A 56,495-nucleotide genomic window follows, 5' to 3' on the forward strand; every position below is an offset into this window, starting at 1 on the left:
ACGATCGGGACGGTGCCGTCCTGGACGCCGCAGCAGAACACCGCGTCCCACTCCAGGCCCTTGGCGGCGTGGAAGGTCGCCAGCGTGACGCCGTCGGCGGTCGGCGCGTGCTGCTCGGTGGCCCGGCGGTCGAGCTCGTCGACGAACGCCGCCACCGAGGCCTCGATGCCGCGCTCCTCGGCGAACGCCCCGGCCTGGTCGACCAGCGCCTGGAAGGACTCCCAGCGATCGCGCACCTGCCCCCGGTTGGTGGGCGGCTCGGCCGACCAGCCCATGCCGGCCAGGACTGCCTTGACCACCTCGAGCCAAGGCAGGTCGTCGGCCTCGCCGGAGCGCGCCGCGCCGCGCAGCCGGGTGACCGCCTCGCGCACCTCGCGCCGGTCGAAGAAGCGGGCCGCGCCGCGGACGACGTAGGGGATGCCGCGGTCGGTCAGGGCGTCCTCGAAGGTCTCGGACTGGGCGTTGATCCGGAAGAGCACCGCCATCTCGCCGTAGGCCGTGCCCGCGCGCTGGAGCTTGGCCACCCGGTCGGCCACCCCCCGCGCCTCGGCGACCTCGTCGGGCTCACCCTGGAAGCGCACCGCGGAGCCGGCCGGCTGCTGGGAGCGCAGCTCGACGCCGGCGCTCGGCGTGCCGGCCAGCAGCGTGTTGGCCGCGGCCACGACCTGGGGCGTGGAGCGGTAGTTGCGGACCAGCTCGATCGAGGTGGTGCCGGGATAGCGCTGCGGGAAGTCCTTGAGGTAGGTCGCGTCGGCGCCCGCGAACGAGTAGATCGTCTGGGCCGGGTCACCCACCACGCACAGCTCGTCGCGCCCGCCCAGCCACAGGTCGAGCAGCGCCGACTGGAGCGGGGAGACGTCTTGGAACTCGTCGACGACGAACCACTTGTACTGGCGCCGCACCTGGGCCGCGACCCGCTCGTCGCTCGCCAGGACGCCGGCCGTCAGGAGGAGGACGTCCTCCATGTCCATGCGCCCCTGGTCGCGCTTGACCTGCTCGTAGGCGGCCATCACCCGGCCCACCGCCTCGGGGGTCTGGTCGCCGACCGAGCGGCCCTTGGCGGGCGCGAGCCGCGGGTAGTCGTCGGCCCCGACGTTGCTCACCTTGGCCCACTCGACCTCGGAGGCGAGGTCGCGCAGCAGCGCCTGCTCGGCCCGGATGCCCAGCGTGCGGCAGGCCGCGGCCAGCATCGGGATCTTGGACTCGGTCAGCACCGGCAGCTCGGTGCCGTGCACGTGGGGCCAGAAGTAGCGCAGCTGGCGCAGCGCCGCGCTGTGGAACGTGCGCGCCTGCACCCCCGGTGCCCCGAGCGCCCGCAGCCGCTGGCGCAGCTCGCCCGCCGCGCGGGTCGTGAAGGTCACCGCGAGCACCTCGGTCGGCGCGTAGACCCCCGCCTGGACGCCGTGCGCGATGCGATGGGTGATCGCCCGGGTCTTGCCCGTGCCCGCGCCCGCCAGCACCCGCACCGGGCCGCGCAGGGTCTCGGCGACCTTGCGCTGCTCGGGGTCGAGCGCGGAGAGCAGGCGTTCGATGGACTCGGACATGGCACCGACCCTAGACGGCGGGCCCGACACAACCGGACCCGCCGTCGGGCTCTGTGGACAGCCCGTCAGCGGCGCACCACGACGGCCCGGGAGAGCGCCGTCCGGGTGGTGTAGCCGGGGCGCCGCACGGTCACCCGGACCTGGATCCGCTTGCCCCGGTCGGCCCGCGTCACGGCGTACGTCGCCGTGGTGCGCCCGGGCACCACCCTGCCGTTGCGCAGCCAGGCGTAGGTCACCCCGGACGGCGCCGGGGACCAGGTGCCCGCGCTCGCGCGCAGCCGCCTGCCCACCTTCGCCCGGCCGCTCACCGCCGGCGCCTTGGCGAGCGCGAAGGCGTGCTGCTCCCCCGGCGGTGCCGGAGGGGCCGACAACGGCGCCGGCGACCAGTCGGGCTCGGTCCCACCGGTCGCGATCCGGGTCAGCGTCGTCCCCTCGGCCGAGCACGCGCCCAGGCCGCGCACGACCCACAGGTCGCCGCCCTCGGTGTAGACCGCCGAGTCGCTGTCCGGACCGAACGTCGCGTCCGTCGCGACCGGCTGGCCCGGGTCCGGCGTCAGGTAGCACTCCGGGTTCGCCGTCGGCTTGGCCGGCATCGGACTCCCCGAGCGCGGGTCGCCGACCGTCGTCTTCATCCCGACGCCACCGCCGTTCATCCCGAACAGCACCCGCTTGCCGTCGCGCGAGATCTCCGGCGCGAGCAGCTCGACGTAGCTGCCGAAGAGGTCGCCCGACCGGAACCACGGCTGCGCGACCTGCCCCAGGTCGGCGAGGTGCACGTCGCCGTTCTTGTAGAGCGTCACCCGGCTGTTGGAGGCCCAGCCGGGCTGGTAGCCCAGCACGATCCCGTACTTGTCCGGCGCCGACCACTGCCCGGCGTCGGTGAAGCTGGTCTCCGTCTCGGTCTCCAGGTAGCCGCCCGGACCGCCGTACCGCTCGAGCCGGAGCTGGCTGTAGGCGATCTTGGTGCCGTCCGGCGAGATCTCGGCGCCCTGGATCGGGCTGATCGTGACCGTCCCGGAGTCGGGGATGAACAGGTCCTCCGGCGTGATCCGGTTGAGGACCACCCCGTCCTGGCGCATCCGGACGATCGTCTCGCCCCTCATCACCGCGATCACCCCGCTGTCCGACATGGTCGGGTGCGTGTACGGCGACGCCGCGGTGCCGTCACGCGTGACCTGCCGCCGGCCGCTGCCGTCGGGACGGGTCAGCCACACGTTCGCCTCGCGGACGTAGACGATCGAGCCGTCGGCGGCCGACGCCGCCTCGGCGGCCGGGGTCAGCCCGGGCAGCGGCGCGGCCACCGCCAGGGCCAGCGCCGCGGTCACCGCCAGAGTCGCGGAGAGCGTGGTGGTCGCGGCACGTGGCGCGACCTGGGGGGTACGGAACATCGGGAGGACTCCTCAGGGGAACGGTGACGACGCAGCGCGAGCAGCGGTCGCGCCGCGTCGCGTCCGTCGCGGACGGCACCGACCGTCGCGGGCCGCGTGTCCCGCCGGACAGGACCGGTGTCCCGGATCCGGTCCCCGCCTCGTCGCAGCGCCGCTTCGTCACAGCGTCGGGCGTCGCAGCGCGGGGGAACAACGCGACCGGCGCCGTGGTTGAGTTGGCCGCGACGCCCGCACCGGGCGCGCACCTCGAGATCGACCCCGACCCCGACCACAGAAGGCGATCAGCGATGACGTTCACGATGTACACCACCCCGTGGTGCGGCTACTGCGTGCGGCTCAAGGGCCAGCTCGACCGCGAGGGGATCGCGTACGACATCGTCGACATCGAGCAGCACCCCGAGGCAGCGGCCATCGTCGAGAAGGCCAACAACGGCAACCAGACGGTGCCGACGCTGGTGTACTCCGACGGCAGCGCGCAGACCAACCCGAGCGTCATCCAGGTGAAGGCCAAGCTGACCGAGCTCGCCGAGCTCAGCGCCTGACGCCGGTCACCAGCTGCCGGGCAGCGCGCCGCCGTACCAGTCCTCGACCAGCGACCGGCTGATCGAGACCCCGCCCGGCAGGACGAGCGAGCCGTCCTCGGCGCGCCGCCGCATGTCGTCGCGGGTGAACCACTGGGCGTCCTCGACGTCGGCGTCGTCGAGCCGGATCTCCTCGCTCGTGGCCCGGCCGTGGAAGCCGAGCATCAGGCTCGACGGCAGCGGCCAGGGCTGGTTGCCGAAGTAGGACACGTCGCCGACCGCGATGCCGGTCTCCTCGAGGACCTCGCGGCGGACCGCGTCCTCGAGGCTCTCCCCCGGCTCGCAGAAGCCCGCGAGGGTCGAGTAGCGGCCCGCCGGCCAGGCGGGGTGCCGCCCGAGCAGGCAGCGCTCGTCGGGGCTCCCGGCCTCACCAGCGGCGATCAGCATGATCACGGCCGGGTCGGAGCGGGGGAACTGCGGCTTGCCGCACTCCGCGCAGACCAGCTCGTGCCCGGCGGCACGGGCGGCGAGGGTCCCGCCGCAGCGCGGGCAGAACCGGTGCACCCAGTGCCACTCGGCCAGCCCCAGCGCGTGGAACACGAGGGGCGCCTCGCGCACCGCATCGCCGGAGAGGAAGGGCAGCAGGCCGCGCAGCGGCAGCCACCGCTCCGGCTCCGCCTTCGCGACCTCGCCCGGGACGATGACGCCCCACCAGGTCGTCCCGTCACGCTCGCCCAGCAGCAGCCGGATGCCCTCCGGCGCCTCGGCCGCCGGCACCCACTCCAGGCCGTCGGGGCCCGGCCGGACCCGCGTCCCGGCGATCACCAGCACCCGGCTGGCCGGGTCGGCCCACCGCTCGGCGAGCCAGGCGTCGTCGGTCCGGAGCAGTCCGAGACGGTCGTGCGGGTCCTGGACCAGGGTCACGTGCGGGAACGTCACACGTCCGAGCCTAGGGGCTACCGTGAGCCATGGACGCGACCACCCTCCGCGCCGCCCAGGCGCCGCTCAAGGAGCACTACCGCAGCGACCCGGACACCGCGCGGACGCCGACCACCGCCACCGGCGACTACCGCGCCCCGGACGTCACCGCCACCATCGACGGCTTCGCCGGACCGGTCCGCGCCGGCCTGCACCCGGCCACCGGCGGCGACGGCTCGGACGCCTGCTCGGCCGACCTGCTGCTCCAGGCCGTCCTCGCCTGCGCCGGCGTCACCCTGCGCGCGGTCGCGACCGCCATGGGCGTGGAGGTCCGCTCGGCCACCCTCCGCGCCGACGCCTGGTGGGATGCCCGCGGCACCCTCGGCATCGACCGCGACGCCCCCGTCGGCGTCCAGGACATCGTGCTCACCCTGAGCGTCGACACCGACGCCGACGACGCCACCCTCGCCCGCCTCGCCACCGCGACGGAGCGCTACTGCGTCGTGGGCCGGAGCCTCGCCCAGCCGCCGGAGATCAGGGTCGTGCGCGCCTGACCTGGCACCTCCTCACCCCAGGAGGGACAGCACCTCCTCTCGGCCGGCGAGCTCGTCGTGCACGACGAGCTCGCCGCGGCGCACGTAGTAGAAGCCGGCCCGCACCCGCTCCGGCGGAAGCCCCCGGAGCTCGGCCCAGGCCAGCCGGTAGACCGCGAGCTGGAGGGGGTCGGCCTCCTGGCGGGCGCTGGTCTTCCAGTCGACGACCAGGAACGAGCCGTCGGGCTCGGCGTAGACCGCGTCGATCCGGCCGCGGATCACCTGGCGCCGCCCGTCGGCCGCGTCGAGCACGAGCGCGAACGGCGCCTCGACCGCGTAGGGCACCCGGCTGCCGAAGGGGCCCTCCTCGAAGGCGGCGACGAGCTCCTTGAGGTCGGCCTCGTCGTCGATGCCGGCGTCGGCCCGGCCGGACAGCTCGTCGGGGTCGAACAGTCCCTGCTGGCCGAAGCGGGCCTCGACCCAGGCGTGGAAGCGGGTGCCGAACCGGGCGGCCGGCGCCGGGGGCCGCGGCATCGGGCGGACGAGCTCGCGGGCGAACGCCTGGGGGTCGTCCCGGAGCCGGCTGAGCGCGGTCGCGGACAACGACGCCGGCATCGGCACGACGACCTCGCCGCCCGCACCGGACGCGAGCCGTGCCTCGGCGAGGAGCTGCTCGATCTCGGCGTCCCACTCGGCGACCCGCGCCGCGGTGACGATGTCGAGCTCGGGGTCGGGGCCGTCGGGATCGGCGGCACCCACCAGCGCCGCAGCGGCCAGCCGCAGCCGCGCCTCGTCGCCGACACCGTCGGCCGGCCAGGGCCGGGCCGGGTCCTCGGCGTCGTAGGGGTTGGCGGCGCCCTTGTCGGGGCGGGTCAGCCACGGCTCCGGGGCGAGGTCCCAGGCGGTGAGCATCTCGCGCACCGCCTCTTGGTAGGCCGACGGTCCGTAGGGCGTCTTGCGCGGCCCCCACTGGAAGGAGCTGACCGCCAGCCGGTGGGCGGCGCGGGTGAAGGCGACGTAGCCGAGCCGGAGCTCCTCGTCGGCCTCATGGGCCTTGGACCGCCGCCGGTAGTCGTCGAGCGCCGCCTTGTCGTAGCCCTCGAGCTGGGGCAGGTCGGCCGCGTCGCCGCGCAGCGCCGCCGGGAGCACGGCGGGCGAGGACACCCACAGCGTGCGTCCCTGGGCTGACGGGAACCGCGACTCGCAGACGCCGACGCAGAACACGGTCGCCCACTCGAGGCCCTTGGAGCGGTGGACGGTGAGCAGCTTGACCGAGTCGGCCTCGGTGGGCGTGGCGATGTCGAGGCCGTTGCCCTGGTCGTCCTCGGCGGTGAGGTAGGCCAGCAGCGCCGGCAGCGAGACGTCGCCGTCGACGGCCTGGAAGTCGGCCACGGCCTTGACGAAGAGGTCGAGGTTGTCGCGCCGCGCCGCCGCGGCCGGGCTGACCGCCGAGGCGAGCTCGACGTCGACGCCGGTGACGTCGATGATCCGCCGGACCAGGTCGAGCAGCGGCTCGCCGACCGCCGCCCGCAGCAGCCGCAGCTCGTCGCGCAGCAGCCCGAACCGCTCGCGCGCCTCGGCGGAGAAGTCGCCCTCGCCGGGATCGGCCAGCGCGTCGTCGAGGCAGGGGACCTCGGCCGGGTCGATGCCGTCGGCGATCGCCACCAGCTGCTCGGAGACGGTGACGACGTCGGCGGAGCGTCCCCGCCGGCCGGCCAGCTCGCCGGCGCGCTGGCCGAGCAGCCGCAGGTCGCGCGGACCGATGGCCCAGCGCGGGCCGGCCAGCAGCGTCAGCAGCGCGGCGTTGTCGGTGACGTCGTGCAGCAGCCGCAGGACCGCCACGATCTCGGCGATCTCGGGCAGCCGGAGCAGCCCGGACAGACCCACGATCTCGACCGGGACGCCCGCCGTGGTCAGCGCGTCGAAGACCAGCTCGGCGTGGGCGTTGTCGCGGGTCAGCACGCCGATGTGGGCCCAGTCGCCCGGGTCGCCGCCGTGGGCCGCACGGACCTCGGCCGCCAGCCAGGCCAGCTCGTCGCGCTGGGTCTCGAAGGTGCGCGCCTCGACCGTGCCGTCGACCGCGCCCTCGGGCGCCCGCAGCCGCGCGACCCCCGCGCCCCGGGTCTCGAGCGCGTCGTAGAGCGGCTCGGCCAGGTGGCTCGCGACGTCGAGGATGCGCCGGTCGGAGCGGCGGTTGACGGTCAGCGCGTAGGTGGTCGGCGTGCCGTCGGCCGCCGGGAAGGTCTGGGCGAAGTTGAGGATGTTGGCCACCGAGGCACCGCGCCACCCGTAGATCGCCTGGTTGGGGTCGCCCACCGCGGTCACCGCGTGCCCCAGCCCCTGCCCGGGCTCGGGTGCGGAGAACAGCCGCGAGAGCATGATCGCCTGGGCCACCGAGGTGTCCTGGTACTCGTCGAGCAGCACCACCTTGAACCGGCCCCGCTCGATCTCGCCGACCTCGGGCCGCTCGGCCGCCAGCCGGGCGCCGAGCTCGATCTGGTCGGAGAAGTCCATCAGCCCCAGGTCGCGCTTCAGCCCCCGGTACGACGCCACGAGCTGCAGCAGCTCGCCCCGGCGGTCGATCGCGGAGATCGCCTTCTCGACCGCGTCGACGTAGGTCTTGCGGCCCTTGCCGGCCAGCTCCTCGTCGCGGGCGCGCTCGAAGCCGCGCCGGGCCGCCGCGTCGTGGGCCAGGACGTCGTCGGGGCCGACCAGGTGCTCGCTCATCGCGGAGTCGAGCGCGAGGAGGTTCTGGATGGCGGTCTCGGGATGGTCGGTGAGCAGCGCGATCTCGCCGGTGAACCGGTCGACCGCCCGCGCGCCGAGCTGGTAGCGCGCGGCGTCGGTGATCACCCGGGTGTCGGGCTCGTGACCGATCCGCAGGCCGTGGTCGGTGAGCAGCCCGGACGCGTAGGCGTTGTAGGTGGCGACCGTCGGCTCGAGCACCTCGTCGGCCTCGTCGGGACCGGACGCCGGCCCGCTGAGGTCGAGCGCCCCGGCGTCCCGCAGTGCGGTGCGGATGCGCTGGCGCAGCTCGGCCGCGGCCTTGGTGGTGAAGGTCAGGCCGAGCACCTCTTCGGGCCGGACCTGCCCGGTCAGCACCAGGTAGACCACGCGCGCCGCCATCAGCGTCGTCTTGCCGGACCCGGCGCCGGCGATGACCACGGCCGGGCGCAGCGGGGCGCTGATCGCGGCCCACTGCTCGTCGCTGGGCGGGAACGGCGCCTGCATCGCCCGCTGCAGGTCGGCGGGCGTCGCGATCGTCATCGGGATCGTCGTGCTCACTGGGCCACCACCGCTCCCGCGCTCTTGGCCGGGCAGAGGGACTGGAAGGAGCAGGTCCGGCACTGCTGACCCGCGACCGCGGGGAAGTGCTCATCGCGGATCAGGTGGGCCGCGTGCGCCAGGCGGGAGCGCAGCTCGTCGCGCTCGGGACCGTCCTCGGCGTGCACCGCCTGGGGCTGCACGGTGGCCCGCTCGCCGCCGTCGAGCAGCCCGAGCTGGACCAGCTCGGCTCCCCCGGCCTGGTACGGCGCCGCGCCCGGCTCGGTGTCGAGCGCGCCGTGGTCGACGGCGTACTGGTAGAGCGCGAGCTGGACGTGCGTGCGCACCGAGGTGTCGGACGGCTTGGCGCGCCCGGTCTTGAGGTCGACGACGACCACCCGGCCCTCGCTGTCGAGCTCGACCCGGTCGGCGTAGCCGGTGACCTGGACCTTCTCGCCGTCGACGTCGACCACCGTGGAGAACCGCTCCTCGCGCCCGACCAGCGTGCGCGGGTTGGACTCGTGCCAGTCGACGAACCGCTCGAGCGCGGCGCGGACCCGGTCGTGCTCGCGCTGCTTGGACCACGGGGTGCGGAAGTCGAGCCGGTCCCAGACCTCGTCGACGTAGGCCATCAGGGCGTCGGGGTCGGGCGGCGCGTCGCCGGACGCGACCCGCTCGGCGAGTGCGTGCACCAGCTCGCCGAGGTTGGCCGACTGGTGGGCACGGCCGATGCCGCCCGCCTCACGGGTGAGGAACCACTGGGTCGGGCACACCGCGAGCGCATCGAGCATGCTGGCCGAGACCGGGACCGGGCGCTCCTCGTCGCGGACGGGTGCGGGCGAGCGGCTCGCGGCGCGCGTGCCCCACCAGGTCGCCGGGTCGGCCGCGGGGACGGCGGCGCGGCGTCCCACCCGCTCGCGGGAGAGCCGGGCCAGGCGCCGGGCCGCGGCCTCGCGCAGGCCGGGATCGGACGCCGGGTCGGCGAGCGTGCGGCGCAGCTCGGCGACGAGCCCGTCGAGAGAGAGCGGACGCGGCGGCCGGCCCACGACGTGCTCGACGGTCGAGCCGAGCTCGTCGAGGAAGCGCGAGGGCTGCTCACCCTCGTCGTCGCTGGAGCGCACGGCGGTCACGACGAGCCGCTCGCGCGCGCGGGTGCACGCGACGTAGAACAGGCGGCGCTCCTCCATGAGCAGCTCGCGCGCGGTCAGTGGCGGCACCACCGAGCCGACCAGGCCGCCCGCCGAGGATGGTCCGATGCGGTCGGCCTGGAGCAGGGTCGAGCGGCGGCGCAGGTCGGGCCAGCCCTCGGCCTGCACGTGGGCCGCGACGACCAGCCGCCACTCGAGGCCCTTGCTGCGGTGGGCGGTGAGCAGCCGGACGGCGGCGCCCCGCGCGCTGCGGTCGGCCAGCGTGTCGGCGGGGATCTCCTGCTGGACCAGGCCCTCGAGGAAGGGCGCGACGGCGAGGTGCTCGCGACGCTCCCCCGCGCGGACGGCCACGTCGAACAGGGCGCAGATCGAGTCGAGGTCGCGGTGCGCCCGCCGCGCCGCGCCACCGCCGGCCTCGACCGAGCGGCGCAGCCGGTGCGGCCAGCTGGTGCCGGACCACAGCGTCCAGAGCAGGTCCTCGGCGCTCGCCCCGGCCTCGAGGTCGGCGCGCGCCTGCCCCAGCAGGGCGGACAGCGCCCGCGCCCGCTCGATCTCGGGGGCGTCGATGCCGGCGAGGTACGACGGGTCGACCACCGCGAGCCGGACCAGCTCGCGCGAGCTGCGCGGCGTACCGCCGCTCTGCTGGCACTGGTCCTTCTCGCGGTGGCGCAGCAGCCGGGCCAGCCGGCGCACGTCGCCGGCGTCGAGGCCGCCGAGCGGACCGGTGAGCAGCGCCTCGGCCCGGGCGGCGTCGACGTGCTCGACGTGCTCGGGGTCGTCGTTGTCGAGGTTGACCACGGCGCGCAGGGCGTCGAGCAGCGGCATCACCGCGGGGTCGCGGACCAGGGGCACCTCGTCGCGGGCGACCTCGACCGGGACGCCGGCCGCACCGAGCGCCCGGCGCAGCGGCGCGATGCTCGCCCGCCCCGACCGGACCAGCACGGCCATCTCGTCCCAGGGGACGCCGTCCTCGAGATGGGCGCGGCGCAGCAGGTCGGCGAGGTGCTCGGCCTCGGCCCGCTCGGTGTCGAAGGTGCGGACCTGGACCTGCCCGCGGACCGCGCTCTCGGCCTGCGGCGCGAGGAACTGTTCGCGCGCCTGGGCCGGCAGCGTGCCGCGCAGGCCGATGCGCCCCGCGACGCGCTGGGCCGGCGCGAGGATGCCCGGGCCGAAGCGCCGGACGGTGCGCAGCGCGACGACGTCGGCCGGCGAGCCGTCGGCACGCGGGAACTCGGTGGGGAACTCGAGGATGCCGCGGACCTCGGCCCCGCGGAAGCCGTAGATCGACTGGTGCGGGTCGCCGACCGCGACCAGGTCGAGGCCGTCGCCCGCGAGAGCCCGGAGCAGGGCGACCTGGCCGGGGTCGGTGTCCTGGTACTCGTCGACGAAGACGTGGCGGAACTCGTCGCGCAGCTCGTCGCGGTGGTCCTCGGCCTCGATGCACGCACGCCGGATGAGGTCGGCGTAGTCGGTGGCGCCGAGGGAGTCGAGGGAGTCGAGGTACTGCTCGAGGAAGAGCCCGGCGGCGACGTACTCGTCGATGCCCTCGGTCTCGCCGAGCTGGCGCAGGGCCTCGCCGTCGAGCCCCTTCTCACGGGCCCGGCCGAGCACCGCGTGGACCTCGCGGGCGAACCCGCGGGTCGCCATCGCCTGCCGGAAGCGCTCGGGCCAGCGCACCGACTCGGGGTGGTCGGCGAGCAGCTCGCGGAGGACGACGTCCTGCTCGGGCGCGGAGAGCAGCCGCAGCGGCGCCTCGTAGAGACCGGCCGGGGCGTAGCGCCGGACCAGCGCGTAGGCGAACGAGTGGAAGGTCGAGCTGAGCTGGGTGCCCGTCGTGCGGCCCAGGCGCGCGGTCACCCGGTCGCGGAGCTGGTCGGCCGCCTTGCGCGAGAAGGTCAGCGCCAGCACCTGGTCGGGCCGCGCGCCGCGCCCCTCGATGCGCTCGACGATGGCCTCGACCAGCGTGGTCGTCTTGCCCGTGCCCGGCCCCGCGAGGACGAGCAGCGGCCCGCCCGGGTGGTCGACGACCTGCCGCTGGTAGGCGTCGAGCACCGGCACCGCGGCCGCCGGCGGGGCGGGCGCGAAGCGGTAGGTCGGCTGGGCGGTCGAGTGGTCCACGGACGCCACTCAACCATCCGGGTCCGACGGAACCCGAACAGGTCGCCGCGGGCTGTGGACGATCGGGTCAGGCGAGCTCGAAGTCGGCGAAGTCGAAGCCCGGCGAGACCAGGCAGCTGACCAGGGCGTCGGCCTCGGCGACGAGGGTGCGCTGCCAGACGCCGGCGGGAACGAGGCCCTGGGCGGAGCCGCCGGTGGCGGTGATGGTCAGGCGCGTCGCCGGGCCGGCGTCCGGTGCCGGACCGTCGCCGCCGAGCTCGACGGTCACGGTCCCGGTGTGCGCGAGCCAGGTCTCGTCGGAGGACACCCGGTGCCAGGCCGAGCTCTCACCGGCGGGCAGCAGGAAGTAGATGAGCGTCGCCGTGGGCCGGACCCGGCCGTCGGGCAGGGTGAGGGTGACCGGCGAGACCCAGGTCTGGCGGTACCAGCCGCCCTCGGGGTGCGGGGCCAGGTCGAGCTGGACGGCGAGCGGCGGGCGGCGGTCGTCGGGCTGCTCCATGGCGCCAGTGTGCCCGGGCGAAAAAGGCGAAGGGCCCTCGTGAGTATGAGTCACAAGGGCCCTTCAAGGTGACCGGTACTGGTGACGCTCCCGGTCGATCACCCGGCTGCGCTGATCCCACGAGCCTCGTCACCCGGCTCGTGCGGCCGGCGTCCCCGTGAGGGGCCGCCTCGCTCCGACCCGGAGGTCTCGGCTTGGCCGGCTGGATCGTCGCCTTCCGGCTGATCCCGCTCTCCCGGAGGAGTGCGTGGGAGAAGTTCTACGCCCGTCCACGACCTCGTCGCAAGGGGTTTCCGCCAGGTTTTTCGGGGGTTTCTCGTCATCCACCGATCCTCGGCGTGTCGTCCACAGGCACGCAGGTGCTCGTCCACAGGCAGGGGCCCGTCGTCCCCACAATTGGGGACGGCCTGTGGAGAACGAGGTGGGTTGAGTGCGGGTACTCAGGGCGGCCTGAGTCCCGGCGCGATGCCGGCGGGACGACGCGCGTGAGGGGATGGGTCCATGCGCTACGCCGACCCGACGCTCTGCCCCGACTGCCGTGCCGACCTGCCGGTCGGCGTCCGCGTCTGCCCCACGTGCGACCTGCTGGTCCGCCACACCCTGGCGGTCGAGCTGTTCGGCACGCTGCGCCGGGCCGACACGCTGCTCGGCGAGCTGCGCCGGGCGAGCGACGTCCACCACGCGGCCACGGCCGGCGCCCGGCCGGTCGCCGCGGCGCCGCTCGGGGGTCCGCTGGTGGCACCGGGGCAGCCGGTCGAGCCCAAGCGGTCGACCTCGATCCCCGCACCCCCGGCCCCGCCGACGCCGCCCGCACCCCCGCTGCCGCCCTACCCCGGAACCCCGGCCCCGGAGCCGGCCCGCACGGGCGTGGCGTTCGCATCGGTGCCGAAGATCCTGCTCGGGCTCGGCGCCTTCTGCCTGCTGGTCGCGGCGATCATCTTCCTCGCGGTGTCGTGGTCGACGCTCGGCGTCGGCGGCCGGACGGCGGTCCTGGCCGGCCTCACCCTCGCCGCCGGCACGGCGGCCCTCCTGCTGCACCGGATCGGGCTGCGGATCGCCGGGGAGTCGCTCGTCGTCGTGGCGCTCGGGATGCTCGCCCTGGACGTCGTCGGCGCCGGCGCCGCCGGGTGGTTCGGCGACGCGGCGGACGGCACGGTCGTGTGCGCCGCCGGTCTCGTCACGCTCGTCGCAGGCGTCCTGCTCGGCCTGGTCCGGGTCGGGGGCCAGCCGCGGCTGGTCGCGCCGCAGGTCGTCGCGGGCATCGCCCTCGTCGTCGCTTACGTCGGCGCGATGCTCGCCACCGACCACCACCTGGTCACCGGCCACGTGCTCACCGCCGTCGGGATCGCGGCGGTCGTCGTCGGGCGGGTCCAGCGCCAGTCGGTGCTGCTGTGGTCGGCGGCCGCGGCCGCGGGCCTGATCTGGCTCGGGACCGCCAGTGGCGGCCTGCTGCTGGCGCTCGACGAGCCCACGCTGCGCGGCCTGTGGGTCGAGGGCACCGGGTGGTCGCTGCTCGTGACCGCCGCGGCGCTGCTCGTCCCCGGCCTGGTCGCCCGCCACCACGAGACCCTGCTGCTCGGCGCCAGCGGTGCCGCGATGGTCGTCACCGGCATCGTCACGCTCCCCTCGATCGACGACGACACGACGACCGTCGGCCTCGTCGCGCTCGGCGCGACGACGGTGTGGGTGGTCGCGCTCGCCCTGCTCCCCCGCGCCTTCCGGACCGTGGCGATCGCACCTGCCGCGGTCGGCAGCCTGATCCTCGCCGGCCTCGCGGCCGTCACCTCGGGCAACGTCCTCGAGCGCTGGGAGCGGGTCTCCGGCGGGTTCAGCCGGCCGTTCGGCGTCCGGCTCGACGGCCCGGGACCGATCACCGAGCCGCTCCTGCTCGTGCCCTCGCTGCTCGTCGTCCTCGCCTGCGTCGTGCTGCTCACCCCCGACCGCGGTCGCCGCGCACCGGCCGCGTGGGCCCAGGCCGCCGGTCTCGTCGCCGCCCTCGGTGCGGCCGCCACCCTCGCGTCGTACGACGTCCCGCTGGCCCTGCCCGTCGCCCTCGTCGCGCTGACCGCGATCGCGGCGGCCCTCCTCGCCCTGACCAGCACCGGCGTCCGGGCCGACGTGCTCGCCGCGGCCGCCGCGCTGGTGGCCGGCAGTGCCACGGTGACGGCCACCCCCAGCGCGGCGCTCACGCTGGCGGTCGCCGGGCCGCTGGCGGCAGCGATGCTCGCGCTGGCCGTCGTCGGGCGTGGGCCGGGCCGGCAGCTGGTCGGCGGCCTCGCCACGGTGCCGCTGCTCGCCGTCGCGACGACCGCCGGCGTGCACGTCGTCGGCGGCGACGCGGCCTGGGTGGCGATCCCGGTGCTGCTCGCGGTGGGCCTGCTCGCGCTGGTCCTCCCCCGCATCGAGGTCGAGGCGACCGCGGTCGTGGCGGCCGTCGTGGCCTTCCCGCTCTCGCTGGACGTCACCGCCGACCCGGGCGGCTACACCGCGCTCTGGCTGACGATCGCCGGCTTCCTGGCCTGCGCGACCGCCCTGCTGCACGAGTCGCGCCGGTTCTGCGCGATCGGCGGGATGGTCCTGCTGGTCCTCGCGTCGTGGGTGCGGCTCGCCGACCTCGACGTGCACGAGCCGGAGCCGTACACGCTGCCGCTCGCCGCCGGCCTGCTCGCGTTCGGCCTGTGGCGGATGCAGCGCTCCCCCAGCACCGGGACCACCGAGGCGCTGCTGCCCGGCCTGCTGCTGGGCACCGTCCCCTCACTGCTGTGGGTGCTCGGCGACCCCGTCTCGCTGCGGGCGCTCGTGCTCGGGGCGGCCTGCCTGGCGCTCACGATCGCGGGGGCGGTCCTGCGCTGGAGCGCCCCGCTGGTGGCCGGCGCGACCGTCGGCGCGGCCGTCGTCCTGCGGGAGATCGGGCCCTACGCGGGCGAGTTCCCCAAGTGGGTCTGGATCGGGCTCGCCGGCGCCCTGCTGACCGTCGTCGGCATCACCTGGGAGCGCCAGCTGCTCGAGGTCCGCAAGGCCGTCGGCTTCCTGGGGCGGCTCCGGTGACGGACGCCCTCGGACGACCTGCTAGACAAAGAGCCATGGCTACCACTGCACTCGGGGGGAACCCCGTCCAGACCGTCGGCGACCTCCCCGCCGTCGGCACGTCCGCCCCGTCCTTCGAGCTGGCCGGCGCCGACTTCAGCGCGATCGCCCTGCCCGAGGGCCAGCGCGCGGTCCTCAACATCTTCCCGAGCATCGACACCGGCGTCTGCGCCGCGAGCGTGCGGAAGTTCAACGAGCTCGCCGCCGGGCTCGACAACACGACCGTCATCAACGTCTCCCAGGACCTCCCGCCCGCGCTGGGCCGGTTCTGCGGTGCCGAGGGCATCGACAACGTCCAGACCGCGTCGGGCTTCCGCTCGTCCTTCGGCGACGACTACGGCGTGAAGATGGCCGACGGCAAGCTGGCCGGCCTGTTCGCCCGCTCGGTCGTCGTGGTCGACGCCGACGGCACCGTGCTGCACTCCGAGCTGGTCCCCGAGATCGCCACCGAGCCCGACTACGACGCCGCCATCGCGGCGCTCAGCTGATCGCTCGGGGCTAGTCCCCCGTCGCCGGGTCCCAGAAGGCCCGGCGCATGTCGAGGGCGCCGCTGCCGTTGCGCAGCGGCGTCCCCTCGGCGAGATACTCCGCACGAGCCTGGTCGTCGTGGCTCGGCGGGAGTGTCCCGTCGGCGCGCACGACGCGCCACCACGGCACCGGCGCCCCGTAGCGCGCCATCACCGAGCCGATCTGGCGCGGGCCGCCGCCGGCCACCTCGGCCAGCGCCCCGTAGGTCGTCACCCGCCCCGGCGGGATCCGCTCGACCAGGTCGAGCACGCGCTCGACGTACCCCTCGTCCATGACGCGATCGTGCCAGGCCCGGCCGACAAGACGCCGAGAGCCCCATCCGTGAGGACGGGGCTCTCAGGTGCTCCCTCGGTGCGGTGAACGCATGGTTCCGATCGGTGCGAGCGGCCGAGGCCGCGTTGCCAGGACCAACGACGACGCGGCGTCGCGGTTACGGCAAGGGGTTGCAGGCCGGCAGCGCGGCGGGAGGCGCCAGCTCGGCAGCTTGCTGCCTCACCGGCGCCGGAGACGCGCTCGGCCAGTACAACTCAGTACGACGGCTGGCTGGGGTCGATCTGGTTGACCCAGGCCACCACGCCGCCGCCCACGTGGACCGCGTCGTCGTAGCCGGCACCCTTGACGATCGCCAGGCACTCGGCCGAGCGGACGCCGCTCTTGCAGTGCAGGACGACCTGCTTGCCCGAGTCGACCGGCGGCAGCTGCGCGAGCGCGGTGCCGTTGAGGAAGTCGCCCTTGGGGATCAGGACGGCGCCCGGGATGTGGTTGATCTCGGCCTCGGCGGGCTCGCGGACGTCGATGAGCACGAAGTCGCGGCTGCCCTCGTCCTTCTCCTTGATCATGGAGGCGAGCTGGGTGACCGAGATGGTCGCGTCGACGGCGGCGTCGGCGGCCTCCTCGGAGATCGCTCCGCAGAAGGCGTCGTAGTCGATCAGGCCGGTGACGGTGGGGTTCTCACCGCACAGGGCGCAGTTGGGGTCCTTGCGGACCTTGAGCTTGCGCCACTCGAGCTCGAGGGCGTCGTAGATGACGAGCTTGCCGATGGCGGGCTCGCCGGCGCCGATGAGGAGCTTGATGGCCTCGTTGACCTGGATCGAGCCGATGGACGCGCACAGCACGCCCAGCACGCCGCCCTCGGCGCACGAGGGGACCATGCCCGGCGGCGGGGGCTCCGGGTAGAGGCAGCGGTAGCAGGGGGCGTCGTCGGCCATGGTGGGCGCGAAGACGGAGGCCTGGCCGTCGAAGCGGTAGATGGAGCCCCAGACGTAGGGGATCCCGAGGAAGTACGCCGCGTCGTTGACCATGTAGCGCGTGGCGAAGTTGTCGGTGCCGTCGACGATCAGGTCGTAGCCCTTGAAGACGTCGAGCACGTTGTCGTTGTCGAGGCGCGTCTCGTGGAGGACGACGTTGACCAGGGGGTTGATCTCGAGGATCGACTCCTTGGCCGAGAGGCCCTTCGACTTGCCGAGGTCGGACATGCCGTGGATGACCTGGCGCTGCAGGTTCGACTCGTCGACCTCGTCGAACTCGGCGATGCCCAGGGTGCCGACGCCGGCGGCGGCGAGGTACAGCAGCGCCGGGCTGCCGAGACCGCCGGCCCCGATGACGAGGACCTTGGCGTTCTTGAGGCGCTTCTGTCCGTCCATCGCGACGTCGGGGATGATCAGGTGCCGGCTGTAGCGGCGGACCTCGTCGATGGTCAGCTCGGCGGCCGGCTCGACGAGCGCGGGAAAGCTCACGGCGTACTCCTCGTACTGATGTTCGGGATGCGGGTCGGTCCAGGGCCAACGCTGCGGACGCGGCCGGATGTTCCCTGGTCCCTCCATGGTCCCTGGCGCGTCCAAGGGCCGGTCACCACGTCCCGCCCATTGGACCGCCGCCCGGTGCGTGGCGGGCGCCCTACCAGCGAGTAGGCTCACGGGCGTGGTGACCGAGCAGTTCGACCTGGACGAGACGCGACCGCGCGGCGTGCGCCTGCCCCGCCGTGAGCGACGTGCGCAGCTGCTGGCCGCAGCGCTCGAGGTCTTCGTCGCGCAGGGCTACCACGCGGCGGCGATGGACGACATCGCCGAGCGCGCGGGCGTCTCCAAGCCGGTGCTCTACCAGCACTTCCCCGGCAAGCTCGAGCTCTACCTCGCCATCCTCGACGCCGCGTGCGACTCGATCATCGCCAACTGCCGCGAGGCGCTGGAGTCCACGCAGGACAACAAGCAGCGCGTGGCCGCCGCGATCGACGCCTTCTACGCATACGTCGGCCACGACACCGGCGCCTTCCGCCTGGTCTTCGAGTCCGACCTCACCAACGAGCCCGCGGTCCGCGGTCACGTCGACCGGGTCACCACCGAGTGCGCCGCGATGATCGCCACGGTGATCAAGGAGGACACCGGCCTGCCGGCCTCGGCCTCCCAGCTCCTCGCCGTCTCCCTGGTGGGAATGGCGCAGGTGAGCGCGCGGTTCTGGCTCACCGAGGCCGAGAGCGGCCTGGCCGACCTGACGCGCGACCAGGCCACGGCGCTGGTGGCGGGCCTGGCGTGGCGCGGCATCCGCGGCTACCCGCTCAATGACTAGGCTTTGAGCCGTCCCCACGAACCAGGAGTGTGACCATGACCGTCGAGGTCAAGATCGGTGTCCAGCAGACCGCCCGCGAGCTCGTCATCGAGACCGACGAGTCCAACGAGTCCGTGGCCGCGCAGGTCAAGGAGGCACTCACCAGCGGTGACGGCGTCCTCACCCTGACCGACACCAAGGGCAAGGTCACCGTCGTCGCCGCCGCCAAGCTCGCCTACGTCGAGATCGGCCGCAGCACCGCGGGCCAGGTCGGCTTCCGCAGCTGAGGGAACTCCGGCGCCCCTCCCCGGCGTTGAAGAAGCAGGACCAGGGAGGTGAGCGTCGTGATCCAGTTCCGCTTCGACGCGCGCAGCGACACCGGCCGGGTGCGCACCAACAACGAGGACGCCGGCTTCGCCGGGCCCTACCTGCTCTGCGTGGCCGACGGCGTCGGCGGTGCGGCGGCCGGTGAGGTCGCCTCGGCGACCACGACGTACGTCGTCAGCGCCCGGGCGCTCGCCCATCCCGGCCACGAGCCCGGCCGGCTGCTCAGCGCGGCCGCCCGCGAGGCGCACGCGCAGCTCGCGGCCGGCGTCGCCGCCGACCCGCGCCGGGTCGGCATGGCCACCACGCTGACCGCCGTCCTCACCGACGGCGTGCACACCGCGCTGGCCCAGGTCGGCGACTCGCGGGCCTACCTGCTGCGCGCCGGCGAGCTGACCCAGCTCAGCCACGACCAGACGCTCGTGCAGGAGATGGTCGACGCCGGTCGGCTCACGCCCGCGGAGGCCGCCGCGTCGCCGTACCGCAACGTGGTGCTGCACGCGATCGACGGCGAGAACCTCCCCGAGCCCGAGCTGCTGATGCTCGCGCTCCAGCCCGGCGACCGGCTGCTGCTGTGCAGCGACGGCGTGAGCGACGTCCTCTCCCCCGCGGCGCTGCAGATGCTGCTCGGCCTCGACTCGCGCAGCCGGGCGGCCGACCGGATCGTGCGCGCGGCCCTCGACGGCGGCAGCCGCGACAACGTCACCGCTATCGTCGCCGACGTCGTCGACGCGCCCGCCATCGCCGCCAACGGCATGGTGCTGGGTGCCGCGTTCGACCTGCACAACGTGGTCGATCCCACGGCGGTCCGGCCGTTGCGCTCCGCCTGAGTCCGTGCGGAGTCCTACACTGGAGGGGTGAGCGCCGAGCGGAGCTACGAGTACGCGCGCCTGTGGGTGCCGCTGTACGACGCCGCCGCGCTCACGGTCACCCGGCCCGTCTACCTCGTCGAGTCCGGTGACGGCTTCGAGGGCTTCGCTGCCGAGAAGAACACCACGCTGATGGGTCTCTTCAACGAGCTGGGCCGGAACGGTTGGCGGATCGAGGGCACGGCGCAGCGGATCAGCCACCCGTCCCCCGAGTTCCAGCTGCTCATCGACGCCACGCTCGACGAGGCCGACCACGCCGTCGCGCCCGACGAGGTCGCCCACGCGGTCGGCACCGGCGGCGACCCGGCCGGTGCGGTCACCGAGTTCGATGTCTACCCGATGCGCCGGCGCACTAGCTGAACAGGTCGCCGTACTCCTCGACCCGGGCGAGCACCTGGGACGGCGAGAACTGCTCGAGCCCGAGCGGGTCGTCGGCGCCGGCGGCCACCTCGTCCCAGTCGATCGGGGTCGCCACCTGGGGCCGTGTCGTCCCCCGCAGGGAGTAGGGCGCCACGGTGGTCTTCGAGCCCGCGTTCTGCGACCAGTCGAGGAAGACCTTCCCGCGGCGCCGGGCCTTGGTCATCGTGGCGGTGACCTGCTGGGGGTGGGCGGCGGCGAGCTCCTCGGCGATCTCCTTGGCGATCTCGCTCGTCTCGGACGACGGCAGCGCCTCGGCGAGTGGCGCGTAGAGGTGCAGTCCCTTGCTGCCGCTGGTGACCGGCAGGGCGTCGTACCCGCGCTCGGCGAGGGCCTCGCGCACCAGGAGCGCGACCTGGCAGCACTCGTGGAGGCCGGCGGGCTCGCCGGGGTCGAGGTCGATCACGATCCGGTCGGCGCCGACCGGATCGCCGTCGTCGTCGACGGTCCACTGGTGCACGTGCAGCTCGAGCGCGGCCAGGTTGACCGCCCAGACCAGGGTCGGGAGCTGGTCGATGATCGGGAAGACGAGGGTGTCGCCGTGCCGGCTCGGCCCGCGGCTGCCGGTGGTCGGCACCTCGGCGGTGCGCACCCAGCTGGGGGTTCCGGCCGGCGCGTTCTTCTCGAAGAAGCTCATGTCGCCGACGCCGTGCGGCCAGCGGATCCGGGTGACCGGGCGTCCCACCAGGTGCGGGATCAGGACGGGCGCGACCCGCACGTAGTAGTCGAGCACCTCGCCCTTGGTGGTGCCGGTGCTCGGGTAGAGCACCTTCTGGAGGTTGGTCAGCCGCATCGTGCGGCCCTCGACGTCGACGTGGACCTCGGTCTGGGGGTGCTCGGGCTTCTTCGGCATCACAGGTCCTCGGGGGTCAGGTCCGTGCGCACGCCCTGGTACGACGGCTGGCGCAGCCGCTGGTAGCCCAGGCCGTGGGTGTCGACGTCGATCACGACGACCGGCTCGACCCAGGTGGTGCCGGTGGCGTCCTCGCGGGGGACGTCGTCGGCGAAGGGGGTCGCGCCCCGGGCGAGCGGGGCGAGCAGCTCGGTGAGCGCACGTGACTGCTTGGGCCCGATGCCGCTGCCGACCCGGCCCCGGTAGAGCAGCCCGTCGGGCCCCGGCTCGCCGACGAGCAGCGCCGCGAGCCGGTCGCTGGTGCCGACCTGCGGGCGCCAGCCGCCGATCACGTACGAGCCCCGGTGCCGGTGGGCGAGCTTGAGCCAGTGCTGGCTGCGCTCCCCCGGCCGGTAGACCGAGTCGCGACGCTTGCTGACGATGCCCTCGAGCCCCTGCGCCCGGGTGGCCTGGTGGAGCATGGCGCCGTCGTCGTACTCGGCGGGGACCTGCCAGCCCGCCGCAGCGAGGTCGAGCTCGCCGAGCCGGCGGCGGCGCTCGTGCAGCGGCAGCGGGCACAGGTCCTCGCCGTCGAGCCGGAGCAGGTCGAAGACCATGTAGGTGGCCGGGATCCGGGCGGCGAGGCGGGCGACGGTGGCGGCCTTGCGGACGTGCATCCGGTCGGCGAGGACCCGGAAGTCGGGCACCCCGCGCTCGTTGAGCGCGATGATCTCGCCGTCGACGACGAGGTCGCGCACGCCGGACGGCGGCGTCTGCAGCTCGGGCCAGGCCGGCGTGATCCGGTTGCCGTTGCGGCTGGTCAGCGTGACCGCGCCGGCGGCGACGGCGCCGAGCGCACGGACGCCGTCCCACTTGACCTCGTGGCACCACTCCTCGCCGGGCGGCACGTGGGTGCCCGGGGTCGCGAGCATCGGGAGCAGGTCGGGCACAGCGCCCATCATGCCCGCATCCGGTCGACCACGTGCTCGGCGATGGCGAGGCTCGAGGTGGCGGCCGGGGAGGGCGCGTTGCGGACGCTGGTGACGCCGTCGGAGTGGTCGATGCGGAAGTCGTCGACCAGTGTCCCGTCACGCTCGACCGCCTGGGCGCGGACGCCGAAGCCGCGGCGGGTGACGTCGGCGACGCCGATCTCGGGGACGTAGCGGCGGGCGTCGCGCAGGTAGGCGCGGACCGACAGCGAGCCGCGGACCTCGCGGACGCCGGTGCGCCAGTGCTGGGCCGCCATCCGCCAGAAGCCCGGCCAGGCGGCGGCGCTGGCGAGGTCGGCGAGGCTGACCGACGAGCGGCGGTAGGCGTCGCGGTGGGGCGCGAGGACGGCGTTGGGGCCGACCTCGAGCGAGCCGTCGACGCGGCGGGTGAAGTGGACGCCGAGGAAGGGGTAGCGCGGGTCGGGGACGGGGTAGACCATGCCGCGCACGAGGTCCTGCTTGGCCGGTGCGACGGCGAGGTACTCCCCGCGGAACGGCAGGATCCGCGGCTCGGCGCCGCCGCCGGCGAGCCGCCCGAGCCGGTCGGCCTGGAGGCCGCCGCAGAGCACCACGCGGTCGACGTCGTGGGAGGTGGCGCCGGCCCGGAGGCGGACTCCCCCGCTGATCCGGTCGATCCCGGTGACCGGCGTGGACAGCAGCACCCGGCCACCGGCGGCGGTGATCTCGCGGGCGAGCTGCTCGGCGACCGCGACGTAGTCGGTGATCGCCGTCCGGGGCGAGTGGAGGGCGGCGAGTCCGGCGGCGTGCGGCTCGACGTCGCGCAGGGCGGCCGGGTCGAGGCGGCGCAGGCCGGGCACGGCGTTCTCGCGGGCGGTGCGCTCGAGCGTGTCGAAGCGGCCGAGCTCGGCGGGGTCGACGGCGACGACGACCTTGCCGCACTCGTCGTACGGGAGGGCGTGCTCGGCGCAGTAGTCGCGCAGCAGGTCGCGGCCGCGGGTGCACAGCTCGGCCTTGAGGCTGCCGGGCCGGTAGTAGATGCCCGCGTGGACCACGCCGGAGTTGTGGCCGGTCTGGTGGGCGCCGACCCGGTCCTCCTTCTCGAGGACCGTCACCTCGGCCCCCGGGCGGCGCCGGAGCAGCTCCCGGGCCACCGCCAGTCCCACGATCCCGCCGCCGACGATGCCGATGCGCTGCTCCACGCCGCCATCGTCTCAGGCACCGGTGTCGGCCGTGCAGCGTAGGCTGACCGCATGCGTGCGATCTGGAAGGGTGCCGTCTCGTTCGGCCTCGTCAGCGTCCCGGTCAAGCTCTACAGCGCGACCGAGAGCCACGACGTCTCGTTCCGGCAGGTCCACGCCAAGGACGGCGGCCGGATCAAGTACCAGCGGGTGTGCTCGATCGACGGTGAGGAGGTGCCGTACTCCGACATCGCCAAGGGGTACGAGACCGAGGACGGCGAGATGGTCATCCTCACCGACGACGACCTGGCCAACCTGCCGATGACCTCCTCGCGCGAGATCGCGGTCGAGAAGTTCGTGCCGAGCGACCAGATCGACCCGCTGCTGTTCGAGAAGTCCTACTACCTCGAGCCCGAGAAGACCGGCGCCAAGCCCTACGCGCTGCTGCGCCAGGCGCTGCTCGAGGCCGACCGCATGGCGGTCGTGACGGTGGCGCTGCGCCAGCGGGTGACCACGGCCGTGCTGCGCGTGCGCGACGACGTGATCGTGCTCCAGACGATGATGTGGCCCGACGAGATCCGCACCCCCGACTTCAGCATCGAGACCGGCGAGATCAAGGACGCCGAGGTCAAGATGGCGCAGATGCTGGTCGAGACGCTCTCGGGCGACTTCGACCCCGACGAGTTCGAGGACGACTACGCCGACGCGGTGCAGTCGGTGGTCAAGGCCAAGATCGAGGGCGGCGAGGTGCAGCGCACCGAGACGTCCGCCAAGACCGGCGGCGAGGTCGTCGACCTGCTCGCGGCGCTGCAGCGCTCGGTCGAGGCGGCCAAGACCTCGCGCGGCGAGAGCGACGACAAGCCGGCCGCGAAGAAGACCGCAGCCAAGAAGACGGCCAAGAAGGCGCCTGCCAAGAAGGCTGCGGCCAAGAAGACCACCGCGAAGAAGACGGCGGCCAAGAAGACCGCCAAGAAGGCGAGCTAGTCCGCCTCGTTCTCGGCCTTCTCGATCAGGTCCTTGACGACGTCGATCGAGCGGATCCGGCCGCTGGTGACGGTCGAGCCCTGGTCGGCGAACAGCGAGGTCGGGATGCCAATCAGCTCGCCGTCGCTGTTGATCGCCATGCCGCCGGAGTTGCCGGGCGCGATCCGGGCATCGGTGTCGAGCTCGGAGCGGGGGCCCAGCTCGGGGTCGTTGAGCACGGTCGAGATGACGCCGGTGGTCACCGTGATGGACTCGCCCGAGCCGGCCACGGCCGGGAAGCCGAGCACGGTGACGCTGTCGCCGGCCCGCAGGTCGCCCGAGCTGCCGATCGGCACCGTGGGCAGGTCGAGCTTGCCGGTGAGGTCGTTGCCCTGCGCGTCGGCGTAGATCTGGACGACGGCGACGTCGAGGTTGCCGTCGGCCTCGACCACCCGGGCCCGGTAGGCCGCGGGGGCGTTGGTGTCGGTCATGCCGTCGGTCAGCGAGATGAGGAGGTAGTCGGGGTCGGCGATGCGCTCGGCCGAGCCGTACTTCTCGGTGAGGCCGGGTGCCTCGGGAGCGGCGACGTGGGCGTTGGTGAGGATCAGGCCGTCGGAGCGGATGATCGAGCCGGAGCCGTGGTAGGTGCCGATCCGGCTCGGGTCGTCGAGCAGGTGGCTGTCGGCGGTGATCTTGACCGTGGCGGCCTTCGCCGCGTCGAGCGCGTCGACCCGGTTGCCGGAGGTGGGGGCGGCGGGGTCGTCGCGGCCGAGCAGCCAGGCTGTCGTCCCGATGCCGGCGACGAGGACGACCGCGGCGACGATCGCGCCGATCACCAGGAGCCGCTTGCCGAGCCGGCGCCGCGCGATCCGGCGCTCCTCCTCGGCGGCGGAGAGGATCGGGACCAGGGTGAGCTCGGGGCCGGCGACCGGGTGGCCCAGGCGCAGCGAGAGCCGCTCGTCGAAGGTCCGGTTGGTGACCCGGCGGCCGTCGTCGAAGGTGCCCTCGTTGGAGAGGTTGGTGTAGGTCCAGCCGCCGGCGACGGGGTCGACCCGGCCGTGCACCCGCGAGCAGGCGGGGTCGCCGATGACGACCGTGCAGTCGCTGCGGCGTCCGATCGTGATCTGCATCGGGTGCCGGAAGCGGTGCTCGCGGCCCTCGGCGACGACGAGCAGGTCGGGGCCGCTGCGCGGCGGGACCGGTCCCGCCGGGCCGGGCGCGCCGGCGGGGCGCTGCGGCATCGCGAGCACCTGGGTGGCGTCGTTGCCCGCGATCGCCGGCGGGAGGCCGGGAGCGGCCGCCGGGCGGGCGCCGGGCGGCGGCGGGGGCGCGTTGGGGGGCGGCGGCGGAGGCGGGGCGAACGCCGGCGGCCGGGTCGGCTCGTCGACGAGGACGGCGGGCGGCTCGACCGGCACCTCGGCCGGCGTGCGCGGGGTGGCCGCGGCGATGTCGTACTCGGCGGCCGGGACGAGCACCAGGCTGGCGCCGGCCGCGGGCGGGCCGCAGCGGACCTCGATCCGGGTCTCGACGGGGTACTCGGTGATCCGCTCACCCTCGACGTAGGTGCCGAACTGGCTGCCCTGGTCGACGAGCACCCAGCCGTAGTCGGAGGCGTGCAGCTCGGCGTGCTGGCGCGAGACGGAGCCGGCGGTGAGCACGACGTCGGCCTCGATCGCCCGCCCGATGCGGTAGACCGGCTTCCCCTCGAGACGGAGGACCCGACCCTCGACCTCGACCACCAGACCTGCCATGCGGTTCACCCTAGGCCCGCGGCCGGCGCCGACGGACGGCGCACCTGCACCGTGGCGTCGCGGATCTGGATCCGGGCGCCCTCGACCAGCTCGATGGTGCGGTCGGGCTCGAGCAGGAAGTTCTGCCCGCCGGGGTAGGCCACCGGCCAGGAGAAGTCCGAGGCGTTGTGCAGTCCCCAGCGGTCGGGCGCCGACGGGTGACGTCGTACGTCGGCGAGGACCGTGGGGTGGTCGATGCCGGAGGTCAGGTGGTCGGAGCGGATCGTCGTCTGCGGGCCGACGGCGAGCGTGCGCCGCCCGATCGAGAGCAGGTACGGCGGCCGCACCTGCGTGCGGTCCTGCCAGCAGGTCACGGTGTCGTCGCCGGGGCTCCAGAAGTTGGTGGTGCCGCAGGTGGGGCAGGCGAGCATGCCGTCGCGCAGCCGGTCCATCGCCTTGATCCACTGCCCCTCGGTGACCCGCGCGCCGGGGTTGTCGAGCCCGTCGCCGAAGGCCTGCACGAAGAGGTCGCGCAGGAACTGGGGGTAGATGTTCCAGTACTGCTGGACGATCTGGGCCGGCCGGTTCTCGGGGTTCGCCGGGTGCATGCAGAACAGCGGGTCGGTGCCGAAGTGGGTCATCAGCCAGTGCGCGTCGCGCATGCCGGTGTCGGTGCGCGCGCCTTCGAGCGGGTGGCCGAGGAAGAGCGCGTAGAACAGCAGCACGGCGAGCGAGTGCCGGTCGGTGTCGGTGTTGGGCAGCGTGCGGTAGGTGGTGTCGCGGACCACCTCGGGCGCCATGAAGTACGGCGTGCCGAGCACCCGGCCGGTGCCGTTGTCGATGCCCACGTTGTCGTTGTCGCAGATCAGGACGTCGCCGTTGGCGGGGTCGAAGAAGACGTTGCCGAAGGAGATGTCGCGGTAGCACAGCCCGCGGGCGTGGAGCCGCAGGAAGCTGTAGCTCAGCTGGCGGCACAGCTCGATGATCGAGGCGAACGAGACGTCGAGCGGCCGGCCCTCGCGGTCGGCGTTGAGGAGCAGGAAGCTCAGCTCGAGGAAGCGCTGGTGGCGCAGGTGCATGACGTAGCCGAAGCTCGGCTCGGTGCCGACCCGGGCCATGCTGAGCGGCCAGAGGAAGCGCTCGTGCGGGGAGCCGATCTCGACGAGCTGCTGCATCTCGTCGTACTGCTGGGCGGTGGCGCTCTCGGGCTTGTACCACTTGAGCGCGAGCGGCTCGCCCGAGTCGCGGCGCACCTCGAAGACGTAGCCCTGCCCGCCCTGCCCGAGCAGCGACGTCACGCGGGCCCGCCCCAACGGGCCGAGGTCCACCTCGACACCCTCTGCCAGCACCATGGGGCTGCCCGACCTCCGTCTTCCCGACCGTTTTCTCGACTCCGAACCTGCGTGACAGGCTATAACCTCGTCAGAACGGGGATAGTTGAAACCTGACGACTCCCATTGCTGACGAAAGAGAGGGCCGTGATGAGCGATCGGCTCGGTGGCGCCCTGGCGCGCAAGCCGCTGCACTTCATCTTCGTGCTCGACGTCTCGGGCTCGATGCTGCGCGGCGGGCGCATCCAGGCGCTCAACAACGCCATCACCGAGGTCCTCCCCCACCTCAAGGACGAGGCGCGCGCCAACCCGCACGCCGAGCTCCTCATCCGGGTGCTGGCCTTCGCCAACGAGCCGCAGTGGATCATCGAGGAGCCGACGCCGGTCGACCAGATCCACTGGAAGCGCCTCGAGGCCGTCCCGCGGGGCTTCACCGAGCTGGGCAGCGCGCTCCAGACGCTCGCCGGCGCCCTCGACCACCTCGACGAGACCAAGAGCGCCTTCCCGCCCGCCATCATCCTCGTCTCCGACGGCCGGCCCACCCAGAGCAGCGGCGTCACCTTCGCCGAGGGCCTGCAGGCCCTGCTCAACAACAAGTGGGGCGCGACCGCCGTCCGGCTCGCGCTCGGCGTGGGCCGCGACGCCGACATGCACTCGATGCGCCGCTTCATCGGCGACGAGGACGTGCCGCTGCTGCGCGCGGACAACCCCGAGCAGCTGGTCGAGTACATCGTGTGGGCGTCCAAGGCGGCCAGCAAGGTCGCCTCGCGCCCGGTGGTCGGCCCCGCCACCGGCGTCCCCGCCGCACCCCCGAGCCCGATCGGTGACCCGATCTGGAGCACCCTCGGATGACCCAGCCCCCGTTCGACGGGCGGCGCCCCGAGATCGACCGGCCGGCCGACGTCGGGCCCACCTGGACGACGCTGGCCGACACCCGGATCGGGTCGGTCCACGTGCGCGACCAGCTGCCGATCCAGGACGCCGTGCTCACCTGGAACGACCACGCGCTGGGCCACGCGGTCGTCGCCGTCGCCGACGGGCACGGCCACCGGCTGCACTTCCGCAGCGACACCGGCGCCGCGCTCGCCGTCATCAGTGCGGTCGAGGAGCTGCGCCGGGTGCTGCCCGAGCTGCGTCCGGGCGACCCCGACGCCGCGCACGACGCCGTACGCCGGGCGGGGGCGGCGCTCGTCGCCACCTGGACCGCGAAGGTCGAGCACCACCTCGCCGCCAACCCGTACTCCCCCGCCGAGGAGGAGATCGGCGCCGCCGCCGACCCGCTGCGCGCCTACGGCTCCACGATCCTGGCCGCCGCGGCGACGCCGGACCTGCTCGTCTTCGTCCAGATCGGCGACGGCGACTCCGTTCTCGTCTCGGCCGACGGCGTCGCCTCGCGGCCGCTGCCCGAGGACCCGGACCTCGACGGGCTGCACACGACCTCGCTGTGCCAGCCGCGCCCCCTCGACGCGTTGCGGGTGTCCGTGGTCGGCGCCGGCGGCGACGAGGTCGCCCTCGTCTTCCTGTGCACCGACGGCTTCGGGCGCTCCCGGGTCGACGCCGACGGCTGGTGGCGCCAGACCGGCGAGCAGCTGGTCGAGTTCATCCGCGACCGCGGCCTGGGCTGGGTGCGCGAGCAGCTGCCCGAGTGGCTCGCCGAGCCCGCCGAGATCGGCGGCGACGACACGACGATGGCGCTGCTGGTGCGCTCCGACGTCGCCGGGATCAGCCGGCCCGACCTCGCCGACACCGTGCCGGTCCCCGACGCGCCCGACGACGCTGCCGGGGGCTGAGCCACCGGCTCAGTCGCTGGGCCACCACTTCTCGAGCTTGCTCAGGTTGCCCTGGAAGTTCCAGGCGACGCCGTAGCAGTTGCAGTCGTCCTTGTTCCAGTCCCAGTAGACCGTCGCCGTGCCGTCGTCGAGGTAGGCGTAGTAGGCACCCTCGGCCTCGCCCTCGTCGAAGCGCCAGGTACCGCCGTTGCCCTTCTTGGCGGCCTCGTCGTACTTGTTCTTGTAGTACTTGCGGTCGGCGCGCAGCTCCTTGCGGGTGCGGTAGCGGCCGACGTTGACGGCGACGCCGTCGACCCCGGACTCGCACTTGCTCTCCTCGGTCTCGCCCGTGAAGAAGGTCCGCTGCCGGGTGCAGGTGGCGACGTCCATGTTGATGTCGATGAACTCGCGCAGCGTCTCGTTGGCCGGCGTGGTCGGCTCGGAGACCCGCGGCGACGTTGCCTTGTAGTGCTTGACCAGGTCGTCGGCGCTCGCGCCGGACGCGCCGGTCAGGGTCGCCGACTGGAGGCTGCCCTTGCTGTCCCAGTAGACGACGGCGGGGTCGCTGGTGCCGGCGCGCTCGGGGTCGAGCTCGTAGAGCGCGGTGGCGCCGTTGTCGGCGGTCAGCGTGCCGGCGCTGTAGTCGAGCCGGCCGCTGCGGGCCGTGGTGAGGGACGCGTCGTCGTCGTAGGTGACCAGGCGCAGGGTGCCGGCGCTGACGGCGCACTGCACCACCTCGGCCTGGCCGGCGCCGGGCTCCTCGGCCTTGCAGCCGGAGGCACCCTCGGTCATCTTCGCCGACAGCGCGTTGTAGCGGTCGTCGATGGCAGCGGGCTCGACGTCGACCTTCGGGCCCTCGTCGGACGTGCTGCTCGTCGGGTCCTTCTTGGCGCTCGGGTCGTCGTCGCCGCCCGCGGCGAGGACGACGGCCGTGACGCCGCCGGCGACCAGCACCACGCCGGCCACGGACGCCGCGACCCACACGCCGGTGCGCTTCTGGCGGGGCGCGGCGGGCGGCGCGGTGAAGGCCGCGGGCTGCTGGTAGGCCGGGACGCCGTACGCGGGCGGGGGTTGCGGCGCGGACGGCTGCGGCGCGGACGGCTGGGGTGCGGCGGGCTGCGGCCAGGCGGTCTGCGGCAGCGGCGAGGCGATCGGCGGGCCCGTGGGCGGCGGGGGCGGCAGGCCGGGCGCCGACGGCCGACCCGAGCGGTAGCGCAGCACGACGGCCGCGGGCACCTTGCCGACGGCGTAGCCCAGCACGGCGGCGGCCCAGCTCGCGGCGGCCTGGTCGGCGCCGCCGCGGTTGCGGGCGAGCCGGAGGCCGGCCTCCTCGACCGCGCGGCCGGCGTCGGCGCCGCCGTCGATCATGGCGACCAGCGGGTTGAGCGCGTCGAAGCGGACGGCGTCGACGAGCAGGTTGATGTCGCCGGTGCTGGCCTGGTCCTCGGCGAGCACGTCGTCGAGGACGCCGCGGAAGCCGGTCGCGTCGTCGAGGATCGAGCGGCCGTGGGCGGCGACCAGCTCGCGCAGCGCTTCGTGGAGCTCCATCGGCAGCCTCAGACGGCCGCGCCGAGCTCGGCGACCAGGCCCGAGGAGCGGTCGGCCACCTCGGCGGCGGTCCGCGGCCGCGCGGCCACGTCGCTGTCGAGGCAGGCCCCGATCAGGGCGGCGGCCGAGGCCGGCAGGTCGGCGGACAGGGTGGGCTTCGAGGCCAGGATCGAGCGCACCAGCAGCAGCGGCTCGGTGCCGCGCAGCTCGCCGTAGACGCCCTTGCCGGTGATGGCGAAGTGGAGCGAGGCGCCGAGCGACCAGATGTCGCTGGCCCGGGAGGCCTGGGCACCCAGCATGATCGCGGGATCGGTGAACTCCAGGCCGATCTGGCCCAGACCGGTGGTGACCATGCCCGGCGAGAGCAGCTGGGACAGGCCCAGGTCGGCGAGCCGGCCGCCGTCGTCGGCCAGCAGGATGTTGGCCGGCTTGATGTCGCGGTGCGCGATCCCCCGCTCGTGCAGGGCGTGCGCGGCCAGCGCGGCGTCGCGCACGGCCGCGACCCGAGCGCCGGTGCCGAGGGAGACCTGGGGGCTCTCGAGCGAGCCCAGCGGCAGGAACTCCATGGCGTAGTAGAAGGCGCCACCGTGCCGGCCGGCGTCGTAGACGGCGACCAGACGGTCGGAGTCGGCCACGCTGAAGTGCTTGAGCTCGCGCGTGGCGCGGCGGAAGGCGTCGTCGGAGGTGGGACCAGCGATCACCTTGACCACGACCTCGGCGGCCGGGATCCCCAGGCGGGCAGGGGCCTTCGCCAGGTAGTTGGTGCCGTAGTTCGACTCGCCCAGCGGGCGGACGAACTCGTAGTCAGCGATTCCCTGCACGTGATCCTCCGGGTATGCGGCGCGACCTCCAGCATGTCACGGTGCCACCGCACGTGAACCCCGAAACCAGGCAATTTCACCGGCCTGGACCAGCAGCCTTCTCCTCGATTCAGGCAGCGGAGCAGGGGGTACCCGGTGTAGCGTCTCGGACGCATTCCACGACCTAGGAGGAACGTTGATCGACCCCTCTGCAGCATCCGTGGTGCCCACCACCGACCCGTCGACGTACCTGCCCGCGCAGCCGATCTCGGGTGACCTCACCGACCAGATGCTGCAGACGGACTTCTGGACCGACGACCTCGTCGCGGCGGCCGGCATCCCCATCGTCGACGTCCCGTTCGTCACCGTGGGTGGCGGCATCGGCTCGTTCGTCACCGTCGACTACCTGCGGATCGCAGGCGTGCCGACGTCGCAGATGCGCGTGCTCAGCACCCTGGACTTCCCCTGGCAGACCTACGAGTACCTCACCCGGGTCTCGCAGGTGCCGCGGCCGGAGCGGATCCGCTCCGACTCGGCCTCGCGACCCGACAACATCTGGGGCTTCCCGTCGTACGGCTTCGCCGAGGGGATGAAGAAGTTCGACCTCAAGGTGCTCTGGGGCCTGTTCAGCGAGCCGATCTTCTCCGACTACTACACGCCCAAGGCCGGCAACGTCTTCGAGCAGCTCGAGCGCGAGTCGAAGCGCATCGGGTACGACGAGATGCTCGTCAAGGGCCTCGTGCGGATCGTCCGGCGCCGGTACGGCGGCGGGTACTTCACGATCCTGACCCCACCGGAGGGCGCCTCGGCCACCAAGCGGGTGGCCTTCCGGTCGCAGTACGTGCACATCGCGGTGGGCTACCCGGGCCTGAAGTTCCTGCCCGAGCTGCAGAAGTACCGCACCGAGAACAACGACTACCGCCACATCGTCAACGCCTACGAGGCGCACGAGCACGTCTACGAGCGACTGGTCCAGACCCCTTCGACCGTTCTCGTGCGCGGTGGCGGGATCGTGGCCTCGCGGATCCTGCAGCGGCTGATGGACGACCGCGAGAAGCACGGCGCGCAGACGAACATCGTCCACCTCTTCCGGACCTACATCAACGGCACCAACGACGGCTACGGCAACGAGGGCGACCCGCGACCGGGCGGCGGCAAGACCCGGATCACCATGCGCCGGCGCGGTGGCAACGGCTGGGCCTACCAGGGCTTCAACTACCCGAAGTCCGTGTGGGGCGGCCAGCTCAAGGCACAGGTGCGCAAGCTCGACGGCGAGCAGCGCGCCGAGCTCTACAAGCGGATGGGCGGCACCAACACCCCCTGGCGCAAGAGCTGGCAGCGGCAGATGAACCAGGGCCGGGCCGAGGGCTGGTACCACTGCGTCGTCGGCACCGTCGACAGCATGGAGCCCAGCGGCGAGCGGATCCTCAACCAGGTCCGCACGGCGCAGGGCGTCGTCCCGGTCGAGGTCGACTTCGTCATCGACTGCACCGGCCTCGAGGCCGACATCGCCGAGCACCGCCTGCTCAAGGACCTCCTCGAGCACGGTGGCGCCAGCCGCAACCCGGTCGGCCGGCTCAACGTCGACCGCAACTTCGAGCTGATCGGCACGCAGTCCGGCGGGGGCGCGGTCTACGCGTCCGGGGCGACCACGCTGGGCGGCTACTTCCCCGGCGTCGACACCTTCCTGGGCCTGCAGGTGGCCGCCCAGGAGATCTACGGCGACCTGCAGAAGCGCGGCTTCTGCAAGCGGATCGGGCCGGTGCGCTCGACCGGGCAGTGGTGGAAGTGGCTGGCCGGGAGCGCCCCGTGAGCCGGACCGACCCGACGACCGAAGGAGCGCGCGCGTAATGCTGCCCACCCTCAACGGCAGGATCCAGACCCGGATCTTCATGCTCGTCGTTTTCGGCGGGCTGATCACGCTCGCCCTCACGCCGATCCTTCCGGGCGACCCGGACTACAAGACGACGTACCTGATCCTGGCGGCCGTGCTCGTGCTCGGCATCGTGTGGGAGCTGATCTACCACGTCATCCAGCAGTTCCGCTGGGAGAAGGACTGGCCCACCATGTTCGGGCTCATCACCGCGCTCAACGAGGGCGCGCTGGTGTGGCTGCTCGTCGACCTCGGCGCGGTGCCCGGCATCGACGGGGACACCGTGCCCTTCTGGGCGTTCTTCATCGACTTCTCCGTGATCTGGATCGTCGTCTGGATCTGGACCAACGGCCCGATGCGGGTGCCCTTCATCCGCTGGCGCTTCTTCGGCGGAAGGATCGTGTGACGCGATGACCCACACCTCAGCAGACGACTGGGCCCACGCCCGCGTCGTGCCCGGCCCCGGCGGCGGCACCCTGGCCCGGATCGGGCCGGTGGTGCTCCTCGTCGGCTCCGACGACCCCGAGGTCGTCAAGCCCTACCTCGAGCACGCCGAGATGGTCGCCGCGAACGGCGGCCAGGGCCGCCAGCTGGTCCGCGGCTACGCCCTCATGCTCTCGACCGCGGTCGAGCAGTCCCCCGGCTTCGCCGCCCTCGCGCCGCACACCACCGGGCTCGCCGTCTTCGTCGACGGGGACGTGACCGTCACCGTCGACGGCCAGGCGATCTCGGGCGCGGAGTCGCTGGCCTGGGTCGAGCGGCTCATCCCGTGGCCGGTCGAGTCCGTCGCGGTGACCCTGCCGGGCGCGGAGGCGCCGGGCGACGGGTCGTCGTACCGGTTGGACGGCGGGGTGGTCCCGGCCGGCTCGCTGGCGATCGGTGCGCCGATCGCTGCCGCGCCCTCGGCCGAGCCGGTCGCACCGGCGCCGCCGCCCCCGCCTCCCCCGCCGCCGGCCCCCGAGCCGGAGCCCGAACCCGAGCCCGAACCGGAGCCCGAGCCCGAGCCGGAGCCGGTGCCGGAGCCCGTGGCCGAGCCGGTCGCGCCCGTGGCCGGCCGCCCCCTCCCGCCGGCCCCGGCCGACGAGCACGTCAACTTCCAGTCGGTGCTCATCAGCGAGGTCGAGGACGACGACCTCGACGACTTCGAGCCGCTCCCCATCGTCGAGAGCGAGGCCCAGGTCCACGAGGAGCACGCGCACGAGCAGGTGCGCGGGGTCTACTGCAAGAACCGGCACTTCAACGACCCGCGGGTGCTGTTCTGCGGGATCTGCGGGATCAACATGGTCCAGCAGACGCCCGTCCTCGTGAACGGCCCGCGCCCGCCGCTGGGCGTGATCGTGCTCGACGACGGATCGGTCTTCCAGCTCGACACGCCGTACCTGCTGGGCCGCGACCCGAGCGGCGACGAGCGGGTCACCGGCGGCACGTTCCGGCCGCTGCCGATCATCGACCAGTCCAACCAGGTCTCCCGGGTCCACGCCCGGCTCGAGATGCGCGGGTGGGACGTCGTCCTGGTCGACAACAACTCGACCAACGGCACCTACGTGCACGTCCCCAAGACCCCGGACTGGGTCCGGATGCACCCCGGCGCCGAGCAGGTGCTCACCCAGGGCACCCGGGTCCGGATCGGCCACCGGACGCTCGCCTTCAACACCCACGCCGGCAGCTCCCGCTGACCTGACTGCTCCCCCCCTGCGCGAATTGCGCGGGACGGGTCGGTAGGTCAGGCGGGGGCGGGGACCTCGCCGAGGGAGACGTGGGTGAAGTCGACCGGGGCGGGGTCGAGCTCGGCGCGGACCCGGGCGCCCGCCGCTCCCCCCACCCCGTACGACGACAGCTCGATCGGGGCGGCCGCGAGCGGGTTGTCGGAGGCGGCCGGCTCGAGCCGGACGCCGCGCTCCTCGAGGGCGGTCCGGACGGCGGCGAGGCGGCGGCCGCCGTCCCCGCGCAGGTCGAGGGCGACGCCGCGCTGCCGGGCGAGGCGGGCGCCGAGGACGGTGGCGGCCTCGCTGTCGCTGTCGCCGTTCCAGTGGACGACGACGGCGGCGTCGGCGTCCGGGGCGGGGGTGCCGGCGGTCGCGACGATGACCGGGGACTCGTTGGCGGCGACGACGGTGGCCAGCGCCGGGTCGTCCGACCAGGCGAGGAGGCCCTGGGGGCGCAGCACGCCGATGAGCTCGACGAGGTCCTGGTCGACGTCGGCGCTGGGGTGCGCGATCACCCGGACCGGTACGCCGAGCCGCTCGCCGTGGTGGACCAGTCCCTGCTGGCGCTCCATCGCGGCGGCCATCTCGGCCAGGTCGAGGGACAGACCGCTGCCGACCTCGAGGGGTCGGCCTTGGGGAGTGAGGTCCGCGACGACGATCTCGGCGGGCGTGGCGCCGGCGAGGGCGCCGACGGCGAGCTCGACGAGGAGCCGGTCGTCCTGGCCGGTGTGGGCGAGGACGAGCATCCGGTCGACCGCCTCCTCGCCGAGCGCGGCGCGCTCGGCCTCGGCGATGTCGCGGGCGACCCGTCGCTGGGGGTAGACGAACCCGAGCAGCGGCCCGGTCATCACCGTCGTCACGAGCGCCATGATCACCATGAGGGTGAACAGCTCCTGGCTGAGCAGCCCCTTCTCGAGACCGACGTTGAGGATGATGAGCTCGGTCAGGCCGCGGGTGTTCATCAGCAGGCCGAGCGCGCTGGCCTGCCAGTGCGGCACCTTCTGCAGGCGGGCGCCGACGTAGGCACCGACGTACTTGCCGACGATGGCGACGGCGAGGATCGCGAGCATCGGCAGGATGTGCTCGCTGCCGAGTCCCTGGATGTTGACCTTGAGCCCGGAGATCAGGAAGAACACCGGCAGCAGCAGGAGCACCGAGATCTGCTCGAGCCGGACCAGGATCTCGTGGCGCAGGGCGGCGGCCTGCTCGTGCGGGATGATCGCGCCGAAGAGGAAGGCGCCGAAGATGTAGTGGATGCCGATCACCTCGGTGGTGGCCGCGAAGAGCAGCATGCCCACGAGGACGACGGACAGGATGGTCGGCGTCAGCTCGCCCGCCTTGTGGTAGGCCCGGGTGAGCCAGGTCAGCGCTGGACGGACCACGAAGATCGCGACCAGCACGAACGGGATCGCCAGGTAGATCGCCCAGCTCGGCAGGTGGCCGTGGCCGGCGTCGACGCCGGCCAGCGCGAGGACGACGGCGAGCAGCGTCCAGGCGATGATGTCGTCGGTCGCGGCGCACGCCAGGGCCAGGCCGCCGGTCTCGGTGCGGTGCATCCGGCGGTCGGTGAGGATCCGGGCGAGCACCGGGAACGCGGTGATCGACATCGCCGCACCCATGAACAGCGCGAACGGCCAGAAGTCCGCACCTGCGGGCTTCAGGGCCGCCGTGGCGTCCATGTCGACGAAGATCTTGGCGAGCCCGATGCCGAGCGTGAACGGCAGCAGGATCGAGCAGATCGAGACCGAGCCGGCCACCTTCTCGCGGCCCTTGATCAGCTTGATGTCGAGCTCGAGACCGACCACGAACATGAAGAGCACCAGCCCGACGCGCGCGAGGACGTCGAGGAAGGCGCGCTGGTCCATGGGGAACAGCTCGCCGCTCAGCTCCATGCCGAGCAGGCTGGGCCCGAGGAGGACGCCGGCGGCGATCTCGCCGACGACCGGCGGGATGCCGATCTTGGCGACGAGCGTGCCGGCGATCCGGGCGACGACGATGATCAGGGCCAGCTGACCGAGGATGACCGCGAAGTCGAGCATGGCAAGCAACCCTAGGTGCTCAGGGCGGCGCGCGTCCCCGGGTCAGCAGGCTAGGTGGTCTCCCAACGGAAAAGTCTCGCGGCGAGTGCGGTCACCACGATCGCGAAGCCGGCCAGGATCACCAGCGGCACGACGGCGGATCCCGGGCCCTGCCCACGCACCATCACGTCGAGCATCCCGGTGTTGAGGTGCTTGAGCGGCAGCAGGTCGGACAGGCGCTGGATCCACGTGGGAGCGACGTCGAGCGGGAAGAACGAGCCGCTGAGGAAGGCCATCGGCAGCACCAGGAAGTTGGCGAGGTTGACCGCCCCCTCGGTGGTCTTGGCGATCGCCCCGGCGAGCAGCCCGATCGCCATGAAGCACAGGGTGCCGACGACGATCAGCGGTATAGACATCCACCACGACCCGGTGAGGGTCAGCCCGAACGCCGCCGCCCCGAGGCCGAGGAAGATCGCGAGCTGGGCCAGCGCGATGGTCAGCGTCACCGCGACCCGCGCGCCCACGACCGTGCCCGTCCTGACCGGCGCGAGCTGGAGCCGGCGCAGCAGCTTGGACTGGCGCCAGCCCTGCAGGGTCGCGGCCGCGCCGAACGCCGCGCTCATCGCGACCGCCCACCCGAGCAGGCCCGGCGTGACGAACTGGATGGTGGTGAGCGAGTCGTCCTCGACCCGCTCGGTCACCAGCTGGTACGCCGGCGGCTGGCCCGTCTCGACGACGTTGATGCCGTCGACGAAGGCCCGCAGCGTCCCCTGCGTGACGGCGGCCTTGACCTGGTCGGTCTGGGTGTAGTGCGCGATCAGCCGGTCGCCCTGCTGCTCGATGGCGACGTCGGCGTCGCCCTTGCGCACCTCGTCGAGCGCCGCCGCGAGGCTCGTCCCCTTGCTGACGTCGAAGGTCTGCGCGAAGGCCTCGGCCACGTCGTCCGGGAGGTCGTCGACGAAGGGCACCGCGCCGACCTGGATCATGTCGACCTTCGACTGCTCCTGGCTGCCCAGCAGGCCGCCGAAGAGAACGAGGAACATCAGCGGGAAGATCAGCGCGAAGAACACCGACGCCCGGTCGCGCAGGAAGCCGCGCAGGATCGCGATCGACAGTGCCCAGAAGGGCGAGCGGGTCGGGCTGCTCATGCGCGGTACTCCCGTCCGGTCAGGGCGAGGAAGACGTCCTCGAGGGTGCCGGTCTGGACGCTGACGCCGGCCAGGTGGTCGCCGGCAGCGAGGACGCCGAGCACGGCGCCGGGCTCGCGGGTCACCAGCACCAGGCCGTCGACGCCCTCGGACGCCTCGGCGACGCCGGGGATCGCCGCCGCCTCCTCGGCACCCAGCGAGCCGGGTGCCACCGTGATGCGAGCCGGGGCATCGAGGCCGCGCACGAGCGCGGCCGGGCTGTCGACCTGGAGGATCCGGCCGTGGTCCATCACCGCCACCCGGTCGCAGAGCACCTCGGCCTCATCCATGTAGTGCGTCGTGAGGACGACGGTCCGCCCGGTGTCGTTGAGCGACGAGAGCAGGTCCCACAGGTTGCGCCGGGCCTGCGGGTCGAGCGCCGAGGTCGGCTCGTCGAGGAAGACCAGCTCGGGGTCGTGCACGAGGGCGCACGCGATCGAGAGCCGCTGCGCCTGGCCGCCGGACAGGTCCTCGACCCGGGCATCGGCCTTGTCGGTGAGCCCCACCCGCTCGAGCCACTCGTCGGCGATCGCCCCGCCCACGCCGTACAGGCTGGCGAAGGTGCGGATCTGCTCGCGGGCGGTGAGCCGCTCGAAGAAGGACGACGCCTGGAGCTGCACGCCGATCCGGGGCTGCAGCCGCGGGTTGCGCGGCCACACCGCCTCGCCCAGCACCTCGACCTGCCCGCCGTCGGGCCGGCGCAGGCCCTCGACCATCTCGAGGAGCGTCGTCTTGCCCGCTCCGTTGGGGCCGAGGACCCCGACGAACTCGCCCTCGCCCACGCTGAGGGTCACGTCGTCGACGGCGGTCAGCTCGCCGTAGCGCTTGGTCAGTCCGGTCACCTGGATGGCGCTCACCGACCCGACCCTAGACGGGTCAGGTGAGCAGACCTCGCACGACCCGCAGGCCCACCGACACCTTGGCGATGTCGGCCGGCTCGTCGCTGCAGACCGCCGTCAGCGCGGCGATCGCCTTGTCGACCACCCCGCCTGCCTCGGCCTCCCAGGCGGCGACCCGGCGCGCCGCGGCGGCGAGCGGGTCGTCGTCGTCGGCCTCGGCCGCACTGCTCTCGCTCGTCGCGGCGAGCACCTCGCCGGTGAGCTGGGCGTGGACGGTGTAGAGGTCGTCGCGCAGCGCGGCCCGCGCCATCGTCTGCCACTGGTCGTCGCGCGGCAGCGCCACGATCCGCTGCTGCAGCACGGACAGGCCCAGCCGCTCCCCCAGCGCGAAGTGGACCCGGGCCACCTCGGCCGGCTCGAGCTCGGCCTCGTCGGCGATCTCGACGATGTTGAGCAGCGTGTAGGCGACGTCGAAGGAGGCCACCCGCGCGGCGAGGTCCTGCGGCACCTGCTGGCTCTCGAGCGAGCGCCGCCGGGCCTCGTACGCCGCGAGCTCGGCGCCGGTGAGCAGCTGCGGCAGCTCGAGCATCGTCTCCTGCACGTGCGCCGCGAAGAACTCCACGTTGCCCTGGCTGTCGAGCGGGGGCCGCCGGTTGGTGACGAGCCAGCGCGACGCGCGCTCGACCAGGGTCCGCATCTCGACCCGCATCCGGGTCTGGACGGCGGCGTCGAGCACGTTGTCGTACTGCTCGAGCTCCTGGCGCAGGTCGAGGGAGCCGAAGATCTCGCGGGCGACGAAGTTGGCCCGGGTGAGCTCGGCGGCGCTCGCCCCGGTCTCGCCCGCCAGCCGCGGCCAGTACGTCATGCCGGCGCCGTTGACCAGGTCGTTGACGACCTGGGTCACGATGATCTCGCGACGCAGCGGGTGCTCGCCGATCTGGTCGAGGAAGCCGTTCTGCACCGGCGCCGGGAAGTACGACTGCAGGTCGAGGGTCAGGTACGGGTCCTCGGGAAGGTCGGAGGCGAGCAGCTCCTCGGCGAGCACGATCTTGGTGTACGCCATGAGCACCGCCAGCTCGGGCTGGCTGAGCGTGTCGCCGGCCTCGATCCGGCGCTTCACCTCGCGGGTCGGCGGCAGCGCCTCGAGCTCGCGGTCGAGCAGGCCCTGCGACTCGAGGTCGCGCATCCACTGCTCGTGGACGTGCAGCAGCGAGACGGCGTTCTTGGCCGCGTTGGCGAGCGCCAGGTTCTGCTCGTAGTTGTCGCGCAGCACCAGCTCGGCGACCTCGTCGGTCATCGAGGCGAGCAGCTCGTTGCGCTGCTTGCCGGTCAGGTCGCCGTCGGCGACGACCCGGTCGAGCAGGACCTTGAGGTTGACCTCGTGGTCGGAGGTGTCGACCCCGGCGGAGTTGTCGATGAAGTCGGTGTTGATCCGCCCACCGTCCCGGGCGTACTCGATCCGGCCGCGCTGGGTGAAGCCCAGGTTGCCGCCCTCGCCCACGGATCGCACCCGCAGCTGGCCGCCGTCGACGCGGATCGCGTCGTTGGACTTGTCGCCCGCGTCGGCGTCGGTCTCGGTGGAGGCCTTGACGTAGGTGCCGATGCCGCCGTTCCAGAGCAGGTCGACCGGAGCGAGCAGGATCGCGCGCATCAGCTCGGCCGGCGTCATGTGCTCGACGTGACCGGCGATGCCGAGCGCGGCTCGGATCTGCGCGTTGACCGGGATCGACTTGGCCCGCCGCGAGAAGACCCCGCCGCCGGCGGAGATCAGGCTCTTGTCGTAGTCCTGCCAGCTCGACCGGGGCAGCTCGAAGAGCCGCTTCCGCTCGGCGTACGACGCCGCGGCGTCGGGCTCGGGGTCGATGAAGATGTCGCGGTGGTCGAACGCCGCGACCAGCCGGATGTGCTCGGAGCAGAGCATGCCGTTGCCGAAGACGTCACCGGACATGTCGCCGATGCCGACGACGGTGAAGTCCTCGTTCTGGCAGTCGATGCCCATCTCGCGGAAGTGCCGGCGCACCGAGACCCAGGCGCCCTTGGCGGTGATGCCCATCGCCTTGTGGTCGTAGCCAACCGAGCCGCCGCTGGCGAACGCGTCGCCCAGCCAGAAGCCGTAGTCCGCGGCGACGCCGTTGGCGATGTCGGAGAAGGTCGCCGTGCCCTTGTCGGCGGCGACGACGAGGTAGGAGTCGTCCCCATCGTGCCGGACGACGTCCGCCGGCGGCACCGTCGCGCCCCCGACCAGGTTGTCGGTGACGTCGAGCAGGCCGCGGATGAACGTCTTGTAGCAGGCCACGCCCTCGGCCAGCCACGCCTCGCGGTCGGAGGAGTCGGGCAGCTGCTTGGCGTAGAAGCCGCCCTTCGCGCCGACCGGCACGATGACGGTGTTCTTGACCATCTGCGCCTTGACCAGGCCGAGCACCTCGGTGCGGAAGTCGTCGCGCCGGTCGGACCAGCGCAGGCCGCCGCGCGCGACGCTGCCGAAGCGCAGGTGCACGCCCTCGACGCGTGGCGAGTACACGAAGATCTCGTACTTGGGCCGCGGCTCGGGCAGGTCCGGGATCGCCGACGGCTCGAGCTTGAGCGAGAGGTAGGGCTTGGCGGTGGCGCTCTCGCCGTCGCGCTGGAAGTAGTTGGTGCGCAGCGTCGCCTGGATGTGGGTGAGGTAGGAGCGCAGGATGCGGTCGTGGTCGAGGCTGACCACGCCGTCGAGCGCCGTCCGCACCTGCTCGACGAGTGCCGCCTCGCGCCCGTCGCGGTCGTCGCCGACCGCCGGGTCGAAGCGGGTCTCGAAGAGCGCGACGAGCAGCCGGGCGAGGTCGACGTTGTCGACGAGCGCCTGCTCGATCGAGTCGACGGAGAACGGGCTGTTGCCCTGCTTCATGTAGCGCGCGTAGGCGCGCAGCAGCATCGCCTGGCGCCAGGTCAGCCGGGCCGCGAGCACGAGCCGGTTGAAGCCGTCGGTCTCGGTGTAGCCGTCCCACATCGCGCGCAGCGCGTCGGCGAACAGCTCGCGGGCGTGGTCGGGCAGCGGGCCGCCGTAGCGCAGGCCGAAGTCGTAGATGTGCGTCATCCGGCCCAGGCCGCTGAGCGTGTAGGGACGCTCGTCGACGACCTCGACCCCCATCGAGGCCAGCATCGGCAGCACCGCGCTCAGCGACAGCGGCTCGCCGACGCGGAACATCTTGAGGCGGGCCTCGCCGTCGGCGGCGTCGACCTCGGCGTAGAGCGACTGGTCGCGCCCCTCGTCGCCGGCGATGCCCTCGATCCGGGCGAGGTCGACCGCGGCCGTGCGAGCGCTGAAGTCCTCCTTGTAGGCCTCGGGGAAGGCGTCGAGGTAGCGGCGGCCGAGCAGCGCGCCGGCCTCCTCGCCGTACTCGGCGATGACGGCCTGGAGGAAGTCCTCCTGCCAGGAGCGGGAGGCGTCGATGAGGCGCCGCTCGAGGTCGGCGGTGTCGATGTCGTCGGGGATCAGCTCGCCCTTGGGCAGGTGGACGACGAAGTGCACCCGCGCCGTCGTCGACTCGTTGATGCTGACGTTGAACTCGACCGACTCGGGCCCGATCCGGCCCTTGCCGATCTGCTCGGTCAGGATCTGCACGAACTTGTGCCGGATGCCCGTGTTGTAGCGGTCGCGCGGCAGGTACACGAGCACCGACAGGTAGCGCGCGTAGGTGTCGCGGCGGATGAAGAGCCGCACCGCACGGCGCTCCCGCGCCTGCATCGCGGCCTCGACGATGGGGCCGAGCTCGTCGACCGGCGTGTGGAAGAGCTCGTCGCGCGGGTAGGTCTCGAGCGTGTCGAGCAGCGCGGCGCCGTCGTGGCTGCGGGCGTCGTACCCGCTGCGGAGGAGGACCTCGTCGGCCTTCTCGCGCAGCAGCGGGATGCGCAGCAGCGACTCGGTGTAGGCCGCGCTGGAGAGCAGGCCGAGGAAGCGGCGCTCGCCGACGACCTCGCCGTCGGGGCCGAACGTCTTGACCCCGACGTAGTCGAGGTAGGCCGGGCGGTGCACCGTGGAGCGGGAGTTGGCCTTGGCCAGCACGAGCAGGGTCTTCTCGCGCGCCTTGGCCTTGACCGCCTCGGGCAGCCGGCTGAACGCGATCGAGGTGTCGCCCTCGGCGGGGCTCTCGCGCAGGATGCCGAGACCGGTGCCCGGGACCGGGCGCAGGACGTCGTCCTCGGGCTCGCCGTCGAGCGCGACCCGGTCGAGGACGTACTCGCGGTAGCCGAGGAAGGTGAAGTGCTCGTCGGCCAGCCAGGCGAGCAGCGCGCCGGCCTGGCGGACCTCGTCGTCCGGCAGCGGCGGCGGGTCGGAGGTCAGGGAGGCGACGGTCTCGGAGACCCGCTCCTGCATCTGCGGCCAGTCGTCGACCGACGCCTGGACGTCGCCGAGGACCCGGCGGCACGCGTCGGCCACCCGCTCGGGGGCGTCGTCGCCCTCGCCGCTGAGCCGCGGGATCTCGATGTGCATCCACGACTCGCGGATCGTCCCCTCGACCGGTGCGGTCGAGCCCGACGCGACCGGCTCGGCCTCGAGGAGGCGGCCGTTCTCGTCGCGTCGAACGTCGAAGGTGGGGTGGATGACCGCGCGCACGTCGTGGAGCTGGCGGGAGAGCTCCATGGTCAGCGAGTCGACGAGGAACGGCATGTCGTCGACGACCACCTCGACCACGGAGTGACCGGCCGCGGACCAGCCGTGCTCGGCGACCGTCGGGGTGAAGACCCGGACCTTCGCCACGCCCGGGTCGCGGTCGAGCGCCAGGTGGTGGTGGGAGGCGAGGGCACCGTAGACGTCGACGTCGGTACGGCTCGCGAGCTCCTCGGTCGCGACGTGGCGGTAGTACGCCGGGAGCAGGGCCGGCAAGGCGTCGCGCGGCGGCCCTCCGCTCCCCTTGTTCGGCGCGGCCGCGGCAGCGGCCTGCTCGAAGATGCGGTCTCGGTCGGAATGGGCAGCAGAGGAAGGCAGCGTCGTCATTGACACACCTCGACAGTAGGACCTCCAAGTTGCGGGCGACAACACGGCGGTACGACATGATGTCTCGTATGCGATACAGCCGTGAGCTGGCCTACGACGCCGCGCCCGACGAGGTCTTCGCGATGCTCGCCGATCCCGCCTTCCGCGAGAAGGTCGCCGCCGCCCAGCAGGTCGTCTCCGTGACCGTCACGGCGACGCCCGCCGGCACCGGCGTGAGCCTGGTCGTCGACCAGGTCCAGAACACGGCCGGCCTGCCCGCCATCGCGAAGAAGATCGCCGGCGACACCACGCAGGCGGTGGTCCGCGAGGAGTGGTCCGACCCCACGTCGGGGACGATCGAGATCACTGCTCCGGGCAAGCCGACCCGGGCCGCCGGCACGGTCACCCTGGTGGCCGACGGCGGCGCGACGAAGCACGTCGTCGACCTCGAGGTCACCGTCAAGGTGCCGCTGGTGGGTGGCAGGCTGGAGAAGCTGATGACCGACAACATCGACGCCGGGCTGTCCGTGGAGTACTCCGTGGGCGTGTCCTGGTTGAAGGGAGACCGCTGACGATGGCCACGCGCCTGGTCCACAAGATGGTGTACGACGCCCCGGCGAGCGAGGTCGCCGCCATGCTCTCCGACCCCGTCTTCCGCGAGGAGGTGTGCCGCAACCAGCGCGCGACGTCGTACTCGGTCGAGATCGAGGGCGGGGTCGACGCCAAGGCCGTGCGGGTCGAGATGGAGCAGCCCACCGACAAGGTGCCCTCGTTCGCCAAGAAGTTCGTCGGCGCCACGACCACGATCGTGCAGACCGAGACCTGGGCCGACGCCTACCAGGCGACGATCGAGGTCGGCATCCCCGGCAAGCCCGGCGAGATCCGCGGCACCGCGATCCTGACCGAGGTCGATGACGTCACCACCGAGACCGTCGAGCTCGAGATCAAGGTCAAGATCCCGCTCGTGGCCGGGAAGATCGACGAGCTCCTCGCCAAGCTGCTCGGCAGCGCGCTGCGCTCCGAGGAGCGGACCGGGAAGGCCTGGCTGAGCCGCTAGGCCCCTCCGGGAGCGTCGTGGTGCTCGGCCTCGTCCCGCGCCTCCGCCCGCCGGCGGAAGTAGATGACGATCCCGAGCACCACGAACGGCCCGAACGCCAGGACCATCGTGGCGATCTGCTCGACGGGGTGCAGCGCACCGAGGTGGAGGGGGATCACGAGGTCCATCGTCGCACCGCGGGTCAGGAGTCGCGCTTCGACGTCCCCTTGGTGGTACGGCGTCCGCGGGGCGCGCGCTGGCGGGTCGGGGACGAGACGTCGATGAGCTCGTCGAGGGCCTCGCGGACGCAGGCGCCGAGCACCTCGGCGTCGGGGATCCAGTCGCGGTCGGCCGTGATGCCGTAGTAGACCCCGCCGTCGTACGACGTCACGCCGATGGCGAGCGGGTGTCCCGGGGTGAGCGGCGGGACCGGGTAGCTGGCGACCATCCGGGCGCCGGCGGCGTAGAGCGGGGCCTGCGGTCCGGGGACGTTGGTGACCGAGAGCTGGTAGCCCTTGCGCAGCTCGATCGCGGCGACCCGCGAGCCGATCGCGTGGAAGGTCGTCGGCGCGAAGCCGGCGATGCCGGCGAGCCGGTTGGCGGCGACGCTGCGGCCGGTGTCCTTGTGCGCCTGGAACGAGTACGACACCTGGTGCAGGCGCACGATCGGGCTCGGCTCCCCCACCGGGAGGTCGACGAAGTGGGCCGCGATCTGGCTGCCGAGCGAGGTGGCCTCGAGCTCCTCGTCGATCACCGAGACCGGGACGACGGCACGGACCTGGCGCAGCCCGCCGAGCGACTCGGCGCGCGTCATCAGCCAGGCACGCAGCGCGCCGGTGACGGTGGCGAGGACGACGTCGTTGATGGTGCCGCCGTGGGCCTCGCGGATCAGGCGGTAGTCCGTGAGCCGGGTCGCGACGGTGACCACGCGGCGCTGCTGCGAGAGCGGCCCGTTGATCACCCCGCGCGACTTGGGACGACGGCCGGCCGCGGCGGCCAGGAAGGAGCGGGCCCGCTCGCTGCGCTGGTCGGCGGTGCGGGCCAGCGCGCGGGAGCCGGTGCGGACGGAGTCGAGCAGCACGCCCGGGTCGGTGAGGTTCTCGCGGACCGCGCCGCCCAGCAGGGTGGCCGGGTTGGGCGAGCGGCGCGGCGCCCAGTCGTCGGGCTCGAGCGCGCGGGCCTCGGGCTGCAGGTCGAGCAGCAGCTGGCCGAGGTCGACGGTGTGCACGCCGTCGACCAGTGCCTGGTGGGTCTTGGAGAGGACGGCGACCCGGCCGTCCTCGAGGCCCTCGACGAAGTAGATCTCCCACAGGGGGCGGGTGCGGTCGAGGGGGCGGGACACGATCCGCGAGACCAGCTCGAGCAGCTGGCTCGAGCTGCCGGGGCGCGGGAGCGCGGAGCGGCGCACGTGGAACGCGAGGTCGAACTTCTCGTCGTCGACCCAGACCGGGTTGGCGAGGTGGCCGGGGACCGCCTGGAGCCGCTGGCGGTAGCGCGGAACGAAGGCGATCCGGTCGCGGATCAGCGCCACCAGCCGGGCGTGGTCGAGCGCGTCCGGGCCCTCGCCGGGCTCGAAGATCTCGATCGTCGCGTTCTGCTGGGGCGTCTCCGGGGACTCCTCCTCGAGGAACGTCAGGTCGCGCGGTCGCACCCGGTCCACCACGTCGTCCTCCAGCCTCTGGACAGATCCCCATCACGATCGGCGACGGCCCCATCCCGCCGCCGTTGGGGTCTCCGTGAGATTCTGACAGAGAACCCGAGCATCCGTGGGTACGTCCAGGGGTGTCCTGACGAGGAGGAATGCATGCAGCGGCTGCGCATGATCGGCGCGGCGCTCGCCACCGTCACTCTGCTGGGGGCCGTCTCGGCGTGCGGCTCCGACGACAAGGCGAGCACCGGCAAGACGGTCGTGATCGACATCACCGTCAAGGACGGCAAGATCACCCCCACCGGCGACCGGGTCAAGGTCGGCGCCGGCCAGCCCGTCGACCTCGTGGTGACCGCCGACCGCGCCGGCTCGCTGCACATGCACTCCGACCCCGAGCAGGAGTTCGCCTACGACGAGGGAACCAAGACGTTCCCCATCACCATCGACCGTCCGGGCGTGATCGAGGTCGAGTCGCACGACCCGCCGCAGATCATCGTCCAGCTCGAAGTCCGGTGACCGGCGACCTCCAGGCCCACGGCATCGGTGGGCAGGCCGACCTGCCCATCCCGCTGGAGCTCGCGGTCTCCGGCGCCGTGGCGGCCCTCGTCGTCTCGTTCACGATCCTCATCGTCGCCTGGCGCCGGCCCCGGTACGACGTCCCGGCCGCCGGGCGCGCCGCCTGGGGCCTGCTCGACCGGGTCACCGGCGCGCCCGGCTTCCTCGTCCTCACCCGCACCGTCGGCATGATCCTCGCGGTCTTCGCCGTGGCCACCGCGGTCTTCGGCCAGGACTCGCTGACCAACCCGTTCTTCGGGATGGTCTACGTCTGGTGGTGGGTCGGCCTGGTCTTCGCCTCGGCGCTGCTCGGCCCGGTGTGGAAGGCGATCAGCCCCGTTCGCACCATCAACGCCGCGCTCGCCAAGATCTCCGGGGGCGACCCCGAGACCGGGCTGCGCGACTACCCCGAGCGGCTCGGCTACTGGCCGGCCGCCATCGGGCTCTTCGCGTTCGTCTGGCTCGAGCTCGCCTCGACCCACCCGACCGAGCTCGGCACGGTGCGCCTGTGGTGCGCGCTCTACGTCGGCGTGATGCTGGTCGGCGGCGCCGTCTTCGGCAACCGCTTCTACGAGAACGCCGACCCGTTCGAGGTCTACTCGTCGCTCATCGGCAAGCTCTCGCCGTGGGCCCGGGTCGACGGGCAGCTCCGGCTGCGCAGCCCCCTGGCGAACCTGGCGACGGTGCCGGCCAAGCCGGGTCTCGTCGGCGTCGTGGCCGTGCTCTTCGGCAGCACCGCCTTCGACTCGTTCGGCGAGTCCTCGTTCTGGGTGAAGTTCTACCAGAACGCCTCGGTGAGCAAGGCGGTCATCGACAACGTCGCGCTGGTCGGCTTCTGCGTGGTGGCGGGCGTGCTGCTCGGGGCCGCGTGCGCCCTGACGACGTCGGCCGCGCACTACCCGCGCTGGCAGCTGCCGCGGCGCTATGCGCACTCGATCGCGCCGATCATCCTCGGCTACATCCTGGCCCACTACCTGACGCTCTTCATCGACGTCGGCACCCAGACGCTCGCCCGCGCCAGCGACCCGTTCGGCAAGGGCTGGGACATCCTCGGGACGGCGGGGCTCGAGCCGTCGTACTGGTTCTCGTACCACCCGACCCTCCTGGCCACGATCAAGGTGCTGGCCGTGGTGATCGGCCATGTCGTGGGTGCGGTCGCCGCACACGACCGCGCGCTGACGCTGCTGCCGAAGCGCGACCAGGTGATCGGGCAGCTGCCGCTGCTCGTGGTGATGGTCGGCTTCACCGCCGGCGGCCTCTACCTGCTGTTCAGCGCCTAGCGGGGACGCCGGCCAGCGCGTCGACGAGCCGGGCCAGCGCACGCCGCAGCGCGGAGTCGCCGGACTCGACGAGCAGCCGGCCGGCGACCAGTGCCCGGTCGACGGCGGCCTGGTCGTCGGGCAGGAAGTGGACGCCCTCGTGCCGGCCGATGCCGTCGAGCAGACCCACCACGTCGGCCTCGCGCCAGCCGAGCGTGGACCGCATCCGGTTGACCACGACCCGGACCGGCGTGCCCGGCAGGTGCTCGTCCAGCTCGCCCAGCGCCCGGGCCAGCCGGGCCAGCCCGACGGGGTCGGCGGCGCCGACGAGCACGACGTCGTCGGCGGCCTCGAGCGCCTCGCGGGTCAGGCTGTCGCGGTCGGGACGGGCGCTGCCACCGGGGTCGCCGTAGGGGTCCGGGGCCAGCGCGAAGCCGGTGTCGACGACCACCTGACCCTCGTGCCGGGCCCGCTCCAGCAGCGCGGCGAGCGCCCCCGCGCGGACCTCCGGCCAGCGGTCGGGACGCGGGAGCCCGGTGAGCAGCCGGAGCTGGTCGGTGAGTCGGCGTTGGGTCGCGGCGAAGCGCTCGTCCAGGCTCCCCGCCGCCGCCAGCCGGGTCGCGGCGAGCAGCCCGGAGACCTCGTCGAGGATGCCGAGCTGCTGGGCCACCGCGCCGCCGTAGGGGTCGGCGTCGACCAGCAGCGTGCTCAGCCCCCGGCGGGCGAGCTCGCCGGCCAGGCCGGTGGCGAGCGTGGTCCGGCCCGGTGCACCGCCGGGCCCCCACACCGCGAGCACCCGGCCGGGACGCCCCGGCGCGGGCGGCGGCAGCGCCGCGCGCGGGATCGTCGCGGTGGTGGTCGCCGTGGCGGGCGGCGGCGGGAGGTCGTCGTCGGGCAGCGCGGCGAGCACCGGGCCGAGCTCGTCGACCCGCGCCGCGGACAGCACCGTCGCGACGCCCAGCCGGGCCGCCCGCGGCGCCGTGTGGCCCGGGTCGTCCGCGACCCCGAGCACCCGGACGCCCTCGCGGCGCAGCTCGTCGACCACCCCCTGGTCGAGACCGGGCAGGTCGACCGCGAGCACGGCCGCCTCCGCCTGGCCGGTGCGCGCGGCGGCGAGCAGGTCGGCGACGTCGACGCAGCGCTTGAGCAGGACGGTGCCCGGGTGGTCCGCGAGCGCGGCGAGCGCCCGCGACTCCCAGGACTCCCCCGTCGACACCAGGAGGACGACGATCACGAGCGTCGCCTCACGAGCGCTGCAGCACCCGGACGACCGGGTCCTGCAGACCGCCCAGCAGCCGCTCGAACGCCGCCGCCCGGTCGTCGTCGACGGCGACGACGAGCTGGCGCGCACCGGTGACGCCGAACGTGTCGTCGTACGACGGGGCGGCGAGGACGGTCACCGCGCTGAGCGCCGGCCGGACCGCGGGCTGCCCGGGCCCCTCGCTCACCCACACGTCGACCACGGAGCCCGCCCCGACGTCCGGCGGCACCCGGTGGGGGTCGACCTCGATCGGCACGCGCAGCACCGGGGTCGCCGCGGCCGGCCCGACCGCCGTCCGGGCCAGCAGCTCGCCGGCCCCCACCGCCCGGACCAGCACGACGTCGTCCGGCACCGGGCGGTCGGCACCGAAGTAGCGCTCCTGCGCGGCGGCGTCGGTGAACCGGACCCGCTCGACGACGAGGTCGTCGTCGCGGACCGGCGTCCCGGCCCCTCGCTCGTCCCGGACCGCCCACACCGCCACCGTGTCGTCGGCCGCCGCCAGCAGCCGCGCCCCCACGACGACCGAGCCCGCCACGAGCAGGACACCCATCCACAACCGTGGGTCACGCCATGCCGGACGCACCACCCGCTGCGCAGGCGGTGGAGCAGGCGTGCCCGTCACGTTCCCGAGATCTCTGGACACCCGCTCATCATGCAGTCCCGCGGCCCCCACCGCATCCGGTCATCCACAGGCCCCCCGCGCCCGGCTGCGGACACCCGGCCCGGGTGCGACGATGGGCCCATGGGACTCCCCTCGGACAGCCCCCGGTTCCTCACGCTCGCCGACGTCGCCGAGGTGCTCAACACCTCGAGCGCGCAGGTCTACGCGCTGGTCCGCCGCGGCGAGCTGCCCGCGATCAAGATCGGCGGACGCGGCCAGTGGCGGGTCGAGGGCAGCCGGCTCGAGGAGTACATCCAGCAGCAGTACCGGGCCGCGGCGCAGTACGTCGCCGAGCACCCGTTCGTCGACAGCGAGCCCGAGGTGCGTTGACCTCCCAGGACGATCGTGAAGCCTTGGCACTCGCACTCCATCTCGGCCCCGTCGGCGAGCCCAGCCAGCCAGACGGAGCGCCTCGCAGCGACCAAGGACTGCCGGCGGGCCGAGGCCCGGTGCCGCTACCGCACGGTCAAGTTCACCAGCGGGTCGCGCAAGTTCAAGGCCATCACCCGTGAGATCAACCTGCGACCGCGCAAGAGCCACCCGCTCCCCAGGTGCCAGAACTACACCGCGCGCATCTTCGAGGACGGCTCGTCCCGGGTGGTCTCCTGCACCGCCAACGCTCGCGCCGTGGCCGTCCGCTGGGGCTGGGGCTGGTTCGGCGACCCGGGCTTCTGGTCGGCGACCTGGAAGGTGACGAAGTGCGTGGCGTCGGTGACGCTCGCCATCGTGCCGATGGCCAAGGCCTTCAAGTTCGTCAAGGAGCTCGGCGGCATCCGCACGACGGCCGAGCTGCTGGTCAAGGCAGGCAGCTGGTCGGACGTGCGCAAAGCTGCCCCGGGCCTCGCCGCCGAGATCCTCGGCATCTCGACGGTCGCCGACAACTGCTTCTGAGGCGGCCGCTCTGAGCCGCATCCCGGGCCGGAACGAGCTGGACCGCGCGCGGAACCGGACGGCCCCCGTCCTTCCCGCCGCGGCCGGCTCCTTCCTGCTGGCTTACGTCCTCTTCAGCCTCGTGCTCACTCGTGCGCTGACGCTCACCGCCGGACCCTTCCTCGTCGCGTTCGCCGCCCTCGTCCTCGTGGTGGCTGGGCTCGAGTCGCGGGGTCGGCTCAGGTCCGCGGCCGGACGACGCACCGTCGTCGCGTGCGCGGCACTGCTCGGGCTGGCGCCCGTCGTCCTGTCGCTGCTGACGGCCTGACAGACCGGCGCCGACTCACGCCGCCGAGCGGGGGCTCAGCCGTCCTTGCCCGCGAGCTCGACCTCGACCTTCATCGACTTCCCACGGCGCTCGAGGGTGAGCTCGATCGTCTCGCCGGGCTGGTGGGTGCGGATGACGACGACGAGGTCGACGCTGTCGTAGACCTCCTGGCCGTTGACGGCGAGGATCACGTCGTCGGCCTGCAGGCCGGCCTTGCTCGCCGGGCTCCCCTTCTGGATCGACTCGAGCACCGCACCCTTGCCGTCGGGGCCCGAGTTGGGCCTCACGTTGGCCCCGATGAGCGGGTACTGCGCCTTGCCCGTCTTGAGGATCTGGTCGGCGGTCACCCGGACCTGCTCGACCGGGATCGCGAAGCCGACGCCGATGTTGCCGGCCTCGGAGTCGATCGAGCCGCCACCGGCGGTGGCGATGGCGGAGTTGACGCCGATCACCTCGCCCTTCTGGTTGACCAGCGGACCGCCGGAGTTGCCCGGGTTGATGGCGGCGTCGGTCTGCACCGCGTCGATGTACGACGACTCGTCGGCCGAGGCCCCGGTGGTGACCGGGCGGTGCAGGTAGCTGACGATGCCCGAGGTCACCGTGTCGGGCAGGTTCAGGGGCGAGCCGATCGCGACGACGGGCTCACCGACCTGGAGCTTGCTGGAGTAGCCGAGCTTGGCCGGGGTGAGCTTGTCGTGCTTCTCGACGTAGAGCACCGCGAGGTCGTAGACCGGGCTGCGGCCGACCACCTTGGCGCGGTAGCGGTTCCGCTCGTGGTCGAGGACGGTGATCTCGCCGCCGTTCTTGGCCGCGTCGGCGACGACGTGGTTGTTGGTGACGATGTGGCCGTTCTTGTCGAGCACCCATCCCGAGCCGCTGGCGCCGGCCGACTGGCCCTTGTAGTCGGCGATGATCTGGACCGTGCTCGGCAGCACCGCCTGGGCCACCGCGGCGACCGAGCCGGGAGCGGCGAGCGGGGCGTCCTTCTCGAGGTCGACGCCCCCCAGGCCCTGGTCGGAGTACGCCGGACCGGACGGCGCGTCGTCGGCGACCTTGTCGTAGACGAGCGCGCCCAGCACGCCGCCGCCCAGGCCGACGACGAGGGCGAGCGCGGCGATGGCCGGCCACATCCAGCCGGCCGGGCGTCCGGAGCGGTGGCTGCCGGGGGCCGGAGGACCGCCAGGCCCACCGGGGCCGCCGCTGCCGGGGAAGCGGACGGTGAGGTCGGCCGCCGTGGGCGGGACCGAGGGCGGCGGAGGCAGCAGCGAGGGCGCCATCGGGAGCGGCGTGGTCGGCTCGGGGCGCGCCTCGGGCGCCGGGTGCGAGGGCGGGGTGAGCGGCGCGCTCTCGGCGAGCGGCACGGCCGTGGCGCCGGGCGGCGCCCAGGGCGACGCCTCAGTCGGCGCGTTCGCCTCAGTCGGCTCGTTCGGCTCGGCCAGCTCGGTCGGCTCGGGCCCGCTGGGCTCTCGGTCGGGCTCGTGCGCGTCGTTCACGGGACCATCATGTCCGATGGTGCCGAATCACGGGGACCGCAGGTCAGGGCAGCATCCGGCGCACCGGCACCGGCAGGTTGGCCGAGAAGCCGCTCGGCGTGCTGCCGGTCGCGGGCGCGGTGGGCGACGGGGTGGCCGGGGCGCTCGGCACGCTGGTGTTGATCTGGGTGGCCGGCGGACGCCGGTCGGCGGGTGGGGCCGAGCCCACGCCGAAGCCCAGCGCGATCACGCCGAGCATGGCCGCGCCGATGGCGCCGCCGCCGAGCATGACGGCGCCGGTGGGTCGCCGGTTCGCGCCCGTGCCGGAGCCCGCCGCGGCGGCGTCGGCGAGGAAGGCGTCGCCCGGGGGCATGCTCAGCAGCGAGCCCTTGAGGTCGGACGGCGCGCCGCGGTCGGCCGCGCCGCCGGAGGAGCACAGGCCGGCCAGCCGGGTCTTGACCCAGCCCTCGCGCTCGACGAGGTCACGGCAGGCGTGGCAGTGGTAGACGTGGGCCCAGGCCTCCTCGGTCTCCCGTGCGGTGAGCTGCCCGTCGAGGAGGGCGCTCACCCGGTTGCCGAGGTGGCCGATCACGAGGCGGCTCCCCCGACCGTCACCGGGGCCGGGCCGGCGAAGCGGGTCCGGCCGGCGGTCGGGGCGCGATGCGCGAGCGCGGTGCGCAGCAGCGCCCGGCCACGGTGGATGCGCGAGCGGACGGTGCCGAGCTTGGCACCGAGGATCTCGGCGATCTCCTCGTAGCTGAGCCCCTCGATGTCGCACAGGACGACGGCGGCGCGGAAGTCGGGCGGGAGGTCGGCCAGCGCGGCGGCGACGTCGTCGTCGAAGGTCTGGTCGGCGTAGGCCGTCTCGGGCGCCAGCTCGGCGCTCGCGAGCCGGGCGGCGCGCTCGTCGGAGAGCGCGTCGAAGCGGATCCGCTGCTTGCGGCGGGCCTGGTCGAGGAAGAGGTTCGTGGTGATCCGGTGCAGCCAGCCCTCGAACGTGCCGGGGGTGTAGGTGTGCAGCGAGCGGAAGACGCGGACGAACACCTCCTGGGTGAGGTCCTCGGCGTCGTGCCGGTTGCCGGTCAGCCTCAGCGCCAGGCGGTAGACACGGTCGGAGTGCTGCTCGACGATGGTGCCCCAGTCCAGGTCGGACGGCCCCTGCCCGGCGGGCTGGGGGTGGGGATCGACGGGCTCCTTCATCGTGGCCTTCTTCCGCTGGATCAGTGCCAAGGTGTCCTGGCTCCTCTCACCGTAGGGGTGGGAACTGAGGGTTCCCTGTGAAATACCCCAACGATCGACAACGATCGGGTGTTCCCCCGGCGTCGGCTCCGGTCCCCCGGGCGCCGGACGCAATAGGGTGAGCCCGTGGCTCCGACACCGATCAACGCGACCAGCTGGACCTTCGCCGACACCTACGTCGACGAGGACGACGTCCTCGTTGCTGCCCGCGCGCGGGCCGAGGAGGTCGGCGTGGTCCCCATCGGCGCCGGCACCGGCGCCACGCTGCGCTTCCTCTCCGCGGTGCTCGAGGCCCGCGCGATCGTCGAGATCGGCACCGGCACCGGCGTCTCCGGCGTGTGGCTGCTGCGCGGCATGCGCCCCGACGGCGTGCTCACCACGGTCGACGTCGAGGCCGAGCACCAGCGCCTGGCCCGGGAGTCCTTCAAGGACGCCGGGATCGCGCCCCAGCGGGTGCGCACGATCGCCGGCTCCGCGCTCGACGTCCTCCCGCGGCTGACCGACGGGCACTACGACATCGTCTTCGCCGACGGCGACAAGCGCGAGTACGGCGCCTACCTGTCCGAGGCGCTGCGGCTGCTGCGCCCCGGCGGCGTGGTGGCCTTCGACAACGCGCTGTGGCACGACCGGGTCGCCGACCCGGCCCAGCGCGACGACGAGACCGTCGCCATCCGCGACCTGGTCGCGCAGGTCGCGGCCACCGAGGGCCTGGTCCCCGCGCTACTGCCGGTCGGCGACGGCCTGCTCGTGGCGAAGAAGGAGTGGGTCCCCGAGTCCGACTGAGACCGTCGTACCGGACAGAATGGTCGTCAGATCACCCGATCGACGACCATTTCGTCCGGTACGACGTCAGGGCGTCAGGCCGGCGAGGGGCTCGGGCGAGCCCAGCCACGACAGCAGCAGGCGCGAGCCGAAGCCGGAGGGCCCGACGGTCCACTCGTAGGACTCCTTCTCGACGTCGCCGACCGAGGCGATGTCGAGGTGGGCCCACGGGACGTCGCCCACGAACGGCCGCAGGAAGAGCGCGGCCGTGATGGCGCCGGCCCCACCCGGGTCGTTGCTCGCGTCGGCGACCTTGGAGGCCAGCTTGTCGTCGTAGCCGCGGTAGAGCGGGAAGCGCCACAGCGGCTCGCCGGCCCGCTCGCCGGCGGCGCTGAGCGCGGCGGCGAGCGCGTCGTCGGTGGCGAAGAGGCCGCCGATCTGCTGGCCGAGCGCCACCTTGACGGCGCCGGTCAGGGTCGCGATGTCGACGACGAGCGCGGGGTCGAGCTCGCTGACGGCGTAGGCCAGCGCGTCGGCGAGGACCAGCCGGCCCTCGGCGTCGGTGTTGCCGACCTCGGTGGTGCGCCCGCCCCAGTGGGTGAGCACGTCGCCGGGACGCAGCGCGCTGCCGGAGATGGCGTTCTCGGCGGCCGCGATGAGGCCGATCACCCGGACCGGGCAGTCGACGTCGGCCAGCGCGGCCATCGTCGCGAGGACGACGGCACCGCCGGTCATGTCGCGCTTCATCGAGCCCATCGAGGCACCCGGCTTGATGGAGAGACCACCGGAGTCGAAGGTGATCCCCTTGCCGACCAGGACGACGACGGGCAGCTTCTTGGCCGCCCGGGCCGACACGCCGGCCGGCGTGTAGTCGAGGCGGATCAGGCGCGGCGGCGTGGCCGAGGCGGCGCCGACGCCGAGGATGCCGCCGAAGCCCTCGTCGGCCAGGTCCTTCTCGTCCCACACCCGCACGCCGAGACCGGAAGCCGCGGCGACCTCCTCGGCCTGCGTGGCCAGCCACGCGGGGTTCTTGAGGTTCGACGGCACGGTCGCGAGCAGCCGCGAGCGCCAGCCCGCGCCGCCCAGGGCGACCGCGCGCTCGAGCGCCGAGCGGTCGGTGGCGGCCGGGGCGCCGGCGAGCACGACGCGCCGCACGGGCGTGTGCTCGGGGCCGGTGGATCGCCAGTGGAAGACGAACGAGCCGAGCATGGTGCCGGCCACGAAGGCCTCGAGCGCGACCTGGTCGTCGGGAGCGGCGTCCTCGGCGACGGCCGGGATCGAGGTCACCACGGCGGCGCGGTCGCGCGCGGCCTTGGCCATCGCGGCCCCGGCCCGGCGCAGGTCGGCGGGCCGGGCGGCGCCCACGCCGACGAGCAGCACCAGGCGCAGCGCGGGATTGGCCGGGACCCCGTCGGGGACGGGCACGGTCGCCACCTCGCCGGCGACGCCGGTCAGCCCGTGCACCTCGGCGATCCCGACCAGGTCGAGGGCGAGGTCGTCGGCGAGCTCGGCCGCGCCGAGCCCGAGCAGGATGCCGCCGTCGTCCCCCGGGAGCACGGGCAGCGCGACGACGTCGACGCCGGTGATCGCGCCGGGCAGCAGCTCGCTGGCCGCGAACTCGGGGGGTGAGACCTGGCCCGGGAGCACCGGGCCGGACGTGCGGGTGGTGACCGGGGAGGTCACCCGACCACGTTCTTGAGCGCGTCGCCGAGCGCGGAGGCCTCCTCGGCGTTGAGCTCGACCACCAGTCGGCCGCCGCCCTCGAGCGGGACGCGCATCACGATGCCGCGACCCTCCTTGGTCACCTCGAGCGGACCGTCACCGGTCCGAGGCTTCATCGCCGCCATGCGGCACCCCTCTTCCACTACCTCTGCGAGCTGTCGAGCACCCTGTGCACCCGACTGTGCGCGTGACCATTATCGCCTATGCCACACAAGGCGCGCAGCCGAGACTCGCCCTTGGGTGTACCTCAACGCTCCGTGGCGCCTCCGGGCGCGGGCATGACGACCTCGGTGGCGAGCACC

General features: G+C 73.4%; 51 protein-coding genes (2 of these 51 only partly in view). 22 read left to right on the top strand and 29 right to left on the bottom strand.

All coding sequences use genetic code 11. The annotated features are described in order from the left end of the window. Window positions 1–1,544, bottom strand: partial view of an ATP-dependent helicase gene (locus BM223_RS10795; protein WP_038677879.1) — the 5' portion only. It extends 532 nt beyond the left edge of the window; the window shows 1,544 of its 2,076 coding nt (coding positions 1–1,544); its start codon is at window positions 1,542–1,544; its stop codon lies beyond the left edge, outside the window. Window positions 1,545–1,609: 65 nt separating this feature from the next. Further along, window positions 1,610–2,932, bottom strand: coding sequence for a hypothetical protein (locus BM223_RS10800; protein ID WP_038677878.1), 1,323 nt, complete (start codon window positions 2,930–2,932; stop codon window positions 1,610–1,612). 287 nt (window positions 2,933–3,219) lie between these two features. Here BM223_RS10800 and BM223_RS10805 point away from each other — a divergent pair, with 287 nt between their 5' ends. Beyond that, window positions 3,220–3,474, top strand: coding sequence for a mycoredoxin (locus tag BM223_RS10805; protein WP_038683955.1), 255 nt, complete (start codon window positions 3,220–3,222; stop codon window positions 3,472–3,474). A gap of 6 nt (window positions 3,475–3,480) precedes the next feature. Here BM223_RS10805 and nudC read toward each other — a convergent pair whose 3' ends face one another. Continuing rightward, window positions 3,481–4,392 (bottom strand): NAD(+) diphosphatase, encoded by a 912-nt coding sequence (gene nudC / locus BM223_RS10810; protein WP_038677877.1) that lies wholly within the window; start codon window positions 4,390–4,392, stop codon window positions 3,481–3,483. Between the two features lie 29 nt (window positions 4,393–4,421). Between nudC and BM223_RS10815 the strand changes: the two genes are divergently transcribed. Beyond that, window positions 4,422–4,925 (top strand): OsmC family protein, encoded by a 504-nt coding sequence (locus tag BM223_RS10815; protein WP_038677875.1) that lies wholly within the window; start codon window positions 4,422–4,424, stop codon window positions 4,923–4,925. Between the two features lie 12 nt (window positions 4,926–4,937). Here the strand turns inward: BM223_RS10815 and BM223_RS10820 are convergent, their stop codons facing one another. The 3 genes from BM223_RS10820 to BM223_RS10830 all read right to left on the bottom strand — a co-directional run bounded on the left by BM223_RS10820 (window position 4,938) and on the right by BM223_RS10830 (window position 11,933). Beyond that, window positions 4,938–8,189 carry an ATP-dependent DNA helicase gene (locus BM223_RS10820; protein ID WP_235319223.1) on the bottom strand — a complete coding sequence of 1,084 codons (3,252 nt, stop codon included), beginning with the start codon at window positions 8,187–8,189 and terminating at the stop codon, window positions 4,938–4,940. Then, window positions 8,186–11,434: an ATP-dependent helicase gene (locus tag BM223_RS10825; RefSeq protein WP_200887097.1), complete on the bottom strand. Its 3,249-nt coding sequence runs from the start codon at window positions 11,432–11,434 to the stop codon at window positions 8,186–8,188. The genes BM223_RS10820 and BM223_RS10825 overlap by 4 nt, the downstream gene beginning before the upstream one ends. Window positions 11,435–11,501: 67 nt before the next feature. Further along, window positions 11,502–11,933, bottom strand: a complete 432-nt coding sequence (locus tag BM223_RS10830; RefSeq protein ID WP_038677873.1) for a cupin domain-containing protein — start codon at window positions 11,931–11,933, stop codon at window positions 11,502–11,504. 501 nt (window positions 11,934–12,434) lie between these two features. Between BM223_RS10830 and BM223_RS10835 the strand changes: the two genes are divergently transcribed. Then, a complete protein-coding gene (locus BM223_RS10835) occupies window positions 12,435–14,981 on the top strand; it encodes an SCO7613 C-terminal domain-containing membrane protein (protein ID WP_038677871.1) in 2,547 nt (848 codons plus the stop codon). A 35-nt stretch (window positions 14,982–15,016) separates the two neighbouring features. After that, on the top strand, window positions 15,017–15,508 hold the full coding sequence (gene tpx / locus BM223_RS10840) for a thiol peroxidase (protein ID WP_038677869.1): 492 nt from the start codon (window positions 15,017–15,019) through the stop codon (window positions 15,506–15,508). Between the two features lie 10 nt (window positions 15,509–15,518). Here tpx and BM223_RS10845 read toward each other — a convergent pair whose 3' ends face one another. Together BM223_RS10845 and moeZ are read right to left on the bottom strand one after the other, a co-directional pair. Continuing rightward, window positions 15,519–15,821, bottom strand: a complete 303-nt coding sequence (locus BM223_RS10845; RefSeq protein ID WP_038677867.1) for an MGMT family protein — start codon at window positions 15,819–15,821, stop codon at window positions 15,519–15,521. A 254-nt stretch (window positions 15,822–16,075) separates the two neighbouring features. Next, on the bottom strand, window positions 16,076–17,284 hold the full coding sequence (moeZ, locus tag BM223_RS10850; protein ID WP_038677865.1) for an adenylyltransferase/sulfurtransferase MoeZ: 1,209 nt from the start codon (window positions 17,282–17,284) through the stop codon (window positions 16,076–16,078). Between the two features lie 184 nt (window positions 17,285–17,468). Here moeZ and BM223_RS10855 point away from each other — a divergent pair, with 184 nt between their 5' ends. The 4 genes from BM223_RS10855 to BM223_RS10870 are packed head-to-tail and all read left to right on the top strand — an operon-like array spanning window position 17,469 to window position 19,645. Beyond that, window positions 17,469–18,113 (top strand): TetR/AcrR family transcriptional regulator, encoded by a 645-nt coding sequence (locus BM223_RS10855; protein WP_235319220.1) that lies wholly within the window; start codon window positions 17,469–17,471, stop codon window positions 18,111–18,113. A 35-nt stretch (window positions 18,114–18,148) separates the two neighbouring features. After that, window positions 18,149–18,379 (top strand): DUF3107 domain-containing protein, encoded by a 231-nt coding sequence (locus BM223_RS10860; protein WP_038677864.1) that lies wholly within the window; start codon window positions 18,149–18,151, stop codon window positions 18,377–18,379. A gap of 48 nt (window positions 18,380–18,427) precedes the next feature. Next, entirely contained in the window at window positions 18,428–19,246 is an 819-nt protein-coding gene (locus BM223_RS10865) for a PP2C family protein-serine/threonine phosphatase (protein ID WP_052138408.1), read from the top strand. 27 nt (window positions 19,247–19,273) lie between these two features. Continuing rightward, window positions 19,274–19,645 (top strand): hypothetical protein, encoded by a 372-nt coding sequence (locus BM223_RS10870; RefSeq protein ID WP_038677862.1) that lies wholly within the window; start codon window positions 19,274–19,276, stop codon window positions 19,643–19,645. On the opposite strand, the gene ligD (BM223_RS10875) is transcribed toward BM223_RS10870, so the two are convergent. The 3 genes from ligD (BM223_RS10875) to lhgO are packed head-to-tail and all read right to left on the bottom strand — an operon-like array spanning window position 19,638 to window position 22,683. After that, a complete protein-coding gene (gene ligD, locus BM223_RS10875; protein ID WP_038677861.1) occupies window positions 19,638–20,555 on the bottom strand; it encodes a non-homologous end-joining DNA ligase in 918 nt (305 codons plus the stop codon). The genes BM223_RS10870 and ligD (BM223_RS10875) overlap by 8 nt on opposite strands. After that, entirely contained in the window at window positions 20,555–21,484 is a 930-nt protein-coding gene (gene ligD, locus BM223_RS10880) for a non-homologous end-joining DNA ligase (protein ID WP_371861499.1), read from the bottom strand. Before ligD (BM223_RS10880) ends, ligD (BM223_RS10875) begins: the two co-directional genes overlap by 1 nt. A gap of 8 nt (window positions 21,485–21,492) precedes the next feature. Next, window positions 21,493–22,683, bottom strand: a complete 1,191-nt coding sequence (gene lhgO / locus BM223_RS10885) for an L-2-hydroxyglutarate oxidase (RefSeq protein ID WP_038677858.1) — start codon at window positions 22,681–22,683, stop codon at window positions 21,493–21,495. Window positions 22,684–22,734: 51 nt separating this feature from the next. Here lhgO and ku point away from each other — a divergent pair, with 51 nt between their 5' ends. Next, complete coding sequence (gene ku / locus BM223_RS10890; protein WP_038677857.1) at window positions 22,735–23,646, top strand: non-homologous end joining protein Ku; 912 nt, start codon at window positions 22,735–22,737, stop codon at window positions 23,644–23,646. Here ku and BM223_RS10895 read toward each other — a convergent pair. Both BM223_RS10895 and BM223_RS10900 read right to left on the bottom strand, forming a co-directional pair. Further along, entirely contained in the window at window positions 23,643–25,376 is a 1,734-nt protein-coding gene (locus BM223_RS10895) for an FHA domain-containing protein (RefSeq protein WP_143128555.1), read from the bottom strand. The two genes, ku and BM223_RS10895, sit on opposite strands and share 4 nt — an antisense overlap. A 5-nt stretch (window positions 25,377–25,381) precedes the next feature. Continuing rightward, entirely contained in the window at window positions 25,382–26,707 is a 1,326-nt protein-coding gene (locus BM223_RS10900) for a protein kinase domain-containing protein (protein ID WP_052138406.1), read from the bottom strand. A gap of 129 nt (window positions 26,708–26,836) precedes the next feature. On the opposite strand from BM223_RS10900, the gene BM223_RS10905 reads away from it, so the two are divergent. Beyond that, complete coding sequence (locus BM223_RS10905) at window positions 26,837–27,538, top strand: vWA domain-containing protein (RefSeq protein ID WP_038677854.1); 702 nt, start codon at window positions 26,837–26,839, stop codon at window positions 27,536–27,538. After that, complete coding sequence (locus BM223_RS10910; protein WP_038677853.1) at window positions 27,535–28,476, top strand: protein phosphatase 2C domain-containing protein; 942 nt, start codon at window positions 27,535–27,537, stop codon at window positions 28,474–28,476. Before BM223_RS10905 ends, BM223_RS10910 begins: the two co-directional genes overlap by 4 nt. Before the next feature lie 9 nt (window positions 28,477–28,485). Here the strand turns inward: BM223_RS10910 and BM223_RS10915 are convergent, their stop codons facing one another. Then, the gene (locus BM223_RS10915; RefSeq protein WP_038677851.1) at window positions 28,486–30,003 is read right to left on the bottom strand and encodes a hypothetical protein; all 1,518 of its coding nucleotides are present in this window, start codon (window positions 30,001–30,003) and stop codon (window positions 28,486–28,488) included. Window positions 30,004–30,011: 8 nt separating this feature from the next. Then, window positions 30,012–30,824: a protein kinase domain-containing protein gene (locus BM223_RS10920; RefSeq protein WP_038677850.1), complete on the bottom strand. Its 813-nt coding sequence runs from the start codon at window positions 30,822–30,824 to the stop codon at window positions 30,012–30,014. A gap of 202 nt (window positions 30,825–31,026) precedes the next feature. On the opposite strand from BM223_RS10920, the gene BM223_RS10925 reads away from it, so the two are divergent. From BM223_RS10925 to BM223_RS28925, 3 genes are read left to right on the top strand one after another with little or no spacing between them, the layout of a single operon-like run. Further along, window positions 31,027–32,616, top strand: coding sequence for an FAD/NAD(P)-binding protein (locus BM223_RS10925; protein ID WP_200887096.1), 1,590 nt, complete (start codon window positions 31,027–31,029; stop codon window positions 32,614–32,616). 37 nt (window positions 32,617–32,653) lie between these two features. Beyond that, a complete protein-coding gene (locus BM223_RS10930) occupies window positions 32,654–33,082 on the top strand; it encodes a hypothetical protein (RefSeq protein WP_038677849.1) in 429 nt (142 codons plus the stop codon). Window positions 33,083–33,086: 4 nt separating this feature from the next. Then, window positions 33,087–34,352 carry an FHA domain-containing protein gene (locus BM223_RS28925; RefSeq protein ID WP_038677847.1) on the top strand — a complete coding sequence of 422 codons (1,266 nt, stop codon included), beginning with the start codon at window positions 33,087–33,089 and terminating at the stop codon, window positions 34,350–34,352. 47 nt (window positions 34,353–34,399) lie between these two features. Here the strand turns inward: BM223_RS28925 and BM223_RS10950 are convergent, their stop codons facing one another. Genes BM223_RS10950 through BM223_RS10965 form a run of 4 tightly spaced genes read right to left on the bottom strand, consistent with a single transcriptional unit; the run spans window position 34,400 to window position 43,401 of the window. Further along, entirely contained in the window at window positions 34,400–36,421 is a 2,022-nt protein-coding gene (locus tag BM223_RS10950; RefSeq protein ID WP_052138404.1) for a cation:proton antiporter, read from the bottom strand. A 50-nt stretch (window positions 36,422–36,471) separates the two neighbouring features. After that, window positions 36,472–37,548, bottom strand: a complete 1,077-nt coding sequence (locus tag BM223_RS10955; protein WP_038677846.1) for an ABC transporter permease — start codon at window positions 37,546–37,548, stop codon at window positions 36,472–36,474. Then, window positions 37,545–38,444 carry an ABC transporter ATP-binding protein gene (locus BM223_RS10960; RefSeq protein WP_038677845.1) on the bottom strand — a complete coding sequence of 300 codons (900 nt, stop codon included), beginning with the start codon at window positions 38,442–38,444 and terminating at the stop codon, window positions 37,545–37,547. Before BM223_RS10960 ends, BM223_RS10955 begins: the two co-directional genes overlap by 4 nt. Window positions 38,445–38,463: 19 nt before the next feature. Beyond that, window positions 38,464–43,401, bottom strand: coding sequence for an NAD-glutamate dehydrogenase (locus tag BM223_RS10965; RefSeq protein ID WP_052138403.1), 4,938 nt, complete (start codon window positions 43,399–43,401; stop codon window positions 38,464–38,466). A 68-nt stretch (window positions 43,402–43,469) separates the two neighbouring features. Here BM223_RS10965 and BM223_RS10970 point away from each other — a divergent pair, with 68 nt between their 5' ends. Together BM223_RS10970 and BM223_RS10975 are read left to right on the top strand one after the other, a co-directional pair. Then, window positions 43,470–43,952, top strand: coding sequence for a DUF2505 domain-containing protein (locus BM223_RS10970; protein WP_038677844.1), 483 nt, complete (start codon window positions 43,470–43,472; stop codon window positions 43,950–43,952). 2 nt (window positions 43,953–43,954) lie between these two features. Then, window positions 43,955–44,437 carry a DUF2505 domain-containing protein gene (locus BM223_RS10975; protein ID WP_052138402.1) on the top strand — a complete coding sequence of 161 codons (483 nt, stop codon included), beginning with the start codon at window positions 43,955–43,957 and terminating at the stop codon, window positions 44,435–44,437. Here the strand turns inward: BM223_RS10975 and BM223_RS28930 are convergent. Both BM223_RS28930 and BM223_RS10980 read right to left on the bottom strand, forming a co-directional pair. Next, a complete protein-coding gene (locus BM223_RS28930; protein WP_158510189.1) occupies window positions 44,434–44,595 on the bottom strand; it encodes a hypothetical protein in 162 nt (53 codons plus the stop codon). The genes BM223_RS10975 and BM223_RS28930 overlap by 4 nt on opposite strands. Window positions 44,596–44,618: 23 nt before the next feature. Continuing rightward, window positions 44,619–46,076 carry a wax ester/triacylglycerol synthase family O-acyltransferase gene (locus BM223_RS10980; protein WP_235319216.1) on the bottom strand — a complete coding sequence of 486 codons (1,458 nt, stop codon included), beginning with the start codon at window positions 46,074–46,076 and terminating at the stop codon, window positions 44,619–44,621. A gap of 144 nt (window positions 46,077–46,220) precedes the next feature. On the opposite strand from BM223_RS10980, the gene BM223_RS10985 reads away from it, so the two are divergent. Further along, window positions 46,221–46,580 (top strand): hypothetical protein, encoded by a 360-nt coding sequence (locus BM223_RS10985; RefSeq protein ID WP_038677842.1) that lies wholly within the window; start codon window positions 46,221–46,223, stop codon window positions 46,578–46,580. After that, window positions 46,577–47,899, top strand: coding sequence for a hypothetical protein (locus BM223_RS10990; RefSeq protein WP_038677841.1), 1,323 nt, complete (start codon window positions 46,577–46,579; stop codon window positions 47,897–47,899). The genes BM223_RS10985 and BM223_RS10990 overlap by 4 nt, the downstream gene beginning before the upstream one ends. Here BM223_RS10990 and BM223_RS29735 read toward each other — a convergent pair. Both BM223_RS29735 and BM223_RS11000 read right to left on the bottom strand, forming a co-directional pair. After that, entirely contained in the window at window positions 47,889–49,112 is a 1,224-nt protein-coding gene (locus BM223_RS29735; protein WP_038677840.1) for a CpaE/TadZ family protein, read from the bottom strand. The two genes, BM223_RS10990 and BM223_RS29735, sit on opposite strands and share 11 nt — an antisense overlap. A gap of 10 nt (window positions 49,113–49,122) precedes the next feature. Then, window positions 49,123–49,689: a hypothetical protein gene (locus tag BM223_RS11000; RefSeq protein ID WP_052138401.1), complete on the bottom strand. Its 567-nt coding sequence runs from the start codon at window positions 49,687–49,689 to the stop codon at window positions 49,123–49,125. 192 nt (window positions 49,690–49,881) lie between these two features. Between BM223_RS11000 and BM223_RS11005 the strand changes: the two genes are divergently transcribed. The 3 genes from BM223_RS11005 (at window position 49,882) to BM223_RS11015 (ending at window position 50,998) form a co-directional block, all read left to right on the top strand. Further along, window positions 49,882–50,130: a helix-turn-helix domain-containing protein gene (locus BM223_RS11005; protein ID WP_038677839.1), complete on the top strand. Its 249-nt coding sequence runs from the start codon at window positions 49,882–49,884 to the stop codon at window positions 50,128–50,130. Between the two features lie 15 nt (window positions 50,131–50,145). Further along, complete coding sequence (locus tag BM223_RS11010) at window positions 50,146–50,691, top strand: hypothetical protein (protein ID WP_038677838.1); 546 nt, start codon at window positions 50,146–50,148, stop codon at window positions 50,689–50,691. A 121-nt stretch (window positions 50,692–50,812) separates the two neighbouring features. Then, window positions 50,813–50,998 carry a hypothetical protein gene (locus BM223_RS11015; RefSeq protein WP_038677837.1) on the top strand — a complete coding sequence of 62 codons (186 nt, stop codon included), beginning with the start codon at window positions 50,813–50,815 and terminating at the stop codon, window positions 50,996–50,998. A 35-nt stretch (window positions 50,999–51,033) separates the two neighbouring features. On the opposite strand, the gene BM223_RS11020 is transcribed toward BM223_RS11015, so the two are convergent. The 3 genes from BM223_RS11020 to sigE are packed head-to-tail and all read right to left on the bottom strand — an operon-like array spanning window position 51,034 to window position 53,670. Next, entirely contained in the window at window positions 51,034–52,491 is a 1,458-nt protein-coding gene (locus tag BM223_RS11020) for a S1C family serine protease (RefSeq protein WP_052138400.1), read from the bottom strand. 43 nt (window positions 52,492–52,534) lie between these two features. Next, the gene (locus BM223_RS11025; protein ID WP_052138399.1) at window positions 52,535–53,062 is read right to left on the bottom strand and encodes an anti-sigma factor; all 528 of its coding nucleotides are present in this window, start codon (window positions 53,060–53,062) and stop codon (window positions 52,535–52,537) included. After that, window positions 53,059–53,670, bottom strand: a complete 612-nt coding sequence (sigE, locus tag BM223_RS11030; RefSeq protein ID WP_038683930.1) for an RNA polymerase sigma factor SigE — start codon at window positions 53,668–53,670, stop codon at window positions 53,059–53,061. Before sigE ends, BM223_RS11025 begins: the two co-directional genes overlap by 4 nt. Window positions 53,671–53,835: 165 nt before the next feature. Here sigE and BM223_RS11035 point away from each other — a divergent pair, with 165 nt between their 5' ends. Further along, window positions 53,836–54,492: an O-methyltransferase gene (locus BM223_RS11035; protein WP_052138398.1), complete on the top strand. Its 657-nt coding sequence runs from the start codon at window positions 53,836–53,838 to the stop codon at window positions 54,490–54,492. 66 nt (window positions 54,493–54,558) lie between these two features. Here BM223_RS11035 and BM223_RS11040 read toward each other — a convergent pair whose 3' ends face one another. The 3 genes from BM223_RS11040 to BM223_RS11050 form a co-directional block, all read right to left on the bottom strand. Beyond that, window positions 54,559–56,154 carry a leucyl aminopeptidase family protein gene (locus BM223_RS11040; RefSeq protein ID WP_082003603.1) on the bottom strand — a complete coding sequence of 532 codons (1,596 nt, stop codon included), beginning with the start codon at window positions 56,152–56,154 and terminating at the stop codon, window positions 54,559–54,561. Continuing rightward, window positions 56,151–56,318: a DUF3117 domain-containing protein gene (locus tag BM223_RS11045; RefSeq protein ID WP_075018558.1), complete on the bottom strand. Its 168-nt coding sequence runs from the start codon at window positions 56,316–56,318 to the stop codon at window positions 56,151–56,153. The genes BM223_RS11040 and BM223_RS11045 overlap by 4 nt, the downstream gene beginning before the upstream one ends. A 122-nt stretch (window positions 56,319–56,440) precedes the next feature. After that, on the bottom strand, window positions 56,441–56,495 hold the end of the coding sequence (locus tag BM223_RS11050; protein ID WP_038677836.1) for a hypothetical protein. The gene runs 335 nt beyond the window's last position; the window shows 55 of its 390 coding nt (coding positions 336–390); the start codon falls outside the window, past its right edge; the stop codon is at window positions 56,441–56,443.

It is taken from the genome of Pimelobacter simplex (genome assembly GCF_900114845.1).
Classification (GTDB): domain Bacteria; phylum Actinomycetota; class Actinomycetes; order Propionibacteriales; family Nocardioidaceae; genus Nocardioides; species Nocardioides simplex.

Coding starts and splice junctions, on each gene's coding strand:
- BM223_RS10985 (WP_038677842.1), top strand. CDS start 46,221: ATGCAGCGGCTGCGCATGATCGGCGCGGCGCTCGCCACCGTCACTCTG.
- BM223_RS10835 (WP_038677871.1), top strand. CDS start 12,435: ATGCGCTACGCCGACCCGACGCTCTGCCCCGACTGCCGTGCCGACCTG.
- BM223_RS10905 (WP_038677854.1), top strand. CDS start 26,837: ATGAGCGATCGGCTCGGTGGCGCCCTGGCGCGCAAGCCGCTGCACTTC.
- BM223_RS10900 (WP_052138406.1), bottom strand. CDS start 26,707: ATGGTGCTGGCAGAGGGTGTCGAGGTGGACCTCGGCCCGTTGGGGCGG.
- sigE (WP_038683930.1), bottom strand. CDS start 53,670: ATGAAGGAGCCCGTCGATCCCCACCCCCAGCCCGCCGGGCAGGGGCCG.
- BM223_RS10955 (WP_038677846.1), bottom strand. CDS start 37,548: ATGAGCAGCCCGACCCGCTCGCCCTTCTGGGCACTGTCGATCGCGATC.
- BM223_RS10800 (WP_038677878.1), bottom strand. CDS start 2,932: ATGTTCCGTACCCCCCAGGTCGCGCCACGTGCCGCGACCACCACGCTC.
- BM223_RS28925 (WP_038677847.1), top strand. CDS start 33,087: ATGACCCACACCTCAGCAGACGACTGGGCCCACGCCCGCGTCGTGCCC.
- BM223_RS10915 (WP_038677851.1), bottom strand. CDS start 30,003: ATGGAGCTCCACGAAGCGCTGCGCGAGCTGGTCGCCGCCCACGGCCGC.
- BM223_RS11000 (WP_052138401.1), bottom strand. CDS start 49,689: ATGGGTGTCCTGCTCGTGGCGGGCTCGGTCGTCGTGGGGGCGCGGCTG.
- BM223_RS10805 (WP_038683955.1), top strand. CDS start 3,220: ATGACGTTCACGATGTACACCACCCCGTGGTGCGGCTACTGCGTGCGG.
- tpx (WP_038677869.1), top strand. CDS start 15,017: ATGGCTACCACTGCACTCGGGGGGAACCCCGTCCAGACCGTCGGCGAC.
- BM223_RS10950 (WP_052138404.1), bottom strand. CDS start 36,421: ATGCTCGACTTCGCGGTCATCCTCGGTCAGCTGGCCCTGATCATCGTC.
- BM223_RS10910 (WP_038677853.1), top strand. CDS start 27,535: ATGACCCAGCCCCCGTTCGACGGGCGGCGCCCCGAGATCGACCGGCCG.
- ligD (WP_038677861.1), bottom strand. CDS start 20,555: ATGCCGAAGAAGCCCGAGCACCCCCAGACCGAGGTCCACGTCGACGTC.
- BM223_RS10895 (WP_143128555.1), bottom strand. CDS start 25,376: ATGGCAGGTCTGGTGGTCGAGGTCGAGGGTCGGGTCCTCCGTCTCGAG.
- ku (WP_038677857.1), top strand. CDS start 22,735: ATGCGTGCGATCTGGAAGGGTGCCGTCTCGTTCGGCCTCGTCAGCGTC.
- BM223_RS10860 (WP_038677864.1), top strand. CDS start 18,149: ATGACCGTCGAGGTCAAGATCGGTGTCCAGCAGACCGCCCGCGAGCTC.
- BM223_RS10830 (WP_038677873.1), bottom strand. CDS start 11,933: ATGGAGCAGCCCGACGACCGCCGCCCGCCGCTCGCCGTCCAGCTCGAC.
- BM223_RS10965 (WP_052138403.1), bottom strand. CDS start 43,401: ATGACGACGCTGCCTTCCTCTGCTGCCCATTCCGACCGAGACCGCATC.
- BM223_RS10930 (WP_038677849.1), top strand. CDS start 32,654: ATGCTGCCCACCCTCAACGGCAGGATCCAGACCCGGATCTTCATGCTC.
- BM223_RS10975 (WP_052138402.1), top strand. CDS start 43,955: ATGGCCACGCGCCTGGTCCACAAGATGGTGTACGACGCCCCGGCGAGC.
- BM223_RS10970 (WP_038677844.1), top strand. CDS start 43,470: ATGCGATACAGCCGTGAGCTGGCCTACGACGCCGCGCCCGACGAGGTC.
- BM223_RS10815 (WP_038677875.1), top strand. CDS start 4,422: ATGGACGCGACCACCCTCCGCGCCGCCCAGGCGCCGCTCAAGGAGCAC.
- BM223_RS11005 (WP_038677839.1), top strand. CDS start 49,882: ATGGGACTCCCCTCGGACAGCCCCCGGTTCCTCACGCTCGCCGACGTC.
- BM223_RS10845 (WP_038677867.1), bottom strand. CDS start 15,821: ATGGACGAGGGGTACGTCGAGCGCGTGCTCGACCTGGTCGAGCGGATC.
- BM223_RS11045 (WP_075018558.1), bottom strand. CDS start 56,318: ATGGCGGCGATGAAGCCTCGGACCGGTGACGGTCCGCTCGAGGTGACC.